Annotated in this window: 43 protein-coding genes and 1 pseudogene (2 of these 44 cut by a window edge); 15 read left to right on the top strand and 29 right to left on the bottom strand. The window is 69.0% G+C overall.

The window, feature by feature from the left end; genetic code table 11:
- The 7 genes and pseudogenes from AC3ANK_RS00975 to AC3ANK_RS00945 form a co-directional block, all read right to left on the bottom strand.
- Window positions 1–1,011, bottom strand: the 5' portion of a protein-coding gene (locus AC3ANK_RS00975) for a hypothetical protein (RefSeq protein WP_484171872.1). 132 nt of this gene lie to the left of the window's left edge; only the first 1,011 of its 1,143 coding nucleotides appear in the window; its start codon is at window positions 1,009–1,011; its stop codon lies beyond the left edge, outside the window.
- Window positions 1,004–1,606 carry a hypothetical protein gene (locus AC3ANK_RS00970; protein ID WP_484171871.1) on the bottom strand — a complete coding sequence of 201 codons (603 nt, stop codon included), beginning with the start codon at window positions 1,604–1,606 and terminating at the stop codon, window positions 1,004–1,006. Before AC3ANK_RS00970 ends, AC3ANK_RS00975 begins: the two co-directional genes overlap by 8 nt.
- 1 nt (window position 1,607) lies before the next feature.
- Window positions 1,608–3,053 carry a hypothetical protein gene (locus AC3ANK_RS00965; RefSeq protein ID WP_484171870.1) on the bottom strand — a complete coding sequence of 482 codons (1,446 nt, stop codon included), beginning with the start codon at window positions 3,051–3,053 and terminating at the stop codon, window positions 1,608–1,610.
- A 14-nt stretch (window positions 3,054–3,067) separates the two neighbouring features.
- Window positions 3,068–5,057 (bottom strand): annotated as a pseudogene (locus AC3ANK_RS00960) (type VI secretion system Vgr family protein).
- A 184-nt stretch (window positions 5,058–5,241) separates the two neighbouring features.
- Window positions 5,242–7,239 (bottom strand): protein-L-isoaspartate(D-aspartate) O-methyltransferase, encoded by a 1,998-nt coding sequence (locus AC3ANK_RS00955; RefSeq protein WP_484171869.1) that lies wholly within the window; start codon window positions 7,237–7,239, stop codon window positions 5,242–5,244.
- A gap of 3 nt (window positions 7,240–7,242) precedes the next feature.
- The gene (locus AC3ANK_RS00950) at window positions 7,243–7,731 is read right to left on the bottom strand and encodes a DUF6496 domain-containing protein (RefSeq protein WP_484171868.1); all 489 of its coding nucleotides are present in this window, start codon (window positions 7,729–7,731) and stop codon (window positions 7,243–7,245) included.
- Window positions 7,732–7,989: 258 nt separating this feature from the next.
- Window positions 7,990–8,766 (bottom strand): SDR family oxidoreductase, encoded by a 777-nt coding sequence (locus AC3ANK_RS00945; protein WP_206862506.1) that lies wholly within the window; start codon window positions 8,764–8,766, stop codon window positions 7,990–7,992.
- A gap of 92 nt (window positions 8,767–8,858) precedes the next feature.
- Between AC3ANK_RS00945 and AC3ANK_RS00940 the strand changes: the two genes are divergently transcribed.
- Window positions 8,859–9,080 carry a hypothetical protein gene (locus AC3ANK_RS00940; protein ID WP_206862507.1) on the top strand — a complete coding sequence of 74 codons (222 nt, stop codon included), beginning with the start codon at window positions 8,859–8,861 and terminating at the stop codon, window positions 9,078–9,080.
- Window positions 9,081–9,388: 308 nt separating this feature from the next.
- On the opposite strand, the gene sppA is transcribed toward AC3ANK_RS00940, so the two are convergent.
- Both sppA and AC3ANK_RS00930 read right to left on the bottom strand, forming a co-directional pair.
- On the bottom strand, window positions 9,389–11,272 hold the full coding sequence (gene sppA / locus AC3ANK_RS00935; RefSeq protein WP_484171867.1) for a signal peptide peptidase SppA: 1,884 nt from the start codon (window positions 11,270–11,272) through the stop codon (window positions 9,389–9,391).
- Between the two features lie 162 nt (window positions 11,273–11,434).
- Window positions 11,435–12,811 carry an MATE family efflux transporter gene (locus tag AC3ANK_RS00930; RefSeq protein WP_484171866.1) on the bottom strand — a complete coding sequence of 459 codons (1,377 nt, stop codon included), beginning with the start codon at window positions 12,809–12,811 and terminating at the stop codon, window positions 11,435–11,437.
- A 135-nt stretch (window positions 12,812–12,946) separates the two neighbouring features.
- On the opposite strand from AC3ANK_RS00930, the gene AC3ANK_RS00925 reads away from it, so the two are divergent.
- Entirely contained in the window at window positions 12,947–14,467 is a 1,521-nt protein-coding gene (locus AC3ANK_RS00925; RefSeq protein ID WP_484171865.1) for a DUF3667 domain-containing protein, read from the top strand.
- A 144-nt stretch (window positions 14,468–14,611) separates the two neighbouring features.
- Here the strand turns inward: AC3ANK_RS00925 and AC3ANK_RS00920 are convergent, their stop codons facing one another.
- Window positions 14,612–15,247: a DUF3106 domain-containing protein gene (locus AC3ANK_RS00920; RefSeq protein ID WP_484171864.1), complete on the bottom strand. Its 636-nt coding sequence runs from the start codon at window positions 15,245–15,247 to the stop codon at window positions 14,612–14,614.
- Entirely contained in the window at window positions 15,237–16,235 is a 999-nt protein-coding gene (locus AC3ANK_RS00915; protein ID WP_484171863.1) for a sigma factor-like helix-turn-helix DNA-binding protein, read from the bottom strand. Before AC3ANK_RS00915 ends, AC3ANK_RS00920 begins: the two co-directional genes overlap by 11 nt.
- Window positions 16,236–16,678: 443 nt before the next feature.
- Here AC3ANK_RS00915 and AC3ANK_RS00910 point away from each other — a divergent pair, with 443 nt between their 5' ends.
- Entirely contained in the window at window positions 16,679–18,877 is a 2,199-nt protein-coding gene (locus AC3ANK_RS00910; RefSeq protein WP_484171862.1) for a primosomal protein N', read from the top strand.
- 197 nt (window positions 18,878–19,074) lie between these two features.
- Here the strand turns inward: AC3ANK_RS00910 and AC3ANK_RS00905 are convergent, their stop codons facing one another.
- From AC3ANK_RS00905 to AC3ANK_RS00895, 3 genes are read right to left on the bottom strand one after another with little or no spacing between them, the layout of a single operon-like run.
- Complete coding sequence (locus AC3ANK_RS00905) at window positions 19,075–21,573, bottom strand: spermidine synthase (protein WP_484171861.1); 2,499 nt, start codon at window positions 21,571–21,573, stop codon at window positions 19,075–19,077.
- On the bottom strand, window positions 21,570–22,319 hold the full coding sequence (locus tag AC3ANK_RS00900; RefSeq protein ID WP_484171860.1) for a protein-L-isoaspartate(D-aspartate) O-methyltransferase: 750 nt from the start codon (window positions 22,317–22,319) through the stop codon (window positions 21,570–21,572). Before AC3ANK_RS00900 ends, AC3ANK_RS00905 begins: the two co-directional genes overlap by 4 nt.
- 44 nt (window positions 22,320–22,363) lie before the next feature.
- Window positions 22,364–23,110, bottom strand: coding sequence for an NYN domain-containing protein (locus AC3ANK_RS00895; RefSeq protein ID WP_206862515.1), 747 nt, complete (start codon window positions 23,108–23,110; stop codon window positions 22,364–22,366).
- A 192-nt stretch (window positions 23,111–23,302) separates the two neighbouring features.
- Between AC3ANK_RS00895 and tal the strand changes: the two genes are divergently transcribed.
- From tal to AC3ANK_RS00880, 3 genes are all read left to right on the top strand, one after another.
- Window positions 23,303–24,253: a transaldolase gene (tal, locus tag AC3ANK_RS00890; RefSeq protein ID WP_484171859.1), complete on the top strand. Its 951-nt coding sequence runs from the start codon at window positions 23,303–23,305 to the stop codon at window positions 24,251–24,253.
- Window positions 24,254–24,460: 207 nt separating this feature from the next.
- Window positions 24,461–25,783 (top strand): MFS transporter, encoded by a 1,323-nt coding sequence (locus tag AC3ANK_RS00885; RefSeq protein ID WP_242525345.1) that lies wholly within the window; start codon window positions 24,461–24,463, stop codon window positions 25,781–25,783.
- Complete coding sequence (locus AC3ANK_RS00880; protein WP_484171858.1) at window positions 25,780–27,048, top strand: NAD(P)/FAD-dependent oxidoreductase; 1,269 nt, start codon at window positions 25,780–25,782, stop codon at window positions 27,046–27,048. The genes AC3ANK_RS00885 and AC3ANK_RS00880 overlap by 4 nt, the downstream gene beginning before the upstream one ends.
- Before the next feature lie 3 nt (window positions 27,049–27,051).
- Here AC3ANK_RS00880 and AC3ANK_RS00875 read toward each other — a convergent pair whose 3' ends face one another.
- The 7 genes from AC3ANK_RS00875 to rhlB form a co-directional block, all read right to left on the bottom strand.
- Window positions 27,052–27,516, bottom strand: coding sequence for a DUF1203 domain-containing protein (locus AC3ANK_RS00875; protein WP_484171857.1), 465 nt, complete (start codon window positions 27,514–27,516; stop codon window positions 27,052–27,054).
- A 136-nt stretch (window positions 27,517–27,652) separates the two neighbouring features.
- Complete coding sequence (gene rpoH / locus AC3ANK_RS00870; protein ID WP_206862520.1) at window positions 27,653–28,528, bottom strand: RNA polymerase sigma factor RpoH; 876 nt, start codon at window positions 28,526–28,528, stop codon at window positions 27,653–27,655.
- Between the two features lie 294 nt (window positions 28,529–28,822).
- Window positions 28,823–29,545, bottom strand: coding sequence for a uracil-DNA glycosylase (gene ung / locus AC3ANK_RS00865; protein ID WP_484171856.1), 723 nt, complete (start codon window positions 29,543–29,545; stop codon window positions 28,823–28,825).
- Entirely contained in the window at window positions 29,542–30,381 is an 840-nt protein-coding gene (locus AC3ANK_RS00860; protein ID WP_484171855.1) for a response regulator, read from the bottom strand. The genes ung and AC3ANK_RS00860 overlap by 4 nt, the downstream gene beginning before the upstream one ends.
- A complete protein-coding gene (gene ftsX / locus AC3ANK_RS00855) occupies window positions 30,378–31,343 on the bottom strand; it encodes a permease-like cell division protein FtsX (RefSeq protein ID WP_206862523.1) in 966 nt (321 codons plus the stop codon). The genes AC3ANK_RS00860 and ftsX overlap by 4 nt, the downstream gene beginning before the upstream one ends.
- On the bottom strand, window positions 31,340–32,026 hold the full coding sequence (ftsE, locus tag AC3ANK_RS00850; protein ID WP_206862524.1) for a cell division ATP-binding protein FtsE: 687 nt from the start codon (window positions 32,024–32,026) through the stop codon (window positions 31,340–31,342). Before ftsE ends, ftsX begins: the two co-directional genes overlap by 4 nt.
- 158 nt (window positions 32,027–32,184) lie before the next feature.
- The gene (rhlB, locus tag AC3ANK_RS00845; protein WP_484171854.1) at window positions 32,185–33,918 is read right to left on the bottom strand and encodes an ATP-dependent RNA helicase RhlB; all 1,734 of its coding nucleotides are present in this window, start codon (window positions 33,916–33,918) and stop codon (window positions 32,185–32,187) included.
- Between the two features lie 294 nt (window positions 33,919–34,212).
- On the opposite strand from rhlB, the gene trxA reads away from it, so the two are divergent.
- A complete protein-coding gene (gene trxA, locus AC3ANK_RS00840) occupies window positions 34,213–34,539 on the top strand; it encodes a thioredoxin TrxA (protein WP_206862526.1) in 327 nt (108 codons plus the stop codon).
- 297 nt (window positions 34,540–34,836) lie between these two features.
- Entirely contained in the window at window positions 34,837–36,504 is a 1,668-nt protein-coding gene (rho, locus tag AC3ANK_RS00835) for a transcription termination factor Rho (RefSeq protein ID WP_206862527.1), read from the top strand.
- 72 nt (window positions 36,505–36,576) lie between these two features.
- Here rho and AC3ANK_RS00830 read toward each other — a convergent pair whose 3' ends face one another.
- The gene (locus tag AC3ANK_RS00830; RefSeq protein ID WP_484171853.1) at window positions 36,577–37,437 is read right to left on the bottom strand and encodes an energy transducer TonB; all 861 of its coding nucleotides are present in this window, start codon (window positions 37,435–37,437) and stop codon (window positions 36,577–36,579) included.
- 115 nt (window positions 37,438–37,552) lie between these two features.
- On the opposite strand from AC3ANK_RS00830, the gene AC3ANK_RS00825 reads away from it, so the two are divergent.
- Window positions 37,553–39,385: a monovalent cation:proton antiporter-2 (CPA2) family protein gene (locus AC3ANK_RS00825; RefSeq protein ID WP_206862529.1), complete on the top strand. Its 1,833-nt coding sequence runs from the start codon at window positions 37,553–37,555 to the stop codon at window positions 39,383–39,385.
- Window positions 39,386–39,610: 225 nt separating this feature from the next.
- On the opposite strand, the gene AC3ANK_RS00820 is transcribed toward AC3ANK_RS00825, so the two are convergent.
- From AC3ANK_RS00820 to AC3ANK_RS00805, 4 genes are all read right to left on the bottom strand, one after another.
- A complete protein-coding gene (locus AC3ANK_RS00820) occupies window positions 39,611–42,937 on the bottom strand; it encodes an ankyrin repeat domain-containing protein (RefSeq protein WP_484171852.1) in 3,327 nt (1,108 codons plus the stop codon).
- Complete coding sequence (locus AC3ANK_RS00815; RefSeq protein ID WP_206862531.1) at window positions 42,930–43,199, bottom strand: YcgL domain-containing protein; 270 nt, start codon at window positions 43,197–43,199, stop codon at window positions 42,930–42,932. Before AC3ANK_RS00815 ends, AC3ANK_RS00820 begins: the two co-directional genes overlap by 8 nt.
- A gap of 169 nt (window positions 43,200–43,368) precedes the next feature.
- Window positions 43,369–44,382: a cytochrome d ubiquinol oxidase subunit II gene (gene cydB, locus AC3ANK_RS00810; RefSeq protein ID WP_206862532.1), complete on the bottom strand. Its 1,014-nt coding sequence runs from the start codon at window positions 44,380–44,382 to the stop codon at window positions 43,369–43,371.
- Complete coding sequence (locus AC3ANK_RS00805) at window positions 44,382–45,785, bottom strand: cytochrome ubiquinol oxidase subunit I (protein WP_206862533.1); 1,404 nt, start codon at window positions 45,783–45,785, stop codon at window positions 44,382–44,384. Before AC3ANK_RS00805 ends, cydB begins: the two co-directional genes overlap by 1 nt.
- Before the next feature lie 158 nt (window positions 45,786–45,943).
- On the opposite strand from AC3ANK_RS00805, the gene AC3ANK_RS00800 reads away from it, so the two are divergent.
- On the top strand, window positions 45,944–48,331 hold the full coding sequence (locus AC3ANK_RS00800; RefSeq protein ID WP_484171851.1) for a S9 family peptidase: 2,388 nt from the start codon (window positions 45,944–45,946) through the stop codon (window positions 48,329–48,331).
- Window positions 48,332–48,450: 119 nt separating this feature from the next.
- Here the strand turns inward: AC3ANK_RS00800 and AC3ANK_RS00795 are convergent, their stop codons facing one another.
- Both AC3ANK_RS00795 and AC3ANK_RS00790 read right to left on the bottom strand, forming a co-directional pair.
- Entirely contained in the window at window positions 48,451–49,344 is an 894-nt protein-coding gene (locus tag AC3ANK_RS00795; protein ID WP_484171850.1) for a DUF2950 domain-containing protein, read from the bottom strand.
- Window positions 49,345–49,381: 37 nt separating this feature from the next.
- Entirely contained in the window at window positions 49,382–51,034 is a 1,653-nt protein-coding gene (locus AC3ANK_RS00790; RefSeq protein ID WP_484171849.1) for a DUF3300 domain-containing protein, read from the bottom strand.
- A 115-nt stretch (window positions 51,035–51,149) separates the two neighbouring features.
- Between AC3ANK_RS00790 and hemF the strand changes: the two genes are divergently transcribed.
- Window positions 51,150–52,073, top strand: a complete 924-nt coding sequence (gene hemF / locus AC3ANK_RS00785; protein WP_484171848.1) for an oxygen-dependent coproporphyrinogen oxidase — start codon at window positions 51,150–51,152, stop codon at window positions 52,071–52,073.
- Window positions 52,074–52,718: 645 nt separating this feature from the next.
- Here the strand turns inward: hemF and polA are convergent.
- On the bottom strand, window positions 52,719–55,493 hold the full coding sequence (polA, locus tag AC3ANK_RS00780; RefSeq protein WP_484171847.1) for a DNA polymerase I: 2,775 nt from the start codon (window positions 55,491–55,493) through the stop codon (window positions 52,719–52,721).
- A gap of 100 nt (window positions 55,494–55,593) precedes the next feature.
- On the opposite strand from polA, the gene AC3ANK_RS00775 reads away from it, so the two are divergent.
- The 4 genes from AC3ANK_RS00775 to AC3ANK_RS00760 all read left to right on the top strand — a co-directional run.
- A complete protein-coding gene (locus tag AC3ANK_RS00775; RefSeq protein ID WP_206862538.1) occupies window positions 55,594–55,887 on the top strand; it encodes a DUF2782 domain-containing protein in 294 nt (97 codons plus the stop codon).
- A 90-nt stretch (window positions 55,888–55,977) separates the two neighbouring features.
- On the top strand, window positions 55,978–56,727 hold the full coding sequence (locus AC3ANK_RS00770; protein ID WP_484171846.1) for a bifunctional transcriptional activator/DNA repair enzyme AdaA: 750 nt from the start codon (window positions 55,978–55,980) through the stop codon (window positions 56,725–56,727).
- Entirely contained in the window at window positions 56,724–57,464 is a 741-nt protein-coding gene (locus AC3ANK_RS00765) for a 2OG-Fe(II) oxygenase (protein ID WP_484171845.1), read from the top strand. Before AC3ANK_RS00770 ends, AC3ANK_RS00765 begins: the two co-directional genes overlap by 4 nt.
- A gap of 117 nt (window positions 57,465–57,581) precedes the next feature.
- Window positions 57,582–57,671: the start of a hypothetical protein gene (locus AC3ANK_RS00760; RefSeq protein ID WP_206862541.1), read on the top strand. 153 nt of this gene lie beyond the right edge of the window; 90 of the gene's 243 nt are visible here — the first part of the coding sequence; the start codon lies at window positions 57,582–57,584; the stop codon falls past the right edge of the window.

Here is a 57,671-nt window from a genome sequence, read left to right as displayed (position 1 = left end):
ACCGAACCCCAATGCGTCGGCGATGCTGCGAGCCACTTGCTGCTGCCGACTGGCCGGCTCCTGCGCCCATTCGCTGTCGTGTCGCACGATCAGCCGACCGACGTGAGCTGCCTTTGAGCGATTGCGAAGCGCCGCATTCAGTTCTTCTTCGCTCAGGCTCCCGTCGCCACTGGTATCAACCAGTTTGCGCAACGCCTGATACAGGGGCGTCTTTTCGGGGCGCGGGCCCTCGCGTTTGATGAAGGCGACCTTCGCCGCAAGATCTATCCACGATGCGCCGGACGCACTGTTAGGTTCATCCACTACCTCGAACCCAGGCCACTCCCACGGTGACGCCAGATGGTTGGCCTCTTCCACCCAGCCCACCGCTTCGGTACCGTTGCTGGAAGTAAGCTTGGCGACCTTTCGCCAACGCTTACCGCCCACCTCCTTAACCTCCAACCCGGCGAGCGGCAGCACCTGCGCCCAGAGGAGCGTGTGAGCGACCTTGCCGTTCGGCTCGTCCAGCAACGTGTCGCCCGGCCGCAGCAGCAGAAGAGTGCGCTCGTTGTCCGGCAGATGCTGTTTGGCCCACGACCGACTTGCGGCCAGGTACCCAGGCACGTCGTCGCCACTGAATACTTCCAAGTGCAGCAGCTTGCGGGACACTGGCCGACCGGCGATCGGGCCGGCGCGCGCAGGCACATCCTCGCCCAGATAGCCCAGGACGCTCCCTCCCTTGACCGCATGCGGTATGGGAAGGACTCTCACTTCGTCGAACACTTCCGGCGATGGATCGGGGTCGAGCTCGCCGAGGAACACCCATCCGTTCGCAGCTTCAGGCGGAATCGCTCCGTCGGATCTAACGGAGTCGATGCCCCCATCAACAACTCGTGTGATACGCGCCCATTTCCTGTCTGGTGAGTGTTGCCCCACCTCAATGACACTGTCGCGCACGAGTAGTCCCAGGCACTCGCTCCGACTTGTCGCCTGTGCGCGGATGTTGAGGCCAACGACATTCTTGTTACTCATTTCTGGATTCCACTTCAAAGAGTTCGTCTGGACATGTGGGCTCTACTTCGTAATCGAAGCCGTAGTAGAGATGGGAAACGATCCTGCCGTCCTGACGAACGAACAGATGGCTGCCTTCCTGGCTGAGACACGAAATGACTCGCATCGGCCCGGACGGAGCATGCACGGTGACGCTATCGCCTGTGGCATCCTGAGTCACCTTCGTCGCGTTGACCGTCGCTATGCCTATGAACGGCACATCGCTCATGCCAGACACGAGGTCGAAACGATGCAAGGACGCGCCAGTCTTCGCATCCAGTGCAGTTACAGCTTCCGACTCCCTCTTGTCCGCACCATCGACAGAAAGATCACGGCAGCACAATGCGTCGCCTGTCGAGGATGGGTACTGGACGGTGAGCGTGTCTCCACGCTCCAGAGCCTGCGCCAAGTAGAGGCTTGCGTCTGAATGCCCGTAGACAACGAAGCCGACATGCGCCGATGACGGTTGTCTTGCTCCATGGAGAGGCTGATCGCTCGGTGCTTCCCGCATCGATGACGAGCAGGCACTTAACGCGCAGAGCGTTATGAGTGCGATGATTTTCCTGGTCACGTTCATGTCAATGCCCATCGTCGGACCAGTGCGGCGGGTCGCTGAGGAGCTTTATCACGCCGTAGCTCTGGCCCACCGAATGCAGATCGCTGGATGAGTTGACCCTTCGATCAAGCCCGTCGGCACCTTGGACGTCTGCGCCGATTGCCCGGGAGATTGTCATGTCGATTGCGCGCCGTTCTGTATGACGCGACGTCAACGAGGGGCGGTGCACGATTGCGAACCCTGCAACCATTTCCCTGGCAGCTTGTAGCGCTGCTTGATGATCGCTTTTGCCACCCGTGTCCAGATGGGCCCAGTCTATGTTCACACCCGCCATCTCGGGTACGGATGTCGGTGCGAAACCTTCGCGCGCGATACGCCATGAATAGTGCATCAGGTACGCCCGCTCGGGAGGGCGATAGGTCGCATTGATTGCGACGTTCGCACCGGCCGCCCTGAGCGCATGGATGAATCGTCCGACGGAACCGGCAAACGATGGGGTGAGGTCGCCAACCCGATTACTCCCGGGATAGCGTTGCACCCACTGTCTTCCGGAGCGCTCGCGCGCGAGACGTTTCCTGTCCTTCACCTTCTCGCCCACTCGATATCGCGTCGATGGCCAGTAGCCCGGCCGTACCCAGTTCGGGTTCCTTCCATAACCCTCAAAGTCAGCGAGGTGCATGTAGAGGCTGTACAGCGTCAATGTCGGCGCCGCAGGTGTCGCAGGACGTTCCTGCTCGGCCTTGTTGCGCGCATATACGTCCGACGCTTCCGGGTCAACGGAATCGCCTCGATAGACGTGCGTGGCTATGACATCCTTGAAGCCCAGCATGCTGCGCATGCCCCTCCCCGCGAGCGGGTCGATCGCGAGCCATGTGCGTTCGATCCAACCCTCGCGCGGCAGCCCAAAGCCGGTCGTGTCCAGGACGCGTACGTAGCGCCCTTGTCCCGGCGCGATTTTTCCAATCTCCACCTTCACCGGAGTGCCGTGGCGCAACCATGCACGACGCCGGTGCCCTTGAGGATCATCGTAGAGCCACGCGCCCCAATTGCGGATGTCGGCGCCCGGGTTGTCCATCTTCACCGGCTTGGGCGGCGGTGGCGGGGTGGGCGCCTGCAACCGGTGGCGAACCAGCACGAAGCCTGTGGAGTATGGACGCAGCGCTGGGCCATCGCCCGCCGTGCCAGGCGTCGCATCGTAGTAGCGGCGGTTGATGCGGTACGCCACGACGTCGCCATCGGCAAGGCAGCGTATGCCTTCATTGAGTTCGAACGCGTTGCCGCTGGACCAGGCGATGTGCACGCCACCATGGAAAAAGCCGTGCGGACTGAGCAGGTAGTGCCCGCCCTGTACGACAGCGAGCCCATCGTAGAACAGCTGTGGATCGGTGATCTCCTGACCTTGTTTGTTCTTGAACGGGTAGCCGAAACGTGAGGCCGTGATCGGCTTCGGGGTGTTTTGCGCGCTCATGCAGGACCTCCGTGTCAGTCGCCAGTGGGACGCCAGATCCAGCTGAAATCGGGAACGTTCCCTTCGGCGGGCTCGCCGAATATCGAGAAGTCGTTCCCGACGCCGTCGGGATCCCGTTGAACGGGCCCTTTCAGGAGGATCTCGAGTCCCTCGATGGTCACGCCGCTGCCATCCAGGGTGATCGTGCCGCTCGGGCCGCAGATTCTCAGACTCTCACTCGCCTTCAGTTCGACCACGCGCGTGCGCTGGGTGATGCGCTCGCCGGCTTCGATGTCGAGGCGCCCCGCAACCTTGTGTTCGTAATGGCCGCCGGTTTCAACCTTGCGGTCGGATGCGGTCTTCTCGATACGAACGTTGCCGACGTCCTCGACCAGGTCCTTGCCGACGGTGACCTGCCGCGTCCGCCCGATGTCGATGACGTGATCGCGGCCCAACGTTTCGCGGCGGTCCTGGCCGACGCTCAGGGTTTCATCGTTGCCGACGGTTTCCTTGCGGTCGTGGCCAATCTGGATGGTCTCGTCGTTGCCGACGTCTTCGCTGCGATCGTGGCCGACGCGCGTGATCTCGTCGTTCTCCACGACGATGTTCTGGTCCTTCTGTGCGTGGACGAAGATTTCTTCCTGGCCGGCTTCGTCCTCGAAACGCAGTTCGTTGTAGCCCTTGCCCTTGTGGGTCTGGGTCTTGAACGTCGTCCGCGTCTTGTGCAGCGGCAGCTCGTAGGGCGGTTTGTTCGCGACGTGATAGGTGCGTCCCGCGACGATCGGTTGATCGGGGTCGCCCTCCATGAAGCTGACGATCACTTCATGTCCGATTCGCGGGATCGCCATGAAGCCGTACATCGGCCCCGCCCAGCCTTGCGACACGCGGATCCAGCAGGTGCTGTTCTCCGACCAGTTGCCCTCGCGGTCCCACGGGAAGTACACCTGCACTCGCCCGTGGACATCGGTGTGGATCTCCTCACCCGATGGACCGACGACGTGGGCGATCTGCGGCCCTTCGATCACCGGGCGCGGGGCAGGCTCGGGCTTCCAGTCGTAGTGCGCGGGCACCACGGTGGCTTCGAAGCTGTAACGGGTGCCGTGTTCGGCGCCAGCGGCGTCAGCTTCCTGCGAGGTCGCCTGTTCGCCGCGGTGACGCATCGTGATCACGCGCCAGCGGGCATTGAGAGCCTCGGTCGGGTGTCCGGTCAGCTCGAATGCCAGGCCGGGCCACAGGCGCGCATCGTCGCCTTCGATGGTCGCGTGCTCGGCGAGGTTACGAAGTCCGGAAAGCTTCGTCCGCGTAAAGGGTTTGCCCGCGGCGTCGGCCTTGTACCGGCCCGGATAGTCGTAGTGCTCATAGTCCCCGATGGCCTTGTCGTGGCTCCAGGGCCTCGCTTCGTGCTGCAGGTCATACCGAGGGTTGTGAAATGTCGCGTCCCGCTGCGTCACGCGAGTGGGCGCAAGTTGGCGGCGGTGCGTGAAGTGCCACAGGTGCGGTCGGGGTGCATCGCCAGCCGGTGCAGGCTGGTACAGCACTTCGCCGTCGAGCGTCGGCGCGGTGTCGATGCGATCGGTCAGGACGAGGCGGCTTTGGTTTGCCGCGTCGTGCCAGTAGACGATGCCTTCTTCCGTCGCGAGACGATGAACGAAGCGGTCGTCGTGTTCCCTGTACTGGGTGGCGTACTCGCGAGGTTCGTGGTGGCCGAGGTACGTCGTTTTCGTCCCTTGAAAGCGATGCTCTTTCAGGATTGTTTCCAGGACCCGGCGCATTGACCTGCTGGAAGATGCGGCTGTTGTGGCGCAGTGCCAGGCGCGCGAGAGGCGATTCGACGACCGCCCTGTAACGGGTCAGCCGGAAGCCGGTCTCGCACTGCTCGAACGCGGTGCAGACGCCGTGCACCGTGCGCACCGGCTCACCGTCGCGTTCGATGGTGAAGACCACTTCGGAGTCGAGCAGTATGTCCGACTCTATGTCGGGCTCCGAACTACCGAGCTCCAGTTCGAGCCTGAACGGCTGCGACACCCCTTCGATCAGTTCGAAGCGCACGACGTCGAGTGTCGCTCCTCGCGTTTCCTCCAAACCGGAAAACCAATTCCGATTGCGCCGCCATAATCCTTTCGCTCCCTGGACGGAGCGGCCAAGTTCGGCCGTGACGCGTCACGCGTCCACGGGAATGTTTCTCAGATTGAAGAAGTGCCACGCGGAATCACACGCCGAACGGATACGTCTCCGGCACCTCGCCCGCGTCCGTCGCCGGCGCCTCCAGCGCATCCACCGCCCTGGTTTCGTCGAACCACACGTAGCCGTCGTATTGCCGCGCGAGCGAGGCGCGCGCGTAATGGCTCTGCAATTCCGTCACGGGCCGGTAGATCACGCCGATGAAGCGCTGCAGCAGCGGCTCCGACAGCGCGCGTCGCACCGCGTCATCATGGCCTTCGCACAGGTCGAGCAGGAAGCGGGGCACGCCGCTTCCGTGGCACAGATGCTCGATGCTGCCGGTGCGCGACGGGCGAACGTCCATCACTTCCATCTCGTCGCCCCAATCGTGCGCGGCGGCCACGGTCCCGGCGTGCGTGCCGAAACCGACCAGCGCGACCTCGCCGGAATGCCGCTGCCGCACGAGCTGGCCGATGTTGTGTTCGCCGCGCGACTGGCCCATGTCGGTGTGCCGCGCATCGCCGATGTGCGAGTTGTGCGCCCACACCACCGCGCGCGAACGCGGGCCGTGCGCCTGCAGCAACGCGTCGAGGGTGTCGGCCATGTGCTCGTCGCGAAGGTTCCAGCTTTCCGCGCCGCCGTAGTACATCACGCGGTAATAGCGTTCGGCGGAGGCGACCAGGCGCGCGTTCTGCGCGGCGTCAAGATGATCAAGCGACAATCCGTCGACGATGCCGAGCCGATGCTCCAGCAGTTCGCGACACTGGCGCACCACCGCTTCCTCGCACAACGCGTGGCCCGCACGCAGCGCCGCGCGGCCGTACACCTCGGGCGAGCGCTGCCATGGCGTGAGGCAGCCGTAGCGCTCGCGCGCGACGACGGCGGCTTCGGGATCGACGCGATCCAGGTATTCCAGCACCGCCTCGATCGACGCGTTGAGACTGTAGATGTCGAGCCCGTAGAAGCCGACCTGCGCCTCGTAGTCGCGGCCTTCGTTGTACTGGCGCATCCACGCGGCCAGTGCGGCGATCTCGCGGTTGCGCCACATCCATGTCGGAAAACGCGTGAACACCGGCCCATGCGGGCGCCTGGGCAGGTGCCGCACATGGCGGTTGATCACCGACGCATCGGGCCAGTCGGCCTCCACCGCGACGAGGGTGAAGCCGTGGCGTTCGACCAGCCTGCGCGTGATCGCGGCGCGCGCGGCGTAGAACTCCGACGTGCCGTGGCTGCATTCGCCGAGCATCACCACGCGTGCATCCGCGAAACGTTCGAACGCATCGGCGAACGCGTCGTCGTCCACGTCGGGCAACGGGATCGCGTGTTCGGCGATGAGCGAGGCCGCATCGTCCCCACGCGCCGCCGCCGGAACGTGGCGGCTCGCGGCGCGACGGCCGTCCTCGGCCCAGCCCTGCTCGCCCACCAGCGGCACGAACATCACCGCGCCCAGGCTCTCCTGCTCGAACGTGTCTTCGCCCGTGCGGCGGATCTTCAGCAGTTCCTGCACGAGCCCTTCGTCGCCGACCGGAATCACCAGCCGTCCGCCGATCGCGAGCTGCTCGCGCAACGCCTGCGGCGGCGCCGGCGCGCCGGCCGCGACGAGGATCGCGTCGAACGGCGCGCCTTCCGGCCAGCCACGCGTGCCGTCGGCGGTGTGCACGTCGATGTTGTCGTAATCCAGCCGCGCGAAGCGCGCGCGCGCTTCATCGGCCAGCGATGCGTGACGCTCGATCGTGTGCACGTGTCGCGCCAGGCGCGACATCAGCGCGGCGGCGTAGCCGGAACCGGTGCCGACTTCCAGCACGCGATCGTTCGGCGAGATCTCGGCCGCTTCCAGCATCAGCGCGACGATGTACGGCTGCGAGATGGTCTGGCCTTCGCCGATCGGCAGCGGGCTGTCCTCGTAGGCGAACTCCTCCATGCCCGGATCGACGAAGCGTTCGCGCGGCACCTGCGCCATCGCGGCAAGCACGCGTGCATCGCTCACGCCGCGACCCGCCAGGTGGCTGCGGACCATGCGCATGCGGGCGGCATCGAAACCGGCCATGCATCAGCCCTCGCGCTTGCGCGTGCGCGCGGCCTTCTTCGCCGCGGCCTTGCGGCCTACCGCGCCCCTGGTGCGCGCCGCCTTCTTCGCGGCGGCGGAACGCTCGCCCGCGGTGCGCTTGCCCGCCGCCTTCTTCGCCTGCTTCGATAGCGCGGTCTTGCTTGCGGCGCGCGTCCCTTCCTTCTTCAACGCCTTCTTCGTCGCGCGCGAACGTTTCGCCGCCGGCTTGTGCGGATGCTCGCCCGCTTCCAGGTCCTTGCGCGCCTTGCGTCTGGTCTCCGCCGGCGTGTCGTCGGACGGCTGCACCTTGACGCCGGCGCGGCGCGCCTTCGACAGACCGATCGCGATGGCCTGCTTCGTCGATCCCGCGCCGTGCTTGCCTTCGCGGATGTGCTCGATTTCCTCGCGGACGAATTCGCCCGCCTGCGTGCTCGCCGACTTGCCTTCTCGCTTGTCGCGGCGCGCGCGTTCGAGGGTGCTTCGCTCCGGCACGTCATCACCTCCCGCCTCAATGGGTGGTGCCATTGATTCGCGATGCGCGTTACGTCGCGGTCATGCGCGGGCCGGGCAGCCTTCACCTGTTTGTATCCTGGGGCGGTGTACGCTCCATCGTGCCTTGAAGGGTGATACGACCGTTTCGCAACACGACATGTTCGTTCACGATCTTCAAGGTGGACAGCAGGCTTCACGCCTGCCATCGGCCGCCGGGCGATTCAGCACCGCTCGGCGGCTTTTCGTTTGCGCACGTATTCAGAAGCCGTAGCGCAGGAAGCCGCCGTCCACCGCGATGCATTCGCCGGTGATGTAGCCCGATGCGGGCAGGCACAGGAACGCGACCGCCGCCGCCACTTCCTCCGGCTCGCCGATGCGTCCAAGCGGTGTGCGCAGGAGCACTTCGTCGAGGTAATCCGGATCGGCGAGTTTGTCGGAGGTCCGACGCGTGCGGATGTACCACGGCGCGACCGCGTTCACGCGCACGCCGTCCTCGGCCCACTCGACCGCGAGGTTGCGCGTCATCTGGTGCATCGCCGCCTTGCTCATGCCGTACGGTGCGCCGGTGCGCACGTGCGTGGCGCCCGACACGCTGCCGACGTTGACGATGCTCGACGACGCGTGCTTCGTGAGCAGCGGATGCGCGTAGCGCGAGAGTTCGAACGCGGAGAACAGGTTGACCTCGAACACCTGCCGCCATTCGTCCTCGGTGTAGTCGGTCGCCGCCTTGGTGAGGTTGCCGCCGGCGTTGTTCACCAGGATGTGCAGGCCTTCGCCGAAGTCCTCCACCCAGTCGAGCAGTTCGCGACGCTGTTCGTCGTCGGCGACGTCGGCGACGAATGCCTGCACTTCGCGCTCGGGGAAATCCTCCAGCAGTTCGCCGCGCACGGCGTCGAGCCCGGCGACGTCGCGCGCGGCGAGCAGCACGTCGGCGCCGAAGCCGAGCAGTTCGCGCGCGACCGCGCGACCGATGCCGGCGCTGCCGCCGGTGACCAGGGCCAGCTGCCCGTCGAGTCGCCAACGTTTGGGATCCATCGCCGTCTCCGTGATTGGGGGCCTGCACCGGTTACTTGCCGCGCGTGGCGGCCGGCGTAGCATAGCGGCGGACCAGCTACGAGGGTGCGGGAATGGTGCGGACGCTGCTGACGGGAATGACGGTGCTGGCATTGCTCGCGGGCTGTTCCAAGCCCCGGCCGCCGGAGAAGGAGCGGCCGGTCGAGCCGCAGGCGACGCAGTTGCGCGATGCGATCAACGCGCCGATCGACAAGGCGAAGAACGTCGAGAAGCAGTTGCAGGAGGCGGCCGATGCGCAGCGTGCGGCGATCGATGCGCAGGAGGGTGGGGGTTGACCGGTTCTTCGAACCGATCGGATCGGAAGCGGCGCGGATCGGCGCGGGACGATTGGAAGCTTCCGCTCTGGTCCATGCCATTTTTCTGATGTGATTCGCGTCGGACGTTTTGCCGCGCGTTTGTTCGTCATTCCAGCGAACGCTGGAACCCATCCGGCTCTTCGGCCAGGCGAAGAAGGCAGCGTGCCGTGAGCGTCGAAACCCGCACGTCCCGCCTCCTCACCCAACCCCTCTCCCGGCGGGAGAGGGGCTCAAAGCGCCCGCGTCGTTACTTCTACCGTCAATTCCGAATCCCGAATCCCGGCGACTCAGAAACCGCAGAAGCAATAAGCCAACGCCTTCACCGGCACGCCGCGCGTCGGCGTGATCGCGCTTTCGAGGAAGCGCAGGTCCTGCGCTGTCTGCGGTGAGGCCTTGGCGATCAGCGAACGCGCGATGTCGGAATCGCGCATCAGCGCGCCGCCCGCACGACTGGCGATGAAGCCGGTGAAGAAGCGCTCGAACGGCGTCGCCGCCTTTTCGATGTAGCGCACCTGGTAGTCGCCCGCCTGGCCGAGTTCGGCGCGCTTGGCGGCGAAGGCGACGGCCTGCTGGAGGCCGCCGAGTTCATCGACCAGGCCACGTTCCTTCGCCTGCGCGCCGGTCCATACGCGTCCGCGCGCGATGGCGTCGACCTGCTCCACCGGCTTCTTGCGCGCGGTGGCGACGCGGCCGGTGAAATCGCGGTACCCCTTCTCGATCACCGACTGGATCACCTGCCCGACTTCCGGCTGCAACGGCCGGGTGATGTCGAACGCGCCGGCGAAGCGCGTGGTGCCCACGCCGTCGCTGCGCACGCCGATCTTCTCCAGCGCGCGCGGGATCGTCGGGATCAGGCCGAAGATGCCGATCGAACCGGTGATGGTGGACGCGTCGGCGTAGATGCGGTCGGCGTCCATCGAGATCCAGTAACCGCCCGATGCGGCCAGGTCGCCCATCGACACCGCGACCGGCTTGCCGGCCTTCTTCAGGCCGACGATCTCGCGGCGGATCTGCTCGGAGGCGAACACTTCGCCGCCGGGCGAATCCACGCGCAGCACCACGGCTTTCACGTTTTCGTCGTCGCGCGCCTCGCGCAGCAGCTCCGCCGTGGACTCGCCGCCCACGGTGCCCGGCGGCTGCTCGCCGCCGCGGATCTCGCCTTCGGCCACGACCACGGCGACCTGCGGACGCGGATCGACCGCGCTGATGCCACTGTCGAGCTGGGTGAGGTATTCGTCGAGCGACGCCTGGCGATAACCGCCCGGCGCGTCCTCGTCGGCGACGCCTCGCTGCGCCAGCAGGTCATCGACTTCCTCGCGCGTCTTCAGGCCGTCGACCAGCCTGGTCTGCAGCGCGAACTTCGCCAGGTCGCCCTGCGCGCCCTCGATGCCGGCAGGCATCTGGTCGATCTGCTGCGACAGCCGCGCCGCGTCGAGCCTGCGCGCCTTCGCGACGTCGGCGAGGTAGCGCTGCCACACGTCGTTCATCCAGTACAGGTCGGCTTCCTTCGCTTCGGGCGAAGCCGCGTCGAGCACATAGGGTTCGGCCGCCGACTTGTATTCGCCGACCTTGAACAGGTGCACATCGACGCCGAGCTTGTCCTGCAGGCCTTCGCGATAGAACGTGCGATAGCGGCCCAGGCCTTCCAGCAGCATGCCGCCCATCGGGTCGAGATAGACCTCGCTGGCCTGCGCGGCGAGCAGGTACTGCTTCTGGTCCATCATCTCGGAGAAGGCGACCACCTGCTTGCCGCTGGCCTTCACCCGCGCGATGGCGTCGGCGGTCTCGCGCAGCGATGCCATGCCGGCGGCCTGCAGCTTGTCGAGGTTGAGCACGACGCGTTCGACGCGCTTGTCCTTCGCCGCGGCATCCAGCGCGCGCACGAGGTCGCGCAGCTGCACTTCGCCGCCCTTCTCGCCGAGCGCGCGTTCCAGCGCGCGGGTCAGCGGATCGCTGCTGAACTGTTCGACCAGGTTGCCTTCCGGCGCGATCACCAGCGTCGTGCGCTCGAGCAGCGGCTTGGTGCGCGGTCCCGCCATGAGGATGGCGAGGAACAGGAACAGCAGCAGCAGGAACAGCAGGTTGAGGACCAGCCGGCGGGTGAAGTTCATCGCATCCCACACGCCGATGAAGAACCGGGCGATGGGGCCGCGACGCGGAATGTCGTTCATACGGTCTCCTGGATCACGCCACCAGCCTAAACGCGCGCGGGCGCCGAATCACCCGCCATTCGTAACACGGTGGTTTGGGAGGGGGAGTGAGGGGGCGGTACTCGGGATTTGAGGCGTATCGGCGCTTTTCCAATCCCGAATTGCGACTCCCGAATCCCCGCTTCACGGCCCCCGCATCACCAGGCGGTCCGGATGGCTCGACCGCACGAACCGCACGCACAGCAGCACCGCGGCGAAGGTCAGGCCGGCGATCAGGCCGATCCACATGCCGCGCGGGCCCCAGCCCAGGCCCAGACCGAGGCCGGCGCCCAGCGGCATGCCGATACCCCAATAGGCAATCGCGGCCAGCACCATCGGCACGCGGGTGTCCTTGAGCCCGCGCAGCGCGCCGGCGGAAAGCACCTGCACGCCGTCCGGGAACTGGAACGCCGCCGCGTACAGCAGCAGCGAGGCGGCCAGCGTCGCGACCGCGGCATCGGCGGTATAGAAGCTCACCAGCAGGTCGTTGCCGGCCAGCAGGACGATGCCGGAGAACAGCTGCGTCCCCAGCACGATCGCGTAACCGGCCTTCGCCGCACGCCGCACGCCGTGGAAATCCGCGCGCCCGAGCGCATGGCCCACGCGCACGGTGGTCGCCTCGGCAAGCCCCATCGGCACCATGAAGCACAACGCGGACAGGTTGATCGCGATCTGGTGCGCCGCCGCCGGCACCTGGCCCAGCCGGCCCATCAGCAGCGCGGTGGCGATGAACAGGCCGCCTTCCATCAGCACCGTCACGCCGATCGGCAGGCCCGTCGCCAGCAGCCCGCGGATGGTCGGCCAGTGCGGCAGGTCGAAGCGTTCGAACAGTTTCAGGTCCGCGAACCGGCGCGAACGCTTGAGCACGATGAAGAAGCCGATCGCCTGCACCCACAGCATGATCGCCGAGGCGAGCCCCAGCCCGCCGGCGCCCATCTCCGGGAAGCCGAACTTGCCGAAGGTCAGCGTATAGCCCACCGGCAGCAGGATCAGCAGGCCACCGGCACTGAGCACCAGGGTCGGCAAAGTCCAGTGCAGGCCTTCGCTGAGATAGCGCATGCAGAAGAACAGCGTCAGCGCGATCACGCCCCAGCGGATGCCGTGCAGGAATTCGGTCGCGCCCGGGACGATCTCCGGCGCGATGCCCATCGGTCCCAGCGCGTGCGGGATCAGCGTGAGGAAGGCAAACAGCACCAGCCCCAGCCCCAACGCGAGCCACATCGCCTGCCGGAACAGGCCGCCGATGTCCTCGCGGCGGCCCGCGCCGTCGAGCTGCGACACCGACGGCGGCACCGACAGCAGCGTGCCGATCGGCACCATCATCGGCAGCCACCACAGCGCGGTGCCGATGGTGACCGAGGCAAGCGTGGTCGTGCCGTGGTGGCCGGCCAGCACGTTGTCGACGAAGCCGATCAGGCCCGTGGATACATGCCCGCCCACGAGCGGCGCGGCAAGGATGGCGGTGGTGCGGATTTCGCCGAACAGGCCGTTGCGGCCGGGCGAGACGGAAGCGAGCGACATCGAAGCAACCAGACGCACGACTACGGCCGCGCGACCGCATCCAATGTCGGGCGCTGGCGCCGGGTCGCGGCGGCCCGGTATCTTAACCGCTGCCAATGAATGTCTGTGTTCGTGCGCCGGGGAGAGCGTTGACACATGAGTTCCAGCACCGGCCACGCGCCTCACGACGTCCATCCGACCCATTGCGAGAACTGCGGCGCCGCGCTGCAGGGCCACTATTGCCACGATTGCGGGCAGTCCGTGGTGAACCCGATCCGCCACGCCGCGCACGCGGTGGAGGAAGTGTTCGAGGCGTTCTGGCACCTGGACGGCCGCATCTTCCGCACCCTGCGCGACCTGCTGTCGCCGGGGCGCATCGCCATCAATTACCTCTCCGGCCAGCGCGCGAAGTACGTCGCGCCGCTGCGGCTGTTCGTGGTGCTGAGCGTGCTGACGTTCTTCGTCGCGCAGCTGGTCATCCACGTCGATACGCGGGACACGTCGGTCGAACTGCTCGACCAGGGCGTGGAGAAGAGCGCCAACCGCGCGCAGAACGTCAACCGCGAGAACAAGAAGTTCGCCACCGCGACGAGCATCGAGGACGTCGAGCGCATCCGCGCCACCGAACTCGCCGAACTCGCCGAGGGCCGCGATGCGGTCTCGACGATGCTGCCGCACGTGCGCAAGCCGTTCGAGATCGCGATGACCGACGTCAACGCCGCCGCCGATCGCCGCGTCGCGGAGCTGATCCGGCAGCACGATCTCACGCCGCGCGAGGTCGAGCGGGAAAAGGCCGCCGCGCAGCGCGAGATCGACGCCGAACGCAGGCAGGCGCGAGCCATCCCGGAGATGGACAAGGCCAAGACGCTGGCCGAGCTGGAAACGCTGCGCAACGATCGCCTCAAGCGGCAGCAGGCGGAGCTGGCCGCGCTCGCGCCGGCGCAGACCGCCGAGCGCCGGCGCATGCTGATGGAGATCCGCGAGACCAACGAAGCGGCCGGATGCCGCGCGGCGCAGCTGCAGATCGCGGTGGCTCGCGGCAGCGAAGGCACGCGTACGCGCAAGACGGTCGACGACGCACGCATCTACGGCGAAACCAACTGCGACGGACGGCTGACGCTGTTCGGCAGCAACGAGCCGTGGGACGAGGAACTCAACCCGGTGACGATTTCCTGGGCGCCGCGCTTCGTCAACGCGTGGATCAACCGGCAGATCGCGCACGGCAAGGACAACATGGCGCGCGTGCAGCACGACTTCGGAATGCTGGTGAAAGCGATGCTCGGCGCGGTGCCATCGGCGCTGTTCCTGCTGGTGCCGGTGTTCGCGCTGCTGCTCAAGCTGGCGTACCTGGGCTCGAAGCGGCTGTACCTGGAGCACCTGGTCGTCGCGCTCTACAGCCATGCGTACCTGTGCCTGGCGATCCTGACGTTCTTCCTGCTGATCGCGCTGGACAACGCGATCGAGCCGAAATGGGCCGGTTTCGGCTGGATTTCCGGCACGCTGGAACTGCTGCTGTGGCTGTGGATGCCGATCTACCTGTGGATCATGCAGAAGCGCGTGTACGGCAACGGCTGGCTGCTCACGTCGCTGCGCTATTTCGTGATCGGCAATCTGTATTTCGTGCTGCTCGGCTTCGCGGTGGTGTTCATCACGCTGGCGAGCATCGTGCGGATGTGAGGCGCGCGGGGGCTCGGGCAACGGCCCAAGGCAACGCCCGCGTTTGTAGCCCGGGTAAGGCCGAAGGCCGCACCCGGGGTCGCGTCACGTCGAGGGATTCCCGGGTGCGCTTCGCTTAGCCGGGCTACAACGGCAACGCAGCGCTCAGTGCTGCAACCGCCGCCACAACCAGTCGCCGCGCTCGCTCGCGCTGACCGACACCAGCTCGCGCCGCAATTCCGCGCGGGCGGCCGGTGGCGTGCGCTGCGCGAGGACGCCGAGGTCGCGCCGCTGCTGCGGCGTCATCGATCGCAGCGTGCGCAGCAGCGCCGCGTGCTCGGCTTCCGGCACCTGCGCCAGCAGCGGCTGAAGGGCGACGTAGTCCGCGCCGAGCGACGGACCGAACAGCCAGCCACGACGTTCGCTGCGATCCATCGCCTCGAACTGCGCGCGCCACGCGGCCTGCACGTCCGGCGCCATCGCCGCGTACTGCGCGGCGGCGGCCTGCGCCTGCGCGCGTTCGCCGGGCGACAGCGCCTGCCACGCCTGGTAACGCTCGCGACGCTGGTCGCGCTCGGCGCGCGGCAGGGCGTCCCACTGCGCGGCGCGCTGCCGGAAGGCGGCCTGCTCCGCGGGCGGGAATCCGTCCCAGCGGCGCGCGTTCTCGCGCACGCCGGCCTGGGCCGCGGGCGGCAGGCGTTCGAGCAGGTCCTTCAACTCCGGCGGTGTCGCGACGGCAGTGGCGGTCGCCAGCGTCAGCGCGAACAAGAGCCCGCGACGGGGCGACAGGTCACGGCGCATCTTCGGTCTCCGCCTGCGTCTCGCCGGCGATGCCGTCCGCCACCGGCGACGGGGCGACGTTCTCGTCGGCCGGCGCGTCGACCGGCGTGGCCGGCGGCGCCGGCGCGGTGACGCCCGCCGCCTGCTGCGCGGCCAGCCAGCTGTTGAATTCCAGGTCCTGCGCGGCGGCCTCGCCCTGCGGATCGGCGAGCAGCGCGAAATCGCGATGGGTGATCATCGCGGTTTCCTCGCCAAAGCCCGACGCGGGCGAATCGGCTTCCGGCAGCGGCTGGACTTCGACCCGGCGCGAGCCGCCGACGCCGTCGATCGTCGAACCGATCGGCAGGAAGGTCGCCGCCAACCCGGCCACGCACAGCGCCAGCAGGCCCCAGAGCAGGGGCATCAGCCAGCGCGGACGCGACGCGGGAGTCGCGTCGGCCCGGGGTGCCGTCGCTCCGGTTTCGCCCCGCAGCACGGTTTCGCGGGCCGAGCTCAGGCGCACCAGGCGGTCGGGCGGCAGGGTCTTGATGCGACGGTGGATCTGCTCGCGCAGCTGCTGCCAGGCGAGCGGGTCGGCGCGCCCGTCGGCGTGGTGAGGGAGCGCCCGCTGGAGCGCTAGCCGGTAGCTGGGCAGCCCCACGCCGAGCACCTCCGCGGCCTCCTCCTCCGACAGCCCGGCGGCGACGCGCAGCAGCAGGGCCGCACGCGGGCCGCTGCCGAGTTCGCCGAGCCGGTCGGTGGCTTCGACCGCGATGGCAACCGCCGTGCGGTGCTGGAGCCGCGGCTGGGCCAGCAGCAGCGACCAGAAGCGGCGCGGCCATTCGGCCATCGGAAGGCTGCCGGCCTCCGGCCGGAACTGACGCATGGCGTCGGCCAGTGCGGCATCGCCCGCGGCGGCATCGCCGGCCTGGAGCTCCGCCAGGACCGCGCCGCGGCGCTCGATCCCGCGCAGGAAAGCGGACAGCGCCGGGGCGCCTGAAGGACGGGGGGAAGCGGACGGAACGCTCATCGGGACTGCATCACCATGCGCCGATGATAACGACGCGGCCCGGTGAAATTCCGCTTGACATTGCTGAGCCAGCCGCTCCTCCAAGCGGGACGCGGCCTTCGCCGGAAAAGCGGTTGTGCACAGCAGTAATCGGACCGTCATGCAGGGCTTCCTGAACGCGGCCTTCAGCTGGGTGACAACCGTGTTTCACGCCTAAACTCATGATTTCAAAAGAAATATCGGCTTTGGCACTTTTTTCACCAACATAGCTGCGAGGCTTGTTTTCCGGGAATCGGGCCCCGCTCGCAACCCGCCATGCACAGATTTATCCACAGATCGTGTGGATAAGGACGTTTTCGCTTTGTGGCCGGGCACTTGCGTGATTTTTGTCACAGACGGTGCAGCAATGCCGCGCAAGCTTCGCGGCGGCTTTCGTGCCAAACCGGGCCCGGTAGACTTCGCCGATGCCCGACGCCCTCACGACCCCGCTCGCCGTCTGGCGGGTGGCCCTGCCCGTGCCGCTGCCGCGCCTGTTCGACTACCGGCCGCCGGAAGGCGAGGCGGTCGGCGGGGACGACGTCGGCCTGCGGGTGCGCGTGCCGTTCGGCAGTCGCGAACTGGTGGGGATCGTCGCCGAAACCGGCCCCGCCGAACCGGATGCGCCCGAGCTGAAGCACGCCCTCGCCCGGCTCGATGCGGAGCCGGTCCTTCGCGGCGAGCTGTTCGAATCGCTGAACTGGCTGGCGCGCTACACGCACGCGCCGCTCGGCGAGGTGCTGGCGACCGCGCTGCCCGCCGCGCTGCGCCGCGGCGAGCCGCTGCCCGACACCCACGCCTGGGCCTGGCAGCTGACCGAAGCCGGCCAGACCGCCCGCGAACGCCTGCGCGCCGGCAAACCGCGCCGGCTGGCCGACCTGCTCCAGACCGGCGCACTAGACGAGGACCGCCTCGACGTCGAGCTCGAGGACTGGCGAGCCGCCGCCCGGGCGCTGGCCAGGCGGGAGCTGGCCGAGCGCATCGCCGTGCCGGCCGTCGCCCATGCGGTGGAACCGCGTCCCGGCCCGGAACTGCATGCCGAACAGCAGGCCGCCGTCGACGCCATCCTCGCCGCGCGCGACGGCTTCGCCGCGCTGCTGCTCGACGGCGTGACCGGCAGCGGCAAGACCGAGGTCTACCTGCACGCCATCGCCGACTGCCTCGCGCGCGGCAAGCAGGCGCTGGTGCTGGTGCCGGAGATCGGCCTGACCCCACAGACGCTGGCGCGGTTCCGCGCGCGCCTGGGCGTGCCGGTGCACGCGCTGCATTCGGGCCTGGGCGACGGCGAACGCGCGCGCACCTGGACCGCCTTCGCTCGCGGCGAGGCGCGGGTGGTCGTGGGCACGCGGTCGGCGGTGTTCCTGCCGCTGCCGGAGGCCGGGCTGATCGTGATCGACGAGGAACACGACGGCAGTTTCAAGCAGCTCGACGGCATCCGTTACCACGCGCGCGATTTCGCGCTGGTGCGCGGCAAGGCGCTGGGCGTGCCGGTGCTGCTGGGCAGCGCGACGCCGTCGCTGGAATCGCTGCGCAACGCCCACGCCGGCCGTTACGAACACCTTCGCCTGCAGCAGCGCGCGGGCCAGGCGCAACCGCCGGCGGTGCGCGTGTGCGACGTGCGCAAACGGCCGCTCGAAGCCGGGCTGTCGCCGGAAATGCTCGATGCCATCGCGCACGCGCTCGACGCTGATGGCCAGGTGCTCGTCTTCAAGAACCGCCGCGGCTACGCGCCGGTGCTGCTCTGCCACGACTGCGGGTGGAGCGCGCAATGCCAGCGCTGCGACGCGCCGATGACGGTGCACGCCGGCGGCCGGCGCCTGCAATGCCACCACTGCGGCGCGCGTCGTCCGGCCCCCAACGCCTGCCCCGACTGCGGCGGCCTGGCGCTGCAACCGCAGGGCGCGGGCACCGAGCGTATCGAGGAGGTGCTCAGCGCGCGTTTTCCCGACGTGCCGGTGCTGCGCATCGATCGCGGCACCACGCAGCGTCGCGACGCGCTCGAGCACGCGCTGGCGAAGTTCGGCACGCCGCGCGGCATCCTGGTCGGCACGCAGATGCTGGCGAAGGGGCACGATCTGCCCAACCTCACGCTGGTCGCGGTGGTCGGCGTCGACGAAGGGCTGTTCTCGGCCGATTTCCGCGCGCCGGAGAAGCTCGCGCAGCTGCTGATCCAGGTCGCCGGCCGCGCCGGCCGCGCGCAGCGCAAGGGCGAGGTGCTGCTGCAGACGCATCATCCGGGCCATCCGCTGCTGGCGACGCTGCTGGCCGGCGGCTACCACGCGTTCGCCGAGGTGGAGCTCGAACAGCGGGAGATCGCCGGGTTCCCGCCGTTCGCGCACATGGCGATGTTCCGCGCGGAGGCGCAGCACGTGGATGCATGCGAGGCGTTCCTGCGCATGGCACGCGAGGTGCTGCGCGACGTGCACGCGCCACTCGACCTGCACGGCCCGCTGCCGGCACCGATGCCGCGCCGCGCGGGATACCAGCGCATGCAGCTGCTGCTCTCCGCCGCCGACCGCCGCAGCCTGCATGCGGCACTGGAAGCCGCGCTTCCGGCGATCCATGCCTCGCCGGAAGCACGGAAGGTTCGGTGGTCGCTGGATGTGGATCCGGTGGATCTGTATTGATCGGGACGCGGGACTTGCGAAAGCTGATCACGTGAGCTTTCTTCACCCGCCACCGTTCTTCCGTCGTCCCGGCGAAGGCCGGGATCCAGGCCCGTAACGCAAGGCCACTCCCTCACCGGCAATCCACCACTCCGTCATTCCAGCGAAAGCTGGACCCATTTTGCTCTCGCTCCAGATCGTCATTCCGCGAAGCGGCCCTAACGCACATCACCCCGCCACACCCACGCTGCCGCCCCATACAACACGACCGCGATCACCAGCGTCGCCCGCAAGCCGATCGCGATCGCCAGCAGCAACGCCAGGATCGCCGCGATCACCGACGCGCAACCGTTCAACCCCCACGCCCACGGCACGAACGCCGGCGCGCTGCGCGACAGCCGCGCGAGACCGAGCGGAAACGGCATGCCCATCGCGAACGCGAGCGGCGCGATGCCGATGAACCCCAGCAGCGCGCGCAACGCCAACGGCCACGACGACGCCAGCGCATGCGCCGCCGCGAAGACGGCGATCTGCCACGCAAGTCCCAGCACGATCGCCCGTACCGCCCACGCGATGCGCGAGGCGAGCGCGGCGTCATCGGGCTGCGATCCGGACATCCAGCGTTGTGCATGCAGGCTGCCGAGCCCCGCGCACAGCAGGATCGCGGCGAGCCCGACGTTCGCCGCCAGCCATGGATGCCCAACCAGCAACGTCAGGCGCGCGAGCGTGGCGATCTCTACCAGAAGGAACGCCAGCCCCAACGCGAGGAAGTACGCGCCGACGCGCAGCCGCGAAGGCGGCGCCGCGCCGCCATCGCGCGACAGCGCGCGCAACGGCAGCAGCACGAGCACGAGCGCCAGCACCATCGCCTGCACCAGCGTCGCCACCAGCACGAGATAACCCGAATCCAGCAGCACCGCGCCGCCCTGCGCGCGCAGGCGCCACAGCTCCGGCAGGCTGCGCCAGCGGAAGAAATGCCCGAAGTACGGGCGATCGTCGCGCGCGGGCTCGATGTCGAAGCGGTACGCGCGGACGTACGCGCGCGCATCCGCCGACAGCAGCGCCTGCACGCCGTCGAACAGCGTCGGCGGTTCGAGCAGGTGGAAGCGCTCGCCCGCACGCGCACGCCATCCGGGCGCGTGCACGACATCGAATCCATGACGGTCGGCGAAACGCAGCAGCGCGCCCGCCGCTCGCGGCTCGATCGCGGAGCGCGAGAGCAGCCACGTGCTCGCATCCCAGTTGCGGATCGCCGCCACGTGGCGCGACGGATCGGCCACGCCTTCGCCACGCAGCGCTTCGACGACGGTGCCGAAGAGCTTGAGTTCGTCGCGTGGCGGCTGCTTGCTCCAGCGCGTCGCGACCACCATGCCGTGTGGCGTGAGCGTTCGCAGGTAATCGCGCATCGCCTCGACGGTGAGCGCGTACTGCTCGCTCGCCGACTGCACGCCCGCGCCGCCGCTGGCGAAGGATTCGCCACCTGCGAGCACGACCAGGTCGTAGCGGTCGCGGATCGTGCGGACGAACGCGCGCGGCTCGGCGACGAAAGCGCTCACGCGCCGGTCGTCGAAAAGATGGCCCGAGTAGGCGCCGAAATCCCCGCGAATCCACTGCATGCGCTGGGCGGACGCTTCGACCGCGTCGACATGACGCGCGCCGAGCGTGAGCGCCTGCAGCACCTCCATGCCGCCGCCTGCGCCGAGCACGAGCACGCGATCGGGCGTGCGCATGCGATACGGCAGCGCCGAGGTCATCGCTTCGAGCCACTGTCCGTCGGAGTGCCCATCGTCGCGCACGATCGGCGACATCGCATCGCCATCGGTGTAGAGCGCCAGTTGCGCCGGCGGCTCGGCGGCGTGCGACAGGCTCAGGCCCGGCGCGTACCGGATCGGCACGCGCGGGCTTTCGACCATCGCGAAACTGCCGTAGGGATCGGATCGCTCGGCGATCACGCGCGCGCCCGGCAGCAGCAGCGTCTTGCTCAGTCCCTTGAACTCGTTCGGGCGCGGCGCGAGCAGCTGCGTGGGCCAGGTCATCAGCAGCGCGAGTGCGACGACGCATGCGGCCACGCGCGCCGCGACGCTGCGTGCGATCAGCCACGCCGCCACCGGTCCGCACAACGCCGCGATCAACAGCCCGTAACGCACCGGACATGCACTGGCAGCGAGCGCGGCGAGCGCGCCGATCGCAGCGCCGACCAGATCGGCGCCGTACAGCGCCGGGATGCGCGATCCGTGTCGCGCGAATGCGAGGCCGAAGCACGCCGCCGCGAAGAAGAACGGCACCGACAAGGTGAGATACAACGCGCCGAGCCACAGCAGCTGGCGCGGATTCCACACCAGTTCCAGCCCGTTGAACGGAATGGCGCGCGCGATGACCAGCGTGATCGCCGCACTCGCCGCGAACAGCAACGCGCACGCGGCGAACGCCGCGTCGAAATCGCGTGCGAGCCGCGCGTGCCGCGCGCCGCGCAACCACAACGCCAGCCACGTACCGCTGGCGCCGTGGCCGAGCAGCGCGAGGCTGATGATCATCACCGCGAACGGATGCCAGTGCGCGATCGCGAGCCATCGCATCAACAACAGCTGCCACGCCAGCGCGGCGGCCGACAGCAGCGCGATGGCGATGGGAAGCGCGATGGAATGTCCGGCGGCCCGTGCATCCGCGCGTTCGCCGGCGGACGCGAAGCGCAACGCCGCGGGGTCGGACGCGCTCACGGGCCACCGGTGAGCGGCACGAAGCGCACCGGCAGTACCTGCCGCGTGCGCACGCGACCACGCGCGTCCTTCTCCACCAGCAGCAGCGTCTGCGTGAAAAAGCTGCTGCCCACCGGGATCACCATGCGTCCGCCGGGCTTGAGCTGTTCGACGAGTGGCGGCGGAATCGGCGATGCCGCGGCGGTGACGACGATCGCGTCGAACGGCGCGTGTTCCTTCCAGCCGTAATAGCCGTCCGCCGTGCGCGCCTGCACGTTCGGATAGCGGCGCAGGCGCTGCGCCGCCTGCTTCGCCAGCGGCGCGACGATCTCGACCGTGTACACCTTCGCCTGCGTTTCGGCGAGCACCGCCGCCTGGTAGCCCGATCCGGTGCCGATCTCCAGGATCGCCTGCCCCGCGCGCGGCTTCGCCAGCGTGGTCATCAGCGCGACGATGTATGGCTGCGAGATCGTCTGCCCATGGCCGATGCCGAGCGGCCGGTTCTCGTAGGCGTCGTCGCGTTCGCTTGCCGGCACGTACTCGTGGCGCGGCACGCGCGCGAGGACGTCGAGCACCGCCGGATCGATCCGCCTCGCCGTGCCCGCGTCGGCGCGCGACTGTTCGCGCAGTTCGGCGATGAGCGCGGCGCGCGGCGCGGCATGGGGATCGGCCGCCCTCGCCGGCGGTACGAGCGTCGCCGCGACGAACAACGCCAGCGCCACCGCGCAGCGATGCGGGACCCGCGCGAGGGCGACGCCGCCGTCCATGGCGCGAGTCTAGGCCGGGGGGCGTTAGCGTCCCGGCAACGCGGTCATTCCTTCTTCGCCGCGGGCGGACGCTTGCGCGGCCGCAAACGCACCCACACGACCTGCTCGTCCTGGCGCACTTCGAACACGCCGGTGGCCTCGATCAGGTCGCGCAGCTTGCGATAGCCGTAATTGCGCGAATCCAGCGAGGCGCGGTTGGCGATCTGGTGGCCGACCGCGCCCAGGTGCGCCCAGCCGTCGTCGCCGCTGGCGGATTCGACCGCGCCGCGCAGCACGCGCATCAGGCGCGTGTCTCCGCGCAGTTCTTTCTCGGGTCTGGGCAGCGTGGCAGGCGCTGCGGCCTCGCTGGTCGGCTGGCCCAGGGCTTCCAGGTAGGTGAACTTCGAGCACGCGTTCACGAACGGCAGCGGCGTTTTCTTCTCGCCAAACCCATACACCTTCACGCCATCGGTGAGCAGGCGCATCACCAGCGGGGTGAAGTCCGCGTCGCTGGACACGATGGCGAACGCGTCGAGGTTGCGCGCGTACAGCAGGTCCATGGCGTCGATCACCATCGCCATGTCGGAGGCGTTCTTTCCGGTGCTGTAGGCGAACTGCTGGATGGGGCGGATCGCGTATTCGTGCAGCGTCGCCTCCCAGCCCTTCAGGTGCGGGCTCTTCCAGTTGCCGTAGGCGCGGCGCACGTTGGCCGCGCCATAGCGGGCGACCTCGGCCAGGATCACGTCGATCTTGCCGGCCGGCGCGTTGTCGGCGTCGATCAGCAGGGCGATGCGGCGCTCGGGTTCGGCCATGGCGGATTCCGGGGACGCGCCGGGGCGGCGTTGCGGCGAGCCTAGCGCAGGCGCTTGCGTCCGGTGCAACGCGGCCATCACGACCCGGTCCCGCAATGCGCCACGACAGGCGGGGTAGCGCTACCCCGTGCACGCGCGATCCCCCACAATGGGGCGGAACCCTCGACACGACCCTCGACAGCAACCCCCACCATGACCAACCAGCTCGAACAACTCCGCGCCTACTCGGCCGTCGTGGCCGACACCGGCGACATCGATGCGATCGCCCGCTTCCACCCGCTCGACGCCACCACCAATCCCTCGCTGCTGCTCAAGGCCGCGTCGCTGCCGCGCTACGCGCCGCTGATCGACTCGGCGATCTCGCAGGCGCGCGGCACCGATCTGGCCGCGCGCGTGTCCGACGCCGCCGATCTGCTGGCGGTGACGGTAGGCGTGGAGATCCTCAAGCTCATCCCCGGCCGCGTTTCGACCGAAGTCGACGCGCGCCACAGCTTCGACACGCAGGCCACGCTGGCGCAGGCGCGCAAGCTGGTCGCGCTGTACGAACAGGTCGGCATCGGCCGCGAGCGGCTGCTGATCAAGATCGCCTCGACGTGGGAAGGCATCCGCGCCGCCGAGCAGCTCGAGCGCGAAGGCATCAACTGCAATCTCACGCTGCTGTTCTCCTTCGCCCAGGCCGTGGCCTGCGCGGAAGCGGGCGTGTTCCTGATCTCGCCGTTCGTGGGCCGCATCCTCGACTGGCACCTGGCCAACGGCGCCGGGAAGCCGGCGACGCCGCAGGACGACCCGGGCGTGCAGTCGGTCACCCGCATCTGGCAGCACTACAAGCGCCACGGCTTCGACACCGTGGTGATGGGCGCGAGCTTCCGCAACACCGGGCAGGTGCTGGCGCTGGCCGGTTGCGATCGCCTGACGATCTCGCCGGATCTGCTGCACGCGCTGGCCGATGCCGAAGGCGAGGTGCCGCGTGCGCTGGTGGACAGCGGCGAACGCGCGCCGGCGCCGGCACGCATCGACGAACGCACCTTCCGCTGGGACCACAACGAGGACGCGATGGCGACCGACAAGCTCGCCGACGGCATCCGCAAGTTCGCCGCCGACCAGCGCAAGCTGGAGGCGATGCTGGCGCAGCGGCTGGGGTAAGCATTCAGGCTGCTGCGTGATGCACTGGAAGCCCGGCGCGTGCCGGGCTTCCTGCTTCTGTAGCCCGGGTAAGGCCGAAGGCCGCACCCGGGTGAGGGCCGCATCGACGCAACCCGGGTGCGCTTCGCTTACCCGGGCTACAAGGGCGGCGTCAACGCGTCATCGGGTTCGTTCGGGCAAACTATCGGCATGGATGCCACCGCCCCGATGACACCCACCCAGCGCCTGCGCAGCATCTTCAGCGGTTCGGTCGGCAATCTGGTCGAGTGGTACGACTGGTACGCCTACTCCGCGTTCGCGATCTATTTCGCGCCGCACTTCTTCCCCAAGGGAAACACCACGGCGCAGCTGCTCGACACGGCGGCGGTGTTCGCCGTGGGCTTCCTGATGCGTCCGGTCGGCGGGTGGCTGATGGGCCTGTACGCCGATCGCCACGGCCGCAAGGCCGCGCTGATGCTCTCGGTGCTGCTGATGTGCGCCGGCTCGCTGCTGATCGCCCTCGCGCCCGGCCACGAGCGCATCGGCGTCGCCGCGCCCGCGCTGCTGGTGTTCGCGCGATTGCTGCAGGGCCTCAGCGTGGGCGGCGAGTACGGCACCTCCGCGACGTACCTGAGCGAGATGGCCGAGTCGAAGCATCGCGGTTTCTGGTCCAGTTTCCAGTACGTCACGCTGGTGATGGGCCAACTGCTCGCGCTGGCGCTGCTGGTGCTGCTGCAGCGCGCGTTCCTCACCGAGGAGCAACTGCACGACTGGGGCTGGCGTATCCCGTTCGTGGTCGGCGCGCTGTGCGCGCTGACCGCGCTGTGGCTGCGGCGCGGCATGCAGGAGACCGAATCCTTCGCCGTCGCCAGGACGCGCGAGCGCACGCAGCGAGGCAGCCTGCGCGTGCTGCTGCAGCATCCGCGCGAAGTGCTCACCGTGATCGGCCTCACCATGGGCGGCACGCTGTCGTTCTACACGTTCACCACGTACCCGCAGAAGTTCCTGGTGAACACCGGCGGTTTTAGCAAGGCCGATGCGACGCTGATCTCCGCGATATCGCTGTTCGTGTTCATGCTGCTGCAGCCGCTGGTCGGCGCGCTGTCGGACCGCACCGGGCGGCGTCCGATCCTGATCGCCTTCGGCGTGCTCGGCACGCTGTTCACCTACACCATCCTCAGCGGCATCGCGGCCTCGCGCACGGTGATGGACGCGTTCTTCTGGGTGATGTCGGGCCTGCTGATCGTCACCGGCTACACATCGATCAACGCGGTGGTGAAGGCCGAGCTGTTCCCCGCGCACATCCGCGCGCTCGGCGTCGGCCTGCCGTATGCGCTGACGGTGTCGGTGTTCGGCGGCACGGCGGAGTACATCGCGTTGTGGTTCAAGCAGATCGGCCACGAATCGTGGTTCTACGTCTACGTGACCGCGTGCGTGGCGGCGTCGCTGTGCGTGTATGCGCTGATGCGCGACACCCGGAAGCACTCGCGCATCGACCGCGACCACGACATCGCCGACCATCTCGACTGCAACGCAAGGGAACGCGCATGACGGATTCAAACGCACGTCCGCACGTGATCATCGTGGGCGGCGGCTTCGGCGGCCTGTGGGCGACGCGCGCGCTCGCCGGCAACGACGTCCGCATCACGCTGATCGACCGGCGCAACCACCACCTGTTCCAGCCGCTGCTCTACCAGGTCGCGACCGCCGGCCTGTCGTCGCCCGACATCGCCGCGCCGCTGCGCCACATCCTGCGCAACCAGGACAACGTCGAAGTGCGACTGGGCGAAGTCATCGGCCTGGACATGCAGGCGCGCACGGTGTCGCTCGCCGATGGCGATGCGTTGCGCTACGACTACCTGCTGCTCGCCAGCGGCGCGACGCACGCGTACTTCGGCCACGACGAATGGAGCAAGGATGCGCCCGGCCTGAAAACGCTGGACGACGCGCTGGCGATCCGCCGTCGCCTGCTGCTCGCGTTCGAACGCGCCGAAGCCTGCGACGATCCCGCCGAACGCGACGCGTGGCTGAACTTCGCCGTCGTCGGCGGCGGCCCGACCGGCGTGGAGCTCGCCGGCACGCTGGCGGAGATCGCCCGCCACACGCTCACCCGCGAGTTCCGCAACATCGATCCCTCGCACGCACGCGTGCGGCTGATCGAAGCCGGGCCGCGCGTGCTCGCGTCGTTTCCCGAATCGCTTTCGGAGAAGGCGCGCAGGCAGTTGCAGAAGCTCGGCGTGGACGTCGTCACCGGCACGCCGGTGAATGCGATCGATGCGAACGGCTACACGCTCGGCGACACGTTCGTTCCCTCGCGCACGGTGCTGTGGGCCGCGGGCGTGGCGGCCTCGCCGCTGGGCGCGCTGCTCGGCGTGCCGCGCGATCGCGCCGGCCGCGTGCCGGTGGAGGCCGACCTGAGCGTGCCCGGGCATCCGGAGATCTTCGTCGCCGGCGACCTCGCCAGCGTGCAGCAGGACGGCAAGCCCGTGCCCGGCGTCGCGCCCGCCGCGAAGCAGATGGGCGCGCACGTGGCGAAGGCGATCCAGGCGCGGCTGACGGGCCGTCCTTCGCCCGCGTTCCGCTATCGCGACTTCGGCAATCTCGCGACGATCGGCCGCATGGCGGCGGTCGTCGACCTGCACGGCTTCAAGCTGTCCGGCCTGCTCGCGTGGTGGTTCTGGCTCGCGGCGCACGTGTTCTTCCTCATCGGCTTCCGCAACCGGCTGATCGTGCTGCTCAATTGGGCATGGTCGTACTGGAGCTACCAGCGGCACGCCCGGATCATCCTCGGCCGCGACGCACCGCCGCCGGGCTGATGTTCATGCACGCGTGACGCGGCACGCGTAGCAGCCGTAACGCGCGAAGTGCACGTGCAGGTAGCCGACGTCGGCGCGATCGAAGAAGCGCACGATGAGCGATTCAATCGCCGCGCCTTCGACGACGTCGGCGATGCGCATCATGCCGTCGTCGCCGTAGGCGCGGATCGAGAGCGGGCGGCGGCGCAGTTGTTCGGGAACTTCGCCGATGGCCGGCGTCGTGTCCGTTGCGTTCTCGCGCACGAAGATCGGGCCGGATGCGCGGTACGGCGTGGCGACGGTATGGTGCTCGTACGGCAACAGCGCCAGGCGTTCGCCCGGCTCCGCATCGCGCAGGCTCACGCGACAGGGAAACGATGCGGCCTGGTCGGCGACGACGCGGCGGATGTCGCGCGCGGCGAGTTCGTCGTCGGTGAGCGCGAACAGCGGCGCGAACCGGGCAGCGGGCAGTGCGTGGATGCGGAACATGACGGGCTCCTGTTGGATGCCGTCATGCTCGCCGCGACGCGCGGGGTTCGATATCCGATCCTTGCGGCGAGTCGGGGGGCCGCAACGAAGAACGGCCCGGTTTCCCGGGCCGTTTCGCATGCATCGCGTTGCCGACTTACGCCGCGAACAGCGCGCGCATCTTCTTCAGCGCGTTGGCTTCGATCTGGCGGATGCGTTCGGCGCTGACGCCGTACTCGTCGGCCAGTTCCTGCAGCGTGATCTTGCTTTCCGAATCCAGCCAGCGGCGCTTGACGATGTCGCGCGAGCGCTGGTCCAGGCCCGACAGGCCTTCGCGCAGCAGGGCGAGGTGGTTGTCCTCCTCGTCCTCGCGCTCGTACGCCTGCGAGGGGTCCTCGGCGTCGGCGCGCAGGTAGGCGACCGGCGACGGCGGCGCGTTGTCGTCGTCCTCGTCCGGCGCATCGAAGCCGATGTCGCGGCCCGACAGGCGCGATTCCATCTCCAGCACTTCGCGCTCGGACACGTTGAGGTCCTGCGCGACGGCGCGGACTTCCTCGGCGTTCATCCAGCCCAGGCGGGTCTTGGACTTGCGCAGGTTGAAGAACAGCTTGCGCTGCGCCTTGGTCGTGGCGACCTTCACGATGCGCCAGTTCTTCAGGATGAACTCGTGCATCTCGGCGCGGATCCAGTGCACCGCGAAGGACACCAGGCGCACGCCCTGGTCGGGGTCGAAACGCTTGACCGCCTTCATCAGGCCGATGTTGCCTTCCTGGATGAGGTCGCCCATCTGCAGTCCGTAGCCGTTGTAGCCACGGGCCACGTGGACGACGAAGCGCAGGTGGGAATGCACCAGCTCACGGGCGGCGTCGAGGTCCTCTTCGTCGCGGAAGCGGCGCGCCAGGGCCTGTTCGTCCTCGGCGGTGAGCACCGGGATGCGGTGCACGGCGTTGACGTAGGCATCCAGCGAACCGAGCGCGCTCGGCACCGGGAGGTTGTTGGAGACCAGCGGGAGGGACAGGGTGTTCTGGGTCATGGGGGGCATCTTAGCAGTCGATATGGTGGTCTGCTAAAGGTCGAAAGGGCCTCAGTGTTTCATGGATGGGATAAAGCGAGGAACGAGCCAGGACGGAACGAGAAGTGAGAGGAAGCGGCGTCGCTTCGCGTCTTGTTGGCTTGCAAATCAATCATTTGCGCCGTGAGCGGGGCGTCGGGACCACGTGACCGCACGCCCGTGGCACGGGCCATTCATAGACCGGAACGGGGCCGGAAAGTTCACGCGAACGAACGCCGGGCCGCCCGGGCCCCGATGAGCCCGCCCAGCCCGCGTTCAGACCGGCAGCGCGGCCCGGCCAGGGAGCGACCAGTCGATCGGCGTCTTGCCATGGCGGGCGAGGTACTCGTTGGCGGCCGAGAAATGGCCCGAGCCGATGAAGCCCCGATGCGCCGAAAGCGGGGAGGGATGCGGCGCCTTCAGCACCTTGTGGCGGCGCGGGTCGATGACCTTGCCCTTCGCCTGCGCGTAGCTGCCCCAGAGCATGAACACCAGGCCCTCGCGCTCGCGGTTGAGCACGTCGACCACGTGGTCGGTGAAGCCTTCCCAGCCCTTGCCCTGGTGGGCCCCGGCCCGGCCTTCCTCCACCGTCAGCACGGCGTTGAGCATCAGCACGCCCTGCCGCGCCCACGGCAGCAGGCAGCCGTGGTCCGGCCGCGGGAGGCCGAGGTCGCGCTGGATCTCCTTGAAGATGTTGTCCAGCGACGGCGGCACCGCTACGCCGGGCTGCACCGAGAAACACAGGCCGTGCGCCTGGCCGATGCCGTGGTACGGGTCCTGGCCGAGGATGACGACCTTGACCTCGTCGAGCGGCGTCGCGTCGAAGGCCGCGAAGATGTCCGGTCCCGGCGGGAAGATCCGCGCGCCGGCCGCCTTGCGTTCGCGCAGGAAGGACGCGAGCTCCCGCATGTCCGGCCGCTGCAGGTAGTCTCCGATCCTCGCCTTCCACGACGGGTCCAGCCGGACGCGGTCGTGGCTGCTGTCCGCCGCCTCGTTCATGCGTCCAGCGCCGCCTGCTCCGGCAGTCGCGCCAGGCGCAGCTGGAACAGCGTCTTCGTCACCAGCAGGCGTTCCTCGATCGGCTTGAGCACCAGATCGTTCGCGCCCGCGCGGATCAGTGCGCTCTGGTTGTCGGCGTTGCCGTCGCCGGTCATCACCAGCACCGGCAGGCGACGCTTGCCGTGGCCGTAGTCCTCGCGCAGGCGGGCGAGCAGGTCGTTGCCGCCCAGTGCGCCCTTCAGGTAGACGTCGGTCAGCACGAGATCGCAGCCGATGTCGTCCTGTCCACGGTGCGTTTCCAGGTAGTCCAGCGCCTCTTCCACGCCGACGAAGTGCAGCACGGTCAGGCCGTGGCGTTCGAGCATGCGCTTGGTCGCCAGGGCGACGACCTTGCTGTCCTCGACGTAGAGCACGCGCGCGCCCGGGATCGGCTGCGGCTGCACGTAGCCGCGGATGAACGCCGCCAGCGCGGTGTGGCCGAGCGATTTGTCGAAGTAGTCGGTGACGTCTTCGGTGAAGCGGCGCGATTCCAGGTGCGACTGCGCATCGCCGGAGACGACGATGATCGGCACGTACGCCTGCCCCGCCGATTCGCGCACGGCGCGCGCCAGCGCGATGCCGTCGCCGTCGGGCAGCACGAGCGAGGTCGTCACCAGGTCGACCGCGCCGTTCGCGAGCGCCGCGCGCGCCTCGGCGATGTCGGCGCAGGGCACGACGACCGCGTCGGTGAGTTCGCGCGCGAGCACGTCGCCGATCAGCTTGCGCACCAGCCTGGAGCCGTCGACCACCATGATCCGGGGCGCGGCGCTGGCGAGATGGCGGAGGTCCTGGCTCATGTCGTCGGTCGCGTCTGGCGCAGGTAGTGGCCGGTCACCAGGCCGGCACCGATCCAGCCGAGCAGGCCGGCGCCGATCACGATCGCAATCGCGTCGACCAGATCGAAACCACGCAGCGCGAAGCGGCTTCCGTAACTCTGCGCGAGCGCGGCGAGCGGCTCGCGCAGCGCGTGGTCGGCGGCGGTGAGCAGCGCCAGCGCGAGCACGCCGGCGACCAGGCCGTAGCTCAGGCCGAGGTACAGGAACGGCCGGCGGATGAAGCCGTCGGTGGCGCCGAGCTGCTGCAGCACGGCGATTTCCTCGCGGCGCGACTGGATGTCCAGCCGCACCGTGTTGCCGACCACCAGCAGCGCGCCCAGGCCGAGCAGCAGCGCCAGCACCCACGCCAGGCGCACGCCGAAGCGCAGCCACTGGTCCAGGCGCTGGCGCCACGCGGCGTCGTGCTGGACGACGTCGACTTCGGGCAGCGTGCGCAGCGAATCGGCGAGCATCGTCTCGTCGCCCTTCGGCGTCACGATCAGCACGCTCGGCAGCGGATTGCCTTCCACCGCGGTGATCGCCTCCGCGAGGCCGCTGCTGCGGCGCAGTTCTTCCATGCCCTGCTCGGGCGTGCGCAGGTCCAAGGTGGCGATGTCGCCACGGCCGCGCAGCTGGTCGGCCAGCGCGCGGGCGCGGTCGAGCGTGATCTGGGGCTTGAGGAACAGGCTGATCTGCCGCGACTGCTCCACGGTGCCGGTAAAGCGTTCGACGTTGCCCAGCGCCGCCCACAAACCGAGCGGCAAGGTGATCGCCACCGCCATCACGCCGATGGTGAGCGCGGTCGCCCACGGCTTGCGCAGCATGCGGCCGACGCTGGCGACGAGGCTGTAGACGTGGTGGTCGAACCACGTGGCAAGCCGGGAACGCGCGCCCGAATCCGGGCGCGACGGACGGGTCGATGCATTGGCGGTCGGCGCGCTCACTGGGCCAGGTCCTCCGGCGAAATGTCGTCGACCAGGCGACCCTGGTTGAGCACCAGCACGCGCTTCTTCATGCGCTTGACCAGCGCGAGGTCGTGGCTGGCGACCAGCACGCTGGTGCCGAGTTCCGGCAGCGATTCGAACAGCGCCATGATCTCGGCCGACAGCGTGGGATCGAGGTTGCCGGTCGGTTCGTCGGCGACCAGCAGGCGCGGTTCGCCGACGATCGCGCGGGCGATGCCGACGCGCTGCTGCTCGCCGGCAGACAGTTGCGATGGCAACGCGTTGGCGCGGGCGCCCAGCGACACCTTGTCGAGCACCGCGCGCACGCGCTTGCCGATGTCGCCACGACGCATGCCGCGCAGGATCAGCGGCAGCGCGACGTTGTCGGCGACGCTGCGATCGCCGAGCAGGCGGTGATCCTGGAACACGACGCCGACGTCGCGGCGATGCAGCGCGATGCGGCGGCCACGCACCTTCAGCAGGTTGCGGTCGCCGAACACGACGGTGCCGCGGCTGGGACGTTCGGACAGGTGGATCAGCTTGAGCAGCGTGCTCTTGCCGGCGCCGGAATGGCCGGTGACGAACAGCATTTCGCCCTGCGCGACGTCGAAGCTCACTTCGCTCAGCGCGTCATGGCCGCCGTCGTACCGCTTGCTGACGTTGTCGAAGCGCAGGACGCTCATCGCTCACCGGTGAACACACACGTGCCGCCCAGTATCGGCGGCACGGGCGGCGCTGGCTAGGGCGAAATCGACCGCGGCGCGCAAACCGCGACGCGGTTCGCGACGGACGCGATCATCAGAGCCGGGCCGCTCGCATGGAACGGCGCCTGGGGGGTTCCTTAGTGCTGGCTGCGCGGCGAACGCGAGATCAGCGACTTCAGGCCACGGCCGATGCGATGCAGCAGGCCGAGCTTGTCGCCGTCCTTCGCGGCCGGCTTGCCGGCGGCCTTCTGCGCATGGACCTGGGTCGGCGACTTCGGTCCGGTCTGCGCGGGCGCGGCGGCCTGCGTGGCGACGTCGGCGCCTTCGATGCGACGACCGCCACGACGGCGACGGCGCTTGCGCGGGGCGCGTTCGGTGTCGCCCGTCGGCGGCGTCGCCGCCTCGACGGCCTGGTGCGCCTGCGCGGCGGCATCGACCACCGGCTGTGGACGCGGCTTGCGCTCGCCACGCGGCGCGCCATCGCGGCTTTCGCCGCGACCACCTTCACGACGCCCGCCTTCACGACGGCCCTCGCTGCGACCACCGCCCGGCTTGCCGCCACGGCTGCGGCCACCGCCGCGGCGTTCTTCATCGGCCGCGCGCTGCTCGCGCGCTTCCTTGAAGATCGAACCGATGCTTTCGTTCTCGCCCTCGCCTTCGGCGCCTTCCGGCACTTCGCGCGGCGGGCGCGGGATGGCGACCAGCAGGTCGGCCTCGACCGCCGCCACCGGCAGCTTCTGCTCGATGTAGGCCTCGATGTCCGGCAGCGACATCGCGTAGCGCTCGCAGGCGAAGCTGATCGCGTCGCCTTCCGCGCCCAGGCGCGCCGTGCGGCCGATGCGATGGACGTAGTCCTCCGCATCGAACGGCAGGTCGTAGTTGTAGACGTGCGAGACGCCGTCGATGTGCAGGCCGCGCGCGGCCACGTCGGTGGCGACGAGGATTTCCAGCTGGCCCTTCTGGAAGCGGTTGAGCAGCGTCTCGCGCTTCTTCTGCGGCACGTCGCCGGACAGCACGCCGACGCGGTAACCGCCCTTCTCCAGCGCGCGCGCGACGCGTTCGACGAACGCCTTGGTGTTGACGAACACCATCGTCCGCGCGCCTTCGCTGCGCGAGAGCAGGCCCAGCAGCAGCGGGATCTTCTCGTCGTCGGCCGGGAAGAACACCTTCTGGCGCACGCGCGCCGCGGTGACGGTCTCGGCCTCGACGACGAGCTTCTCCGGCTCGTTCATGTGCTCGTACGCCAGCTCCAGCACGCGGTGGCTGAGCGTCGCGCTGAACAGCAGCGTCTGGCGCTCGGTGCGGATCGGCATGCGGCGCAGCAGGAAGCGGATGTCCTTGATGAAGCCCAGGTCGAACATGCGGTCGGCTTCGTCCAGCACGCACATCTCGCAGGCGTGCAGCGACACGACCTTGTGCTGCTTGACGTAGTCGATCAGGCGGCCGGGCGTGGCGATGATGATGTCGGCGCCCTTCTGCAGCAGCTCGCGCTGCTTGTCGTAGTCGACGCCGCCGTAGACCAGGGCGAACTTCAGGCCGAGGTCGGAACCGAACTTCACCGCGTCCTTGTGGATCTGGATGGCGAGTTCGCGCGTCGGCGCCAGGATCAGCGCGCGCGGGTCTTCCGGCTTGCGCTCGGCCAGCGCCGGACGCGTCAGCAGGCGGTTCATCACCGCGACCAGGAAGGCCAGCGTCTTGCCGGTGCCGGTCTGCGCCTGGCCGGCGACGTCGCGGCCCTGCAACGCGATGGGAAGCGTCAGCGCCTGGATCGGCGTGCAGCGGGTGAAGCCGGCGGCTTCGAGCCCGGCCAGCAGGCTCGGATGCAGGTCGAACGAGGAAAAGGAAACGTCGGTTAGAGGCTTGTCGCTCATCAGCTTGGAAGTCCGCGCGCGCCGTGCAGTTGCGGCATGCAATGTTGCGTTGGCGCGCTTGCGTGGGTGGCGTCCGCATCGCAGACTGCCGGGGCCGGGCCCGCTCGGGCGCCGGCTCGGAAAGGGGTCGGGAACCGGCCGGATCGGACCGCTGGTCCGGGCTTGAAGTCCCCGCGAAACGCCCCAGTTTACCGTAACGACCGATCCGGCACGCCCGTCGGGCAAGCCGGGCCGATCAACCGCCCGAAGGCCGGCCCAGGGCCGGCCGTCATGCCCCACCCGCAGGAGAGTCCCGTGAGCGAGAAAATTTTGCACGTTGGCGATGCCGACTTCGACGCCGCCGTGCTGCAGTCGTCCGAACCGGTGCTGGTCGATTTCTGGGCCGAATGGTGCGGCCCGTGCAAGATGATCGCACCGGCCCTGGACGAGCTCGCCCAGGCCTACGACGGCAAGGTCAAGATCGCCAAGGTCAACGTGGACCACAACCGCGCCACGGCGATGAAGTACCACGTGCGCTCGATCCCGATGCTGCTGCTGTTCAAGAACGGCCAGGTCCAGGCGACCCAGATCGGCGCCGTCGGCAAGGCCCAGCTGAGCCAGATGATCGACAAGGCGATCTGACGCCTTCCGCTGCACCGGCCCTCTCCCGGCGAGGGAGAGGGCAAGGGCGGGACTGCGACCGCCCAACCGCCTGTTGCTTCAGGCTTTCCTGCCCACCCCGGCAGACGTGAACGCCTCCTGTCCCGGCGCTTGCCGCCGCGCGAAGGCAGTGCTAGTTTCATTCCACCCGGCGTTCCTGACCTTCCGCGACGTAGCCCGTACGGACCCGTCTCGCGCCGCACCCCACTTTCGAAACCATCGTCCCTGACGTTCCGCTCGCCCTCTGCGAGCGCTCGCCGCTTAGCGAGGATTCCCTGCTTGTCCGATAACACCCCTGACGCCGGCGAAGTCGCCGAGAAGCGCGTGCGCAAGGCGCGCGTGAGCAAGGCCGCCGACAACGCGCCGTCCGCCGTCTCCACCGAGTCCGCCCCCAGCGAAGCGCCCGCGCCGCGCGCCGAAGCCCCGGCTCCGGCCGCCGAAGCCGCCGCGCCGTCCGAGTCCCGCGCCGAAGGCGCCTCCGCCCACGGCGGCGAAGGCGGCCAGTCGCGCGAAGGCCGCGATTTCGAAGGCGGCAACCGCGGCAATCGTCGCGACCGTTTCCGCAACCGCCGCGAGCGCCAGCGCGAACGCTACCGCGACCAGAACGGCGGCATGCAGGACGACGGCGGCAACGGCGAACAGTTCGTTCCGCGCCCGCATCCGCAGGTGCCCGAAGGCTTCCCGCAGTACTCGCTGGGCGACCTCAAGCGCATGCCCACGCCGAAGCTGCTGGAGATCGCCGAGCAGCTGAACATCACCGACGGCGTCGCCCGCGCGCGCAAGCAGGACGTGATCTTCGCCCTGCTCAAGGTGCTGACCCGCCACGGCGAAGGCGTGGCCGCCGACGGCGTGCTGGAAATCCTGCCGGACGGCTTCGGCTTCCTGCGCGCCGCCGAGGCCAGCTACCTGGCCGGCCCGGACGACGTGTACATCTCGCCCAGCCAGATCCGCCGCTTCAACCTGCGCACCGGCGACCACCTGTCCGGCCGCATCCGCTGGCCGAAGGATGGCGAGCGTTACTTCGCCCTGGCCGTGGTCGACACGATCAACGGCGAGCCGCTGGAAGCGTCGAAGAACAAGGTCCTGTTCGAGAACCTGACCCCGCTGTTCCCGCGCAAGCGCTTCCGCCTGGAGCGCGGCGACGGTTCGACCGAGGACATCACCGGCCGCATCCTCGACCTCATGGCGCCGCAGGGCAAAGGCCAGCGCGCGCTGATCGTCTCGCCGCCCAAGGCGGGCAAGACGATGATGATGCAGCAGGTGGCCACGGCCATCACCAGCAACCATCCGGACGTCCACCTGATCGTGCTGCTCGTCGACGAGCGCCCGGAAGAAGTGACCGAAATGCAGCGCACCGTGCGCGGCGAAGTGGTTTCTTCCACCTTCGACGAACCGGCCGGCCGCCACGTGCAGGTCGCCGAGATGGTGATCGAGCGCGCCAAGCGCCTGGTCGAGCACAAGAAGGACGTCGTGATCCTGCTCGACTCCATCACCCGACTGGCGCGCGCGTACAACAACGTCGTGCCGTCCTCGGGCAAGGTGCTCACCGGCGGTGTCGACGCGAACGCGCTGCATCGCCCGAAGCGCTTCTTCGGCGCCGCACGTAACGTGGAGGAAGGCGGTTCGCTGACCATCATCGCCACCGCGCTGATCGACACCGGCAGCAAGATGGACGAGGTGATCTACGAAGAGTTCAAGGGCACCGGCAACTCCGAAGTGCACCTGGACCGCCGCATCGCCGAGAAGCGCGTCTATCCGGCCATCAACATCAACCGCTCCGGCACGCGTCGCGAAGACCTGCTGATCGAGCCGGAGCTGCTGCAGAAGATCTGGATCCTGCGCAAGCTGCTGCACGGCATGGACGAGATCGGCGCGATGGAGTTCCTGCTGGACAAGATGAAGACGACCAAGTCGAACGACGAGTTCTTCAGTTCGATGAAGCGTTGAGGTCCGTCGAAGCAGTACAAGAAAAACGCCCCGCATTGCGGGGCGTTTTTCATGGCGATGCGGAATCGGCCATCAGCCGTCCAGACCACTCAGCAGTTTCGGCCCGGTGGGACGATCCGGGTAAATCCCCCCGACGGCGATCGCATCGGGGGCCTGCATGGCCGCATCCCAGTTGCGCCACGGAACCGACTGACGCGGCCCCGGCACGTATGCGATCCACTCGCCGACCTTCTCCTCGGGTCGCGCCGAATGGATGAAATCCACTGGCACGCGCGCCGATATGAACGGCTTGTCGGCATCCTCGCCGCGCGTGGGATAGTTGAACCGCCAGCGGCGCGCGACCTTCATGGCCGCGGCAGTCAGAAGCTTGCGGTAACGTTCCATTTCCAGTTCAGTGCCAACCGCCCGCAGGTTCACCTGCTCTGCGATGACGTCCTCGACCGTGCCGTCGCGTCCGATACGTACCACCAGGTACACCACGCCGCCGACGCCATCGTAGACCGCCTCGGTGGGGTAGGCCGGCCGTTCGAGCTTGCCTCGCGCGCTCGGCGACTCGTCGTTGTCTTCGGCTGTTCGCCCGAAATTCACGCCGGCGATTCGTAGCTTGAAGTGGTCGCCATCGGGGCGGGCCACCAATCGCAGCCCCATAGGTGAACGAGCCCGGACCGCCTTGCCGTCGACCAGCACCGGTTCGAAGCGCCACGCGCGAATGATCGGGTCGATCGCCGCGACCATGGCCGGGGTCAACGCCTTCTGCTGGTCGATCTGGTAACCGGCCACGCGGCCGTCGGGTTCGATGTCGATCGCCCCCTGCACCAGCACGCTGGCTTCGACCTGCTTGCGAACCTCGCCCCGGGTATTGGCCGCTTCCGCGACGCCGTTTCCCGACAGAAGTGCCCACGCCAGCATCCATCCCCACGCCATCTTGTTCATTGCGTCCCTACCCCTTTCCCTGCGTCTTCGTGACGCCGCAGCCAGCCTAACCCAACCCGACCACCACCGCGCGCAGCGCTGAGCACGGGCATAATTCCCACACACGGAGGCGATCATGCACGGCGGCGGTCTGGAACTGGCACTGGTATTCCTGCTGGCCGCGGTCATCGCGGTGCCGGTGTTCCGGCGTTTCGGGCTGGGCGCGGTGCTGGGGTACCTGGCCGCGGGCGTGACGCTCGGGCCGTACGGGCTGCGGTTCGTCGCCAACGCGGAGCCGGTGCTGGCCGCGTCGGAAATCGGCGTGGTGATGCTGCTGTTCGTGATCGGACTGGAGCTCTCGCCGTCGCGCCTGAGGGTGATGCGCAAGCCGATCTTCGGCGCGGGCGGCGCGCAGGTCGCGCTGAGCGCGCTCGCCATCGGCGGCGCGGCGATGGTCGCCGGCGCGTCGTGGAAGCCGGCGCTGGTGATCGGCATGGGCCTGGCGTTCTCGTCCACCGCGATCGGCCTGCAGCTGCTGTCCGAACGCAAGGCGATGACCACCGATCACGGCCGCCTGTCCTTCGCGATCCTGCTGTTCCAGGATCTCGCGGCGATCCCGCTGCTGGCCGCGATTCCCCTGCTCGGCCGCGCCGCCGCGGCCGACACGCAGTTGGGCTGGGCCGAAGTGGCCCGGGCGCTGGGCGCGATTGCCGCCGTCGTCATCGGCGGGCGCTTCATCCTGCGCCAGGTGTTCCGCATCGTGGCGCGCGCGCAGATGCCGGAAGTGTTCACCGGCGCCGCGCTCCTCGTCGTGCTCGGCACCGCGTGGATCATGCAGGGCGCGGGGCTGTCGGCGGGCCTGGGCGCGTTCCTCGCCGGCGTGCTGCTGGCCGACTCGGAATTCCGCCACGAACTCGAAGCGCAGATCGACCCGTTCAAGGGCCTGCTGCTCGGCCTGTTCTTCATGGCCGTGGGCATGAGCATCGACCTCAACCGCGTGCTGTCCGAGCCGCTGCTCATCACCGGGCTGGCGCTCGCGCTGTTGCTGGTGAAGTTCTCGATCCTGTATTTCGTCGGCCAATTCCCCGGTGGCCTGAACACGCGCGAATCGCTGCGCCTGGGCGCCGTGCTCGCGCTGGGCGGCGAGTTCGCCTTCGTGGTGTTCAACGAAGCGGTGAAGGCGGCGCTGATCGACGATCCCACGCGCGACCGCCTCGTCGCCGCGGTCGGCATCTCGATGGCGCTCACGCCGCTGCTGGTGATCGCGATGGCGCGCGCGATCTCGGCCGCGCCGCGCGCGCAGGAGCGCGCGTTCGATTCGATTCCCAACGACCAGCCCGAAGTGCTGATCGCCGGCTTCGGCCGCTTCGGGCAGATCGTCGCGCGCCTGCTGGTGGCGCAGCACACGCGTTTCATCGCGATCGAGCACAGCGCCGACCAGGTCGACTTCGTTCGCCGCTTCGGCAACCCGGTCTACTACGGCGACCCGGCCAAGCCCGAGCTGCTGCGATCGGCCGGCGCGGACCAGGTGAAGGTGTTCGTCATCGCCATCGACAGCATGGAGGAAAGCCTGCGCACGGTGGAGACGATCCGGCGGCTGTATCCGAACGCGACGGTGTTCGCCCGTGCGCGCGATCGCCGCCACACGTGGGAACTGATGGACCTGGGCGCGCGCGCGATCCGCGAGACGTTCTACAGCAGCCTGAAGATGGGCGAGAAGGTGCTGGTGGAACTGGGCGTCGCCGAGAACGTGGCGCGCGACCACGCCGAGCAGTTCCGCGAACACGACCTGCGCCTGCTGCACGCGCAGTACCTGATCCGCGACGACGAGGACGCGCTGCTGCAATCCACGCAGGATGCCCGGCGCGAACTGGAAGAACTGTTCGACGCCGATCGCGGTACCGGCGTGCTGAACGAGATCGCCGATGCGACGCGCAAGGACATGGCGTCGGTCGACGAGGAAGAGTGACCGGTCGCGCGGCGACGCCGCTCCCGTAGCCCGGGTAAGCGCAGCGCACCCGGGGAACACGCCTGTTGGGCGAGACCGTCAACGGTCGCAGCCAACGCGCCGGACGAAGGCACGACTTCGCCCAGCGACGTCACGTCGTCGCGGCACTTGGGCTCGCTTGGCGCTTCCGCATAACCCGGGTGCGCTTCGCTTACCCGGGCTACAAAAGCGCTGTTTCGTCGGAACCTAGCGCGGCTCGCGCAGGAACCTCGCCATCGACAGGTTCTGTCCCGGGGCCGCGGGCGCGAATTCCGCCGCGATGTCGATGAAGCCGCGCATGACCGCGATCTCGCGCGGCGTGCGGTTGAGCGCGTCGCGCAGGTCCGGGTCGGCGCCGGCGCGCAGCAGGAACTGCACCACGCGCGGCAGGCCGTGCAGCGCGGACAGGTGCAGCGGCCCGAAACCGCGCGGGTCCTTCGCATCGAGCGACGCGTCGTGGTCGATCAACAGTTGCAGGCCGGCGATCAGCACGTCCTCGTCGGCATCGCTGCCCGGTTCGGCGCGCGCGCCGAGCAGGAGCAGCAACGGCGTCGCGCCCGCCGCCGGCTGGTCGGCATCCACGCCGGCCAGCAGCAGCGTGTCGAACAGCGCGACCAGGCGCGAACGCTCGCGCGCGTTGAAGCCGTACATCGCCGCGCAATGCAGCGCCTGCCGGCCCTGGGCGTCGCAGGCCTGCACGTCGGCGCCGGCGGCGAGCAGGCGCGCGGCCAGATCGGTGAGGCCCAGCGCGCACGCGACCATCAGCACGGTGAGATCGCCCGGCAGGCGCTGTTCCAGCGGCGCACCGGCGGCAAGCAGGCGATCGACGATGTCCGCGTGGCGCATGCTCACCGCGGCCGAAAGCGGCGTCGCGCCGGAATTCGCGGTGCGCTGCGGATCCGCGCCGCGCGCGAGCAGCAGGTCGACGACGGCGCGATGCCCGCCGCCGGCCGCGCGCAGCAGCGCGGTGCAGCCCTGCGTGTCGGTCGCATCGACCGGCAGGCCGAGGTCGAGCAGGCGACGCACCGCATCGGCGTCGCCGACGATCGCCGCGGCCGGAATGTCCTGCGCCTGCAGCGGACGGCGCGGCAGCGGCCAGCCGCGCCAGTCGAGCCAGTCCGCCAGATCGCGACGCCCCGACGACAGCGCGACGCCGAGCGGCGTCTGGCCGTCGGCGGCGAGCAGGTCGGGCGCCGCGCCATGCGCGACCAGGCGCTTGAGCATGCCGTCGCGCCCGAGCGCGGCGGCGAGGTGCAGCGCGCTCATGCCATGGCTGTCGCGCGCGTTGAGGTCGGCGCCGATCGCGAGCAGGCGATCGAGCAGCCGCGCCCATCCGAGGCGGACGGCGAGTGCCAGCGGCGGATCGCCCGCCGGCGAACGCGCGAACGGATCGGCACCGCGATCGAGCAGCTCGAGCGCGAGGTTCTCCAGCGTCGCCGAATCGCGCGCGCCGCCCTGCGAGGCCGCGAGGAAGCGCGCCAGCCCGCCGGCACCCGCCGGCGACACCGCACGTTCGAGCAGCGCGCGCAGCGAGGTTTCCGCCTCCGGCATGCGCGCGAGCATCGCGTGCACCGGCGTGTCGCCCTGCGGATCGCGCACGTCCGGATCGGCGCCCTGCGCGAGCAGCCAGCGCACGCGCTCGGCCGAACCGATCGCGTCCTCATCGTGCAGCAACGCGCCGCGTTCCTTAGCGCTGAGCAGCTGCGCGAGGCCGCCGAGTTCCTCCGCGCGACCGTCGCGCAGGCCGTCGCGCAAGAGCACGGTCGGCGCGCGATCGGGCAGCGGCGCATCGTCGTCGGCATCGCTGAGCGCGGCCGGCAGCGGATAGGCGCGATCCAGCGCGGCGACCAGCGACCAGCGGCCGGCTTCGGCGGCGCGGTCGATCGCGCGCTTGCCGTCGGCATCGCGGTGTTCGGCCTCGCTGCCCAGGTCGAGCAGCTTCTGCACCAGCGAAGGCGATGCGGATTCGGCCATGCACGCCAGGATCAGCGCGGTGCGACCGCGCGCATCGGCGCTGGCCACCGCGTCGGCACCGGCGCGCGGAAGGTGTTCGAGCAGGCGGTCGATCAGCGCCTCGCGCGCGGCACGCGCGGCCTCGAGGAACGGCGTGCGTCCGTCGTGGTCGCGGATCGACGGATCGGCGTGCGCGCCCAGCAGCGTCGTGGCGATGTCGAGGTGCCCGGCGAACGCCGCCTCGTGCAGCGCCGTACGGCCGCGGCGATCGCGCGCGTCCACCTTCGCCTTGTGCTTGAGCAGCAGCGCCACGCCGGCCGGATCGTCCTCTTCGCCGCCGGCCGCGGCGAGCAGCGCCGGCTGGCCGTCGCCCGGCTCCGGGCGCGCGCCGCGTTCCAGCAGGAATTTCGCCAGCCGCCAGTTGCCGACCGCGCAGGCCATGCCGAGCGGGGAAAGGCCATCGCGGTTGAGCGGGTCGAGTTCGGCCGCCGCATCGCGCAGCAGCGCGGCGACGCCCGGGTCGGAACTGCGCGCGGCGTGATGCAGCGGCGTGTTGCCTTCGGCGTCGGTCAGGCGCGGGTCGGCGCCGTTGGCGAGCAGGGTCATCACCGCGTCGGGGCGGCCGTGCCAGCTGTCGCGCGTGGCGGCCAGCAGCGGCGTCATGCCGGCGTGGCTGGCGTTGAGGTCGACGCCGTTGGCGATCAGCGCGCGCAGCAGGCGCAGGTCGGGCAGCACGGCGGCGAGCACCGCGAGGCTGCGCTGATCGCGATCGTCGGCCGGCGGCGGCGCGGTGACGTCGGCGCCGAGTTCGATCAGCTCCAGCGCGCGCTCCACGCGTCCGGCGCGCGCGGCGGCGTAGAGCAGCGGTGCGAGCGGTTCGCCTTCGAGGACCGCGACCGGCTCATCGGATTCTTCCTCGTCCTCGTCGGCATCGAAGGCGAAGCCCGGCCGCGGATCGGCCGGCTCGATCTGCTGGAGCAGCGCATGCAGCGCCGGCGCGCCGAACGCGAGCACCGCCGCAAGCGCCCAGCGGGCGCCGCTCCCGAGCCATTGCGGCCACGCCAGCAGCAGCACGGCGGCGGCGATGACCAGCACGATGCCCGCCACGCCGAGGCCGCGCCACGCGCCGAGTTCGAGCTCACCCAGCGCCTGCGAATGTTCGCGCAGCGGTCCACCGTCGCGTTCCAGCCCGAGCCACAGCGGCCACAGGCGCCACAGGCCGAGCAGCCCCGCGCCGACGACCACGCTGACGCCGAGCGCGGCGGCGAGCGATCCGCTCGCGAGCAGCGACGACAGCGGCCAGGCGAGCAGCGCGGCGAGCACCGCGACGGCGCCGATCCAGACCAGCGCGAGCGCACCGGCATCGCGCAGCGCGTCGCGGCGTTCGGGCAGGCCGCCGTCGCGCCAGGCGCGCACGGCCAGTGCGTTCAACGGCTGCGCGAGCGTGCCGGCGATGGCCGCGACCACGCCGCCGAATCCGGCGAACAGGCCCAGCACGATGCCGCCGGCGAGCAGGCCGCCAACGCGCAACGGCAGCGATGCGGCGCGGGGCGCGCGGACGGAAGGCGTTGGCTCAGGCATCGGTGCCCCAGTCCTCCCGCATCGGGTCTTCGACGGACGGCGGGAACTGCAGGTGGAAACCGCGCATGACCAGGTTTTCGCGCACCACCGCCACGTCTTCGCGGGCCAGCTTGCGCTCGGGGGTCAGGGCGACTTCCAGCACGAACTGCAGCGTGCCCAGCTGCGTGCGGAGCGGTTCGGGCAGGCGCGCGAACTCGTCGCGCTGCGCGAGGTAAACGTAGGTGTCGGCCTTGCGGAGGCTCTTGTAGACGTAGGCTTGCATCGGTTCCGGCGGCGTGCGCACGCGGGGGACGGCGCGGCGAGATTTTCGCCACAGCATAACGTCGGAACGCCGGGATTCGGGATTCGGGATTGGGGTTTCGTAAAGCGCGCGTGTGAAGGCGTCCGCGAATCGGCGCCCGACCGCGTCATCGCGAATCCCCCACCCCGATTCAGTGATACCCCGCGTCCGCCGCCACCTTTCCCTTGAACACGCTGTAGGACCAGTACGTGTAGCCCAGGATCGCCGGCAGCAGGATGATCAGGCCGACCAGCACGAAGCCCTGCGACGACGGCGGCGAGGCCGCATCCCAGATCGTCAGGCCCGGCGGCACGATGTGCGGCCAGATGCCCAGCACCAGCCCGATGAAACCCAGCGCGAAGAAGCTCAGCGTCAGCACGAACGGCGTGGCGTCGCGACCGTGGCGCATCGCCGCGCGCCACAGCGCCCAGGCGTTGGCCAGCGCCAGCAGCGGCACCGGCGCGAGCCACCAGAAGTTCGCGCCTTCGAACCAGCGCGCCATGATCCGCGAGTCCAGGAACGGCAGCCACGCGCTCACCAGTCCCATGAACGCGACGACCACCAGCACCAGCGGGCGGGTGAGGCCGCGCGCGATCTCCTGCATGCGGCCTTCGGTCTTCAGGATCAGCCACGTGGAGCCCAGCAGCGCGTAGCCGAACAGCACCGCGATGCCGGTCAGCATCGAGAACGGGCTGAACCAGCCGAACGCGCCGGCCATGTACTTGCCGCCCTGCAGCGGCATGCCTTCCACCAGCGCGCCGAGGATCACGCCCTGCGCGAACGCGCACACCATCGAGCCCAGCGCGAACGCCAGCCCCCACGCGGGCTTGGCGCGGTTGGCCTTGAAGCGGAATTCGAAGGCGACGCCGCGGAACACCAGCGCGATCAGCATCAGCAGCACCGGCAGGTACAGCGCCGAGAGCACCACCGCGTAAGCCTTCGGGAACGCCGCGAGCAGCCCCGCGCCGCCCAGCACCAGCCAGGTTTCGTTGCCGTCCCAGATAGGCGCGGCGGTGTTCATCATGTGATCGAGCTGCTGCTCGGTTTCCGCGAACGGCGCGAGGATGCCGAGCCCGAGCACGAAGCCGTCGAGCACCACGTACATCAGCACGCCGAAGCCGATCACGCCGAACCAGATCACCGGAAGCACGGTCGCCATGTCCATCACACGCCCTCCTCCAGGTTCTCGCCCGCGGCGGACAGCGGTCGCGCCGGCGTCTTCTCGCCGCCTTCGGTGTGCTGCGGCGGTTCGTGCGGCAGCGGGCCCTTCTTCACCAGGCGCGTGAGGTACCACATGCCGGCGCCGAACACGATCGCGTACACGACCATGTAGACGATCAGCGACGTCATCACGCTGGCCGCGGCCAGGGTCGGACTCACCGCGTCGGCGGTGCGCAGCAGGCCGTAGATCACGTACGGCTGGCGGCCGATCTCGGTGACGTACCAGCCCGACAACATGCAGACGAAGCCCGCCAGCGTCAGCAGGCGCCAGCCGCGCAGCGCCAGGCGCGATTCGTACAACCGCCCGCGCCAGAACTGGAACAGCGAGAACAGCGCGAGGACCAGCATCAGCGTGCCGAGCCCGACCATCACCCGGAACGCATAGAACACCGGCTTCACCGGCGGGCGTTCGCTCGCGGGCACCGATTTCAGCGGCGTGATCTCGCCGCTCCACGAATGCGTGAGGATGATGCTGCCGGCGCGCGGAATCGCGAACTCGAAGTCGTTGCGCTCGGCGCGCTCGTTCGGCACGGCGAACACCACGAACGGCATGCCGTGGCCTTCGGGCTCGCTCTCCCAGTGGCCTTCCAGCGCGGCGACCTTGGTCGGCTGGTGTTCCAGCGCGTTCAACCCGTGCAGGTCGCCGACGACGACCTGCGCCGGCACCGTGATCGAGGCGAACAGCACCGCCGCCTTGAGCATGCGTTTGCCCGCGTCCACGTGCACGCCGCGCAACAGGTACGACGCGCCCACGCCGCCGATCACGAAGCATGTCGTGATGAACGCGGCGAGCACCATGTGGGCGAGCCGCACCGGGAAGGAGGGGTTGAAGATGATCGCGAACCAGTCGTCCGGATGGAACACGCCATCGACGATGCTGTAGCCCTGCGGCGTCTGCATCCAGCTGTTGGCCGAGATGATCCAGAACGTGGAGATCAGCGTGCCCAGCGCGACCATCGCGGTCGACAGGAAATGCAGCCGTTCGCTCACGCGCCCCCAGCCGAACAGCATCACGCCCAGGAACGTCGCTTCCAGGAAGAACGCGGTGAGCACTTCGTAGCTCAGTAGCGGCCCGAGGATGTTGCCGGCCTGTTCGCTCAGCGTCGCCCAGTTCGTGCCGAACTGGAAACTCATCACGATGCCCGACACCACGCCCATGCCGAAGGACACGGCGAAGATCTTGATCCAGAAGAAATACAGGTCGCGCCACAGCGTGTCGCGCGTACGCAGCCAGCGCCATTCGACGAACGCCAGCCAGCTCGCCAGGCCGATGGTGAAGGCCGGGAACAGGATGTGGAAGGAAATCACGAACCCGAACTGGATGCGCGAAAGCAGCAGGGCGTCCACGGCGTCACTCCATCGAAGGGGGCCGGGCGCAGAGTGTGCGCGCCGTCGCAGTGGGTGTCTTCGGACAGAACGTCCCACCCATGACGCATGGCCCGATCCGGCACAGCGGTGGGCTGATACGCTGCGGGGGTTTTGTCCAACCGTGCCGGTCCGACCTCATGCCATCGAGTCCCATCCGCCTCACTTCCCTCGCGTTTTCCGTCCTGTTGTTCAACAGTGCGCTGCTGGCCAGTACTGCGCAGGCGCAGACGCCGGTCACGCTGACCCAGGCGATGGCCGATCCCGACTGGATCGGGCCGCCGGTCGAACAGGCCTGGTGGGCCTGGGATGGCCAACGCGTTCAGTACCAGCTCAAGCGTGAAGGGGCCGCGATCCGCGACACCTACCAGCAGCCCGTCGCCGGCGGCGCCGCCACGGTGCTCGACGGCGCCGCACGCGCCGATCTCGACGCTCCGCGCGCCGTGCATGACGCCTCCCGCACGCGCACCGCGTTCGTGCGCAACGGCGACGTGTTCGTGCGCGACCTGCGCACCGGCGCGCTGACGCAGGTCACGCGCACCAACGCCGACGAGGCCACGCCGCAGTGGAGCAGCGACGGCAACCTCGTCTTCCGCCAGGCCAACGACTGGTACCAGTGGCGCGCCGGCCGCGGCGTGAGCCAGGCCGCGGTGGTGAAGGCCGAGAAGGATCCCGCCGCGCCGCCGAAGGCCGACGACCTGCGCGAGCGCCAGCTCGCCACGATCGCCACGCTGAGGAAGGACAAGGAACTGCGCGACGCCGCGCGCGACCAGAGCGACGCCTGGCGTCGCGCCGATCCCACGCGCGCGCCGGCGCCGACGTACCTGGGGCCGGATGTCGTCGTCGCCGACAGCGCGCTCTCGCCCGACGGCAAGTGGCTGCTGGTCGTCACCACCGCCAAGGGCGCCGAGGAAGGCCAGGCCGGCAAGATGCCCAAGTACGTGACCGAATCGGGTTACGAGGAATTCGAGGACGTGCGCACGCGCGTCGGCCGCAACGCGCCGCTGTCGCACAAGCTGTGGCTGGTGGACGTCGATGCGTCGAAGGCGACCGAACTCAAGTTCGACACGCTGCCCGGCATCAAGGACGATCCGCTCGCCGCGATGCGCAAGGCCGCCAAGCAGGAACCGCTGAAGGGCGATCGCGCCGTGCGCATCGAAACCGACGGCGACGGCTCGGGCCCGGCGATCCACTGGAGCGGGGATTCGCGCAACGTCGCGCTGCTGGTGCGTGCGGTCGACAACAAGGATCGCTGGATCGCCAGCGTCGACCTGGCGAACGCGAAGCTCGTCACCCGCGACCGCCTCACCGACAAGGCGTGGATCAACTGGGGTTTCAACGACTTCGGCTGGACGCGCGACGGCGCGCTGTGGTTCCTGTCCGAACGCAGCGGCCATTCGCACCTGTACGTGAACGATGGCGGCAGGTCACGCCAGCTCACCAGCGGCCAGTGGGAAGTCTCGGCGCCGGCGCTTTCGCCGGACGGCGCGACGTTCTTCTTCGCCTGCAACCGCAAGTGGCCGGGCGATTACGAAGTGTGCGCGGTGCCGGTCGCCGGCGGCGACGTGCGCGAAGTGACCTCGCTGGACGGCGTGGAGGACTTCTCGTTGTCGCCGGATGGTTCGAAGGTGCTCGTGCGCCATTCGGCCAGCTACATGCCGCCGCAGCTGTCGGTGGTGAACGCCGCCGGCGGCGACGCCACGCAGCTCACCGACACGCGCAAGCCCGAGTTCAGGAACCGCGAGTGGATCCAGCCCGAATACGTGCAGGTGCCGAGCAAGCATGGCGCGGGCGTGGTGTGGGGCAAGTTCTACGGCCCGAAGAACTACGAGCCGGGCCGCAAGTATCCGATCGTGATGTTCGTGCACGGCGCGGGCTACCTGCAGAACGTGTCGGAGCGTTATCCGAACTACTTCCGCGAGCAGATGTTCCACAACCTGCTGGTGCAGCAGGGCTACGTGGTGCTCGATCTGGACTACCGCGCGTCCGAAGGCTACGGCCGCGACTGGCGCACGGCGATCTATCGCCAGATGGGGCATCCGGAGCTCGAGGATTACCTGGACGGCCTGGACTGGCTGGTCGCCAACAAGCAGGGCGACAAGGACCACGCCGGCATCTACGGCGGCTCGTACGGCGGCTTCATGACGTTCATGGCGCTGTTCCGTTCGCCGGGCACGTTCAAGGCCGGCGCCGCGCTGCGCCCGGTGGCCGACTGGTCGCAGTACAACCACGAGTACACCAGCAACATCCTCAACACGCCCGAACTCGATCCGGAGGCCTACCAGGTCTCCTCGCCGATCAACTTCGCCGACAAGCTGCAGGACAACCTGCTGATCGCGCACGGCATGATCGACGACAACGTGTTCTTCAAGGATTCGGTGATGCTGAGCCAGCGCCTGATCGAACTGCGCAAGGACAAGTGGGAAATCGCGCCGTACCCGCTGGAACGCCACAGCTTCACGCGTTCGGACAGCTGGTATGACGAGTATCGGCGGATCTATGAGTTGTTCGAGCGGACGTTGAAGTAACGTCTGCTGCGGTTTAGCCCCTCTCCCATCGGGAGAGGGGTTGGGGTGAGGGGACGGGGCGTGCGATGCAGTGATGTGCCGATGCTTTCGTCAGCGGTACGGCGTCGTGCACGCCACCCTCACCTCCCCGCAGTCGCACTCGCAGCCGATGCCGCCTCGCTCCAGCTCGAATCCGGATCGAACGCGTTCATCCCCTTCGCCAGCGCTTCGCTGCCCGGGCCCAGGTCCTTCTCGAACACCTGCCCGTCCGGCCCGATCATGAAACTCATCACGCCGGTGTCGCCGTATTTCGCCGGCCACGCGATCAGCGCGAAGCCGCGCGTCATCCGTCCGTCGATGCGGTAATCGCGCGCGCCGCCCGGCGCCGACGCGCCCTGCGACGTGAGGATGCGATAGCGATAGCCGAGGTAATCGCCCTTCGGCAGATCGTCGCCGAACAGCGGACCGAGCGGGCTCACGTCGCCGCTGCCGTCGTCGGGCCAGTACAGCCCGTCGTGCCGTCCATCGCTGCTGAGGATGTGCTGCGCGTACTCGAGCACGCCGTCGCCGTCGTGATCGCGTCCGGCGTAATCCAGCTGCGCGTCGCGATACGCCTGCACCGCCTGCAGCACCGCAAGCTCGTTGCGGCCGATCCGGCGCACACGCATTTCCTCGCCGCCGGCCTTCGGATCGAACCGCCAGCCGCCCTTGTCCTGCTTCAACGGGATCGGCAGCGTCCAGCCGGCGTCGCCGACGGCGAGCCTGGCCTGCGCACCCTCGGTCACGATGCGATGCGAGCGCTTCCATTGCGTGAGGAACGCATCGACGTCCTCGCGCTCGACGCCTTCCAGCGGAATGTAATCGCGCCATTGCGCGCCGAGCACTTTCTGCAGCGCCGCCTTATCGCGTTGTTCGACCGCGGCGACGAACGCATCCGCCGCCGCGTCGGCGGTGGGATAGGCGCTCTGCGCGAACACCGGCGACAGGCACAGCGCGATCGGCAAGGCCAGGACGATCCGGGTTGCACGCTTCATCGAAGGACTCCTCATCGAACCTGCGATCGAATGGCGATCAACCGCGACGCCGCGCGCCGCCACCGCCGCGCGACTGACGCTGCACCTGATGTCCACCGGCCCGCGCCGATTGCGGTCGCTGCTGCATCTGCCGGCTCTGCTGTCCACGCTGGACCTGCGCGTGCGTCTGCTGCGGATGCCTCGCGCCCTCGAACGCGTTGTTGCGCGAGACCTCGTGCGCCGGGCGGTGTTGCGCGTGGTCCTGCAGGCGCGGTTGGCTCGCCTGCGAATGCTGGAGGCTGCTCGCATGCGTCCCGCGCGCCTGATTGCGCGCCTGCTGGTTCGCGTACGTGGTACGCGGCCCGGCATCGCGATGCTGCGCCTGCTGGCCGCGCGATTGCGCCACCTCGCGCGCGTGATCGCGCGAGCCATCGCGTGAGACCTGCTGCGTGCGCGCCTGTGCGGTTTCGCGCGCCCGTTCGCGCGAGGCATCGCGCTGTAGGCCCGCACCGCCCTGCCCGGCCCGCGAATCCAGGCCGCCCGGAGGTTCGCGCAGATCGCGTCCGGCTTCGCGCGCACGTTCCTGCGCCTGGCGATTGCTCGCGGCCGGCGTTTCGAATCCGCGCCGCTGCATTTCCTGCCGCGCGCGATCGCGACTGGCCTGGTGCGCCGCGTCGTTGCCGCGGAACGCCTGGCGCTGCTCCGCGCCCGGCAGCGGACGCTGGCCGAACTGCTCGCGGCTGCGTGCATCGCGATACGGCACGTCGCCACGGAAATTCGCGTCGTGCTGCCACGTGCTGCGGCTCGCGTCGATCTGCCGGTTGACGTTGATGTTGTTGTAGCGGTTCACGTCGATGTCGACGTCGCCGCCGTGCCAGTCCCAGTCGCCCCACAGCGCGTCGGCGACCGCGACGCCCGTGCCGAATGCGAGGCCGGCCGCTAGCACGCTTCCCGGATACCACGTCGGCGCCGGCGGGTAGTACGCGGGCGGATACGACGGATAAGGCCACGACCCGTACACCGTGGTCGGGTTGTAGCTGGGCACGTAGACGACTTCGGGATTCGCCGGCTCGATCTGGATGATCTGCGTCGGCGGCGGCGGAGGTGGCGCCTCGCCCTGGACCACGACGGGCGCTGGCGCGGGTGAGGCTGGCGCTGCCACGACCGTCACCTTCTGCTGTTCCGAACTCTGCAGGTTGCCAGCGGCCTGCGCGGCGCGGCGCAGGCGTTGCACCGCGTCCATCACGTCGCCGGGCTGCGCGAGGAACGCGTCGCCCAGGCGCTGCACCCAGCCGGGATCCTGCGAGAGCGTCGACATCACCTGCGGGAAGGCCACCAGCGACTGCACGCTCGGATCCCACGGCTGGTCGGCCACGAGCTTCACCGCCGCATCGCCCTTCGCATCGGGATGCGCCTTCGACCACGCCACCGCATCGGCCACGTTGCCCGGATACGTGGCCGCCATCAGCACCTGCGTGAGCAGCGAATCGGGATACAGCGCGATCGGCGCGACCATCTGGTCGAGTTCTTCCTGCCCGAACACGCGTTCGGCCTGCGCCGTGGCGGCTGGCGCGGCCGGCGATGGCATCGCGGGCGCCTGCGCGGCGGGCGGCGCGGTGGGCGCGTCGGGCGCGGCCTCGCGCTTGCACGAGACCGCCGACAACGCGGCGATCAGGGCGGCGGACAGGACACACGGGCGGAGCATGCGCATCACACACCTCCCACACCTTGGCATCGGCGATGCCCGGCGAACGCCGGTCCGTCGACGGCTCCCTGAACGGAGCGGCGGCTATCATGCGCGCCTGCCCCGCTATGTCCCTGTGAACATGAGCTCGCCTGCCCCGGCCTTCGACGACGTCCGCGCCTACCTCACCGACCTGCAGGACCGCATCTGCGCGGCCATCGAGCACGCCGACGGCAGCGCGCGCTTCCGCGAAGACCTGTGGCAGCGCACAGAAGGAGGCGGCGGGCGCACGCGCGTGCTGCGCGACGGCGCGGTGTTCGAACAGGCGGGCATCGGTTTTTCCGACGTGTCCGGCACCAAGCTGCCGCCGTCGGCGACCGCCGCGCGGCCTGAGCTCGCGGGCGCGTCGTGGCGTGCGGTCGGCGTGTCGCTGGTGTTCCATCCGCGCAATCCGCACCTCCCGACCACGCACGCGAACGTGCGCCACTTCCGCGCCGTGCGCGATGGCGAGACCGTGGCGTGGTGGTTCGGCGGCGGCTTCGACCTGACGCCGTTCTATCCGGTCGACGAGGACGTGCTGCACTGGCATCGCGTCGCGCGCGAGCTGTGCGAACCCTTCGGCGGCCAGGCGCGCTACGAGAAGCACAAGCACTGGTGCGACGAATACTTCTTCCTCAAGCATCGCAACGAAACGCGCGGCGTCGGCGGCCTGTTCTTCGACGACCTGCACGAGGACGCCGATGCCGACTTCGCCTACCTGCGCGCCGTGGGCGACGGCTTCCTCGACGCGTACCTGCCGATCGTCGGCCGTCGCAAGGACACGCCGTACGGCGAGCGCGAACGCCAGTTCCAGCTCTACCGTCGCGGGCGCTACGTCGAGTTCAACCTCGTCTTCGACCGCGGCACCCTGTTCGGCCTGCAATCGGGCGGCCGTACCGAGTCGATCCTGATGAGCCTCCCCCCGCTGGTGCGCTGGGAATACGGCTTCGCGCCGGAGGAAGGCAGCGCAGAGGCGCGCCTGGCCGATTACCTGCGCCCGCGCGATTGGTTGGACGAGCTGGCCTGAGCTTTCGATCGCGCTTGGCGGACGCGCCGCGGGCCTGGATCCCGGCCCTCGCCGGGATGACGTTGGAGACGTCGGGGTAGAACCACGGGCGCTGGGCAACGTCGGGCGGAGCAGATCGGATAGGCAGTCGCGCCCCGGGTGCGCTTCGCTTACCCGGGCTACAGAACCTGAGCTTTCGATCGCGCGGCGGGCCTGGAGCCCGGCCTACGCCGGGATGACGTCGGAAAAGGTGGCGGAGGAAAGCGCGCGCAGCAGACAGGGGGCGGCAGCCGCGGGGATTGGAACCATCGGCGCGGGGGCCCAGAGTTTTGCTTCGCAAAACTTCGGGTTTTATTTCTGGCGACGCCAGAAATAAAAAGCCCCGCAGGCAGGGGGGGCCGGCGGGGCTGGGGAGCGGGACCTGGGGAGGGGTCTTCGCTCCGGGATCACTCCAGGGGAGGGAGAGATCGGCGACAGGCGTTGCACCTGTCGCGACCTATATGACCATTCCGTACATGGATGGTTCGTGAAGATCCGGGTTAACAATTTGTTGGATTCAGGGTGCATTCACCCAGCTGAAAACGTTTTTCCCCGGGGATTCCGCCAGGAGCGGTCGCGCGCGGCCGATGGCACGGAACCTGACGGTCACACCGTCCCGACGAACGGTCAGTGCGCCTCGTCCCAGTTGGCGCCGACGCCGGTGTCGACCACCAGCGGAACCCGCAAACCCGCCGCCCGCGCCATCCGCTCGCGTGCCTCGTTCACCAGCGTATCGACGAAGCCGGTCTCGACCTCGAACACCAGTTCGTCGTGCACCTGCAGCACCATCAGCGCGCGGTCGCGGTGGTCGGCCAGCCAGCCGTCGATGGAGATCATCGCCAGCTTGATGATGTCCGCCGCCGTGCCCTGCATCGGCGCGTTGATCGCCGCACGTTCGGCACCGGCACGCAGGCCCTGGTTGCGCGCGTGGATGTTGTCCAGGTAGAGCCGGCGCCCGAACACGGTTTCGACATAGCCCTGCTCGCGCGCCTGCTGCCGCGTGCGCTCCATGAAATCGCGCACGCCCGGGTAGCGACTGAAGTACAGCGCGATGTAGTCCTGCGCCTCGCCGCGCGAGATGTTCAGCTGCCGCGCCAGTCCGAACGCGCCCATGCCGTACATCAGGCCGAAGTTGATTGCCTTGGCCGCACGACGTTCGTTGTGGGTGACATCATCGAACGGCTTGCCGAACACCTCCGCCGCCGTCGCACGATGGATGTCCGCGCCGGATTCGAACGCGCGCAGCAGGCTCGGATCCTCCGACAGGTGCGCCATGATCCGCAGCTCGATCTGCGAGTAGTCGCAGGCGACGATGCGGCGCCCTTCCGGCGCGACGAACGCCTGACGGATGCGGCGCCCGTCGTCGGTGCGGATCGGGATGTTCTGCAGGTTCGGATCGCTCGACGCGAGCCGTCCCGTCGCCGCGCCCGCCTGGTGGTAGCTGGTGTGCACGCGGCCGGTGTCGCGGTTGACCATCTCCGGCAGCTTGTCGGTGTAGGTGCTGCGCAGCTTCGACAGGCCGCGGTATTCCAGGATCACCCGCGGCAGCTCGTGCTGGTCGGCGATCGCTTCCAGCGCTTCCTCGTTCGTCGAAGGCGCGCCCGACGGCGTCTTCACCAGCGCGGGCAACTTCAGTTCGTCGAACAGCAACTGGCCGAGCTGCTTGGGCGAATCGAGGTTGAACGTACGACCGGCCAGTTCCGTCGCCTTCTGCTGCGCGGCGAGCATGCGCTTGCCCAGGTCTGCCGACTGCCGGCGCAACTCGTCGGCGTCGACCATCACCCCGTTGGCTTCGACGCGTTCGAGCACCTGCACCAGCGGCATCTCGATCTCGTGGTACACGTGCGCCAGGCCCGACACCGCTTCGACCTTCGGCGACAGCACGCGATGCAGGCGCAGCGTGACGTCGGCGTCTTCCGCGGCGTAACGCGTGGCGTCCTCGATGGACACCTGCGAGAACGGAATCGACTTCGCGCCCTTGCCGGCGACATCCTCGTAGCGCACGGTCTCGTAGCCGAGATAGCGCTTGGCCAGCGAATCCATGTCGTGGCGCGTGGCGGTCGCGTTGTAGACGAAGCTCTGCAGCATCGTGTCGTCGGCGTAGTTGCGCACGTCGATGCCGTTGCGGCGCAGCACGTGCAGATCGTACTTGCCGTGCTGGCCCATCTTCTTGCGCGTGGGATCCTCGAACAGCGTGCGCAACGCGGCCAGCGCTTCGGTGCGGTCGAGCTGCTTCGGCGCGCCCGGATAATCGTGGGCGAGCGGCAGGTACGCGCCGCGACCGGGTTCCGCCGCGAGACTCAGGCCGATGAGGTTGGCCTGCATCGGGTCGAGCGAATCGGTTTCGGTGTCGAACGCGAACTCCTCCGAGTCGCGCAGGCGCGCCAGCAGGTCGTCGAACTGCTCCGGGGTCAGGATCGCCTCGTAATCGCCCTTCGCCGACAGCGACGGATCGACTGCTTCCGCCGGCGCGCCGGAACGCGCGTGGCCGGCCGCGGTATTGCGAAGGCCCGTCGGGCTGTTCGCGTGATCCTCGACCACCGCGCCCGGGCCTTCGAGTTCGCGCAGCGCCTGCTTGAAGCCGTAGCGCGCGTACAGCTCGCGCAGTTCGTCGACGTGGCGATCGCGCAGCACCAGGTCGGTCGGCGCCCGATCGAGCTCGACGTCGGTCCTGATGGTCGTCAGCGTCCGGTTGAGCGGCAGGCGGGGCAGCGCGGCGCGCAGGTTCTCGCCGATCTTGCCCTTGATGTCCTGCGCATGCGCGATGACGTTGTCGAGCGTGCCGTATTCGCCGAGCCATTTCGCCGCGGTCTTCGGACCGCATTTCTCGACGCCGGGAATGTTGTCTACGGTGTCGCCCATCAGCGCGAGCAGGTCGATGATCTGGTCCGGGCGCACGCCGAACTTGTCGATCACGCCGGCTTCGGAGTCCAGCCGGCTGCCGCTCATCGTGTTCACCAGCGCGATGCGCGGGCGCACCAGCTGCGCGAAATCCTTGTCGCTGGTGGAGATGGTCACGTCGATGCCCTGCTCCGCCGCGCGCACGGCGAGCGTGCCGATCACGTCGTCGGCTTCGACGCCTTCGATGCGCAGGATCGTCATGCCCAGCGCGTTGACGATGTCGCACATCGGCTGCACCTGCGCGCGCAGTTCGTCGGGCATCGCGGCGCGGTTGGCCTTGTATTCCGGATACAGGTCGTCGCGGAAGGTCTTGCCCGGCGCGTCGACCACGAAGGCGACGTACGCGGGTTGCTCCTTCAGCGTCGCGCGCAGCATGTTGACCACGCCGAACAGCGCCCCGGTGGGTTCGCCGGCGTCGTTGGTGAGCGGCGGGAGCGCGTGGAAGGCGCGATAGAGATAACTGGAACCGTCGATGAGGACGAGGCGTGGCGTGTCGGTCATGTGGGAATTCTACGCTGCGCCCCTGCGGTGGCCGTCACCCCGGCCTGCGGCGGCGGCGCGTATCCTGTGGGCGACCCGCCCCGTCGGCCAGGAGACCGCCATGCGCCACGTTCTGTTCGCCCTGCTGCTCCCGTTGACCCTGTTCGGCTGCGCGACGATGGGCGGCGGCGATCCCACGGCCGGGCTGGAGAACCCCGAAGTGCGCTCGCGCACCGTCAGCGGCGGCGACACCATCGACGAGTACTACGTCGCCGGCCAGCTGCGCGTGGTGCGCATCACGCCGGCGCGCGGCCCGGTCTACTACCTGGTGGACAACAACGCCGACGGCATCCTCGACAGCAGCAAGGGCGAAGGCCCGATCTCGCCGGTGCAGTACAAGCTGCTGACCTGGTAAACGCCGCCGCGTGCTCGCCGCACGATCCGGATATCGGGCGCGCGGCACGGCGCGCAGACTCCATCGCGTTGCTTCCACGGGAGAAACGCGATGACGCTTCCTCAGCTTTCCTTCGATACCGGACGCGACCCGCGCTGGGTCGCGTTGTGCGCGCGCGACCGCGCCAGCGACGGTCGCTTCGTCTATTCGGTGAAGACCACCGGCGTGTACTGCCGGCCCTCGTGCGCGGCGCGGCGTCCGCGTCCGGAGAACGTGTGCTTCCATGCCACGCCCGACGACGCCGAACGCGCCGGCTTCCGCGCGTGCCTGCGTTGCCATCCGCGACGTGAACCCGCGACCCGGCAGGCGGTCCGCTTCGCCATCGGCGAAAGCTCGCTGGGCCTGGTGCTGGTGGCCGAGAGCGACGCGGGCCTGCGCGCCGTGCTGTTCGGCGACGAGGCCGGCGAGCTGGTGCACGACCTGCAATCGCGGCTGCCGACGGCGGCGCTCGCGGTGGACGCGGGCGGCGTGCAGGCGGCGCTGGAGGCGGTGGTCGATTGCGTCGAGGCGCCGCATCTCGCGCTGGACCGGCCACTCGATCTGCAGGGCACGCCGTTCCAGACGAAGGTGTGGCGTGCGTTGCGGCGAGTCCCGGCGGGAACGACAGTGAGTTACGGCGAACTGGCCCGGCGGCTGGGCGTGCCCGGGTCGGCCCGGGCGGTCGCGGCGGCCTGCGCGGCCAATCCGCTGGCGGTGGTCGTGCCATGCCATCGCGTGGTCGCGGCCGACGGCAACCTGTCCGGCTACCGCTGGGGCGCAGGGCGAAAGCGCACGCTGCTGCAGCGCGAGGCACGCGCATGAGCGCCGCGTTGGCCCTGCGACGGGACCGCAAGGCGCTCGCCGAGCGCATCGCCTGGCAGGACTGGGAAGGGACGGCCGCATCGCTCGACGCGTACGGCCACGCGGTGCTGCCGGGCCTGCTCGACGAAGCCGAATGCCGCGCGATCGCCGCGCTGTACGATCGGCCCGACGGCTTCCGCAGCCGCGTGGTGATGGCGCGGCATGGGTTCGGCAGCGGCGAATACCGCTATTTCGCCTATCCGCTGCCGCCGACGGTCGCGCTGCTGCGCGAGGCGGTCTATCCGTATCTGGCGCCGGTCGCGAACCGATGGAACGCGGCGATGGGCATCGACGTGCGCTATCCCGACACGCACGACGATTTCCTGCAACGCTGCCATGAGGCCGGCCAGACGCGGCCCACGCCGCTGCTGCTGCGGTATCACGCCGGCGACTACAACTGCCTGCACCAGGACCTCTACGGCGAACACGTGTTCCCGCTGCAGGTGGCGGTGCTGCTCTCGCAACCGGGCGAGGACTTCGACGGCGGCGAGTTCGTCCTCACCGAGCAGCGCCCGCGCATGCAGTCGCGCGCGGAAGTCGTGCCGCTGCGCCGCGGCGATGCGGTCGTGTTCGCCGTGCATCATCGCCCGATGCGCGGGACGCGCGGCATCTATCGCGTGAACCTGCGCCACGGCGTGAGCCGCGTGCGTTCAGGCCGACGTCACGTCCTGGGCCTCGTGTTTCACGACGCGCAGTAGGCCTGCGTCCTAACCTGCGGCGTCGAGGCGATGTCCGTGGGTGCTCAGGTTTTCCCGCCGGATGCCGTTAACGAAACGCCGCACCGTCCCGCGCGGCGCAACGGAGGAAGCACCGGAGTGTCCGGGAAAGAAAGACGCAAGCCCAAGCCGCCGCTCGATGCCGCCGCGCTGCGGAAGGGCCTCACCGAGGAGCAGCGCCGCACGCTG

The sequence above is a fragment of the Lysobacter sp. SCRH-1R genome, assembly GCF_057747855.1.
Note: the sequence above shows the minus strand (reverse complement) of the source record. Positions and strands in the feature narration are given on the sequence as shown.

Bases quoted from the DNA above. Each gene is read 5' to 3' on its own strand.
- AC3ANK_RS00770 (WP_484171846.1), top strand. From the start codon at position 55,978: ATGACGCTTCCTCAGCTTTCCTTCGATACCGGACGCGACCCGCGCTGG.
- sppA (WP_484171867.1), bottom strand. From the start codon at position 11,272: ATGAACGACATTCCGCGTCGCGGCCCCATCGCCCGGTTCTTCATCGGC.
- AC3ANK_RS00820 (WP_484171852.1), bottom strand. From the start codon at position 42,937: ATGCCTGAGCCAACGCCTTCCGTCCGCGCGCCCCGCGCCGCATCGCTG.
- polA (WP_484171847.1), bottom strand. From the start codon at position 55,493: ATGACCGACACGCCACGCCTCGTCCTCATCGACGGTTCCAGTTATCTC.
- AC3ANK_RS00915 (WP_484171863.1), bottom strand. From the start codon at position 16,235: ATGAGCGTTCCGTCCGCTTCCCCCCGTCCTTCAGGCGCCCCGGCGCTG.
- AC3ANK_RS00790 (WP_484171849.1), bottom strand. From the start codon at position 51,034: ATGCGCATGCTCCGCCCGTGTGTCCTGTCCGCCGCCCTGATCGCCGCG.
- AC3ANK_RS00955 (WP_484171869.1), bottom strand. From the start codon at position 7,239: ATGGCCGGTTTCGATGCCGCCCGCATGCGCATGGTCCGCAGCCACCTG.
- AC3ANK_RS00830 (WP_484171853.1), bottom strand. From the start codon at position 37,437: ATGAACAAGATGGCGTGGGGATGGATGCTGGCGTGGGCACTTCTGTCG.
- AC3ANK_RS00920 (WP_484171864.1), bottom strand. From the start codon at position 15,247: ATGCGCCGTGACCTGTCGCCCCGTCGCGGGCTCTTGTTCGCGCTGACG.
- AC3ANK_RS00775 (WP_206862538.1), top strand. From the start codon at position 55,594: ATGCGCCACGTTCTGTTCGCCCTGCTGCTCCCGTTGACCCTGTTCGGC.
- AC3ANK_RS00825 (WP_206862529.1), top strand. From the start codon at position 37,553: ATGCACGGCGGCGGTCTGGAACTGGCACTGGTATTCCTGCTGGCCGCG.
- AC3ANK_RS00930 (WP_484171866.1), bottom strand. From the start codon at position 12,811: ATGTCGCTCGCTTCCGTCTCGCCCGGCCGCAACGGCCTGTTCGGCGAA.
- AC3ANK_RS00885 (WP_242525345.1), top strand. From the start codon at position 24,461: ATGACACCCACCCAGCGCCTGCGCAGCATCTTCAGCGGTTCGGTCGGC.
- ftsE (WP_206862524.1), bottom strand. From the start codon at position 32,026: ATGAGCGTCCTGCGCTTCGACAACGTCAGCAAGCGGTACGACGGCGGC.
- AC3ANK_RS00910 (WP_484171862.1), top strand. From the start codon at position 16,679: ATGCCCGACGCCCTCACGACCCCGCTCGCCGTCTGGCGGGTGGCCCTG.
- AC3ANK_RS00860 (WP_484171855.1), bottom strand. From the start codon at position 30,381: ATGAGCCAGGACCTCCGCCATCTCGCCAGCGCCGCGCCCCGGATCATG.
- tal (WP_484171859.1), top strand. From the start codon at position 23,303: ATGACCAACCAGCTCGAACAACTCCGCGCCTACTCGGCCGTCGTGGCC.
- rpoH (WP_206862520.1), bottom strand. From the start codon at position 28,528: ATGACCCAGAACACCCTGTCCCTCCCGCTGGTCTCCAACAACCTCCCG.
- hemF (WP_484171848.1), top strand. From the start codon at position 51,150: ATGAGCTCGCCTGCCCCGGCCTTCGACGACGTCCGCGCCTACCTCACC.
- AC3ANK_RS00880 (WP_484171858.1), top strand. From the start codon at position 25,780: ATGACGGATTCAAACGCACGTCCGCACGTGATCATCGTGGGCGGCGGC.
- AC3ANK_RS00765 (WP_484171845.1), top strand. From the start codon at position 56,724: ATGAGCGCCGCGTTGGCCCTGCGACGGGACCGCAAGGCGCTCGCCGAG.
- AC3ANK_RS00800 (WP_484171851.1), top strand. From the start codon at position 45,944: ATGCCATCGAGTCCCATCCGCCTCACTTCCCTCGCGTTTTCCGTCCTG.
- AC3ANK_RS00875 (WP_484171857.1), bottom strand. From the start codon at position 27,516: ATGTTCCGCATCCACGCACTGCCCGCTGCCCGGTTCGCGCCGCTGTTC.
- AC3ANK_RS00940 (WP_206862507.1), top strand. From the start codon at position 8,859: ATGGTGCGGACGCTGCTGACGGGAATGACGGTGCTGGCATTGCTCGCG.
- AC3ANK_RS00795 (WP_484171850.1), bottom strand. From the start codon at position 49,344: ATGAAGCGTGCAACCCGGATCGTCCTGGCCTTGCCGATCGCGCTGTGC.
- AC3ANK_RS00945 (WP_206862506.1), bottom strand. From the start codon at position 8,766: ATGGATCCCAAACGTTGGCGACTCGACGGGCAGCTGGCCCTGGTCACC.
- ung (WP_484171856.1), bottom strand. From the start codon at position 29,545: ATGAACGAGGCGGCGGACAGCAGCCACGACCGCGTCCGGCTGGACCCG.
- AC3ANK_RS00965 (WP_484171870.1), bottom strand. From the start codon at position 3,053: ATGAGCGCGCAAAACACCCCGAAGCCGATCACGGCCTCACGTTTCGGC.
- rhlB (WP_484171854.1), bottom strand. From the start codon at position 33,918: ATGAGCGACAAGCCTCTAACCGACGTTTCCTTTTCCTCGTTCGACCTG.
- cydB (WP_206862532.1), bottom strand. From the start codon at position 44,382: ATGGACATGGCGACCGTGCTTCCGGTGATCTGGTTCGGCGTGATCGGC.
- AC3ANK_RS00970 (WP_484171871.1), bottom strand. From the start codon at position 1,606: ATGAACGTGACCAGGAAAATCATCGCACTCATAACGCTCTGCGCGTTA.
- AC3ANK_RS00815 (WP_206862531.1), bottom strand. From the start codon at position 43,199: ATGCAAGCCTACGTCTACAAGAGCCTCCGCAAGGCCGACACCTACGTT.
- AC3ANK_RS00895 (WP_206862515.1), bottom strand. From the start codon at position 23,110: ATGGCCGAACCCGAGCGCCGCATCGCCCTGCTGATCGACGCCGACAAC.
- AC3ANK_RS00925 (WP_484171865.1), top strand. From the start codon at position 12,947: ATGAGTTCCAGCACCGGCCACGCGCCTCACGACGTCCATCCGACCCAT.
- AC3ANK_RS00900 (WP_484171860.1), bottom strand. From the start codon at position 22,319: ATGGACGGCGGCGTCGCCCTCGCGCGGGTCCCGCATCGCTGCGCGGTG.